This window comes from Vannielia litorea (genome assembly GCF_900142295.1).
Classification (GTDB): Bacteria; Pseudomonadota; Alphaproteobacteria; order Rhodobacterales; family Rhodobacteraceae; genus Vannielia; species Vannielia litorea.
Genome location: NZ_FSRL01000001.1, coordinates 3049596 through 3097500 on the forward strand (window position 1 = coordinate 3049596; position 47905 = coordinate 3097500).

41 protein-coding genes, 1 tRNA gene and 2 rRNA genes (2 of these 44 only partly in view) are annotated in these 47905 nt (G+C 64.4%); 21 read left to right on the plus strand and 23 right to left on the minus strand.

Annotated elements, in window-relative coordinates:
• The 10 genes from BUR94_RS14900 to BUR94_RS14950 all read left to right on the plus strand — a co-directional run.
• Positions 1–320 carry the 3' portion of a NifU family protein gene (locus BUR94_RS14900; protein ID WP_074256976.1) on the plus strand. The gene continues 244 nt to the left of window position 1, outside the view, so 320 of the gene's 564 nt are visible here — the last part of the coding sequence; its start codon lies beyond the left edge, outside the window; its stop codon occupies positions 318–320.
• Between the two features lie 17 nt (positions 321–337).
• Entirely contained in the window at positions 338–925 is a 588-nt protein-coding gene (tsaB, locus tag BUR94_RS14905; RefSeq protein ID WP_074256977.1) for a tRNA (adenosine(37)-N6)-threonylcarbamoyltransferase complex dimerization subunit type 1 TsaB, read from the plus strand.
• Positions 922–1332 (plus strand): ribosomal protein S18-alanine N-acetyltransferase, encoded by a 411-nt coding sequence (gene rimI, locus BUR94_RS14910; RefSeq protein ID WP_074256978.1) that lies wholly within the window; start codon positions 922–924, stop codon positions 1330–1332. Before tsaB ends, rimI begins: the two co-directional genes overlap by 4 nt.
• Before the next feature lie 182 nt (positions 1333–1514).
• Positions 1515–2507 carry a BMP family lipoprotein gene (locus BUR94_RS14915; protein WP_074256979.1) on the plus strand — a complete coding sequence of 331 codons (993 nt, stop codon included), beginning with the start codon at positions 1515–1517 and terminating at the stop codon, positions 2505–2507.
• An 89-nt stretch (positions 2508–2596) separates the two neighbouring features.
• Entirely contained in the window at positions 2597–4138 is a 1542-nt protein-coding gene (locus BUR94_RS14920; protein WP_074256980.1) for an ABC transporter ATP-binding protein, read from the plus strand.
• Position 4139: 1 nt separating this feature from the next.
• Positions 4140–5309, plus strand: coding sequence for an ABC transporter permease (locus BUR94_RS14925; protein ID WP_074256981.1), 1170 nt, complete (start codon positions 4140–4142; stop codon positions 5307–5309).
• A 188-nt stretch (positions 5310–5497) separates the two neighbouring features.
• The gene (locus tag BUR94_RS14935; RefSeq protein WP_074256983.1) at positions 5498–6475 is read left to right on the plus strand and encodes an ABC transporter permease; all 978 of its coding nucleotides are present in this window, start codon (positions 5498–5500) and stop codon (positions 6473–6475) included.
• On the plus strand, positions 6459–7259 hold the full coding sequence (locus BUR94_RS14940; RefSeq protein WP_074256984.1) for a purine-nucleoside phosphorylase: 801 nt from the start codon (positions 6459–6461) through the stop codon (positions 7257–7259). The genes BUR94_RS14935 and BUR94_RS14940 overlap by 17 nt, the downstream gene beginning before the upstream one ends.
• Before the next feature lie 53 nt (positions 7260–7312).
• Positions 7313–8227: a sulfite exporter TauE/SafE family protein gene (locus tag BUR94_RS14945; protein WP_074256985.1), complete on the plus strand. Its 915-nt coding sequence runs from the start codon at positions 7313–7315 to the stop codon at positions 8225–8227.
• Positions 8227–8982, plus strand: a complete 756-nt coding sequence (locus BUR94_RS14950) for a TIGR02186 family protein (RefSeq protein ID WP_074256986.1) — start codon at positions 8227–8229, stop codon at positions 8980–8982. Before BUR94_RS14945 ends, BUR94_RS14950 begins: the two co-directional genes overlap by 1 nt.
• A gap of 175 nt (positions 8983–9157) precedes the next feature.
• On the opposite strand, the gene BUR94_RS14955 is transcribed toward BUR94_RS14950, so the two are convergent.
• The 3 genes from BUR94_RS14955 to BUR94_RS14965 form a co-directional block, all read right to left on the minus strand.
• Positions 9158–11134 (minus strand): peptidoglycan -binding protein, encoded by a 1977-nt coding sequence (locus tag BUR94_RS14955; protein WP_074256987.1) that lies wholly within the window; start codon positions 11132–11134, stop codon positions 9158–9160.
• Complete coding sequence (locus BUR94_RS14960) at positions 11134–12294, minus strand: biopolymer transporter ExbB (protein ID WP_074256988.1); 1161 nt, start codon at positions 12292–12294, stop codon at positions 11134–11136. Before BUR94_RS14960 ends, BUR94_RS14955 begins: the two co-directional genes overlap by 1 nt.
• Before the next feature lie 71 nt (positions 12295–12365).
• A complete protein-coding gene (locus tag BUR94_RS14965; protein WP_074256989.1) occupies positions 12366–12917 on the minus strand; it encodes a gamma-glutamylcyclotransferase in 552 nt (183 codons plus the stop codon).
• Positions 12918–12981: 64 nt separating this feature from the next.
• On the opposite strand from BUR94_RS14965, the gene BUR94_RS14970 reads away from it, so the two are divergent.
• Complete coding sequence (locus BUR94_RS14970) at positions 12982–13992, plus strand: DUF2125 domain-containing protein (protein WP_074256990.1); 1011 nt, start codon at positions 12982–12984, stop codon at positions 13990–13992.
• 10 nt (positions 13993–14002) lie between these two features.
• Here the strand turns inward: BUR94_RS14970 and BUR94_RS14975 are convergent, their stop codons facing one another.
• The 8 genes from BUR94_RS14975 to BUR94_RS15010 all read right to left on the minus strand — a co-directional run bounded on the left by BUR94_RS14975 (position 14003) and on the right by BUR94_RS15010 (position 23485).
• Positions 14003–15727 carry a SulP family inorganic anion transporter gene (locus BUR94_RS14975; protein WP_074256991.1) on the minus strand — a complete coding sequence of 575 codons (1725 nt, stop codon included), beginning with the start codon at positions 15725–15727 and terminating at the stop codon, positions 14003–14005.
• A gap of 53 nt (positions 15728–15780) precedes the next feature.
• On the minus strand, positions 15781–17454 hold the full coding sequence (locus BUR94_RS14980; protein WP_074256992.1) for a bifunctional protein tyrosine phosphatase family protein/NAD(P)/FAD-dependent oxidoreductase: 1674 nt from the start codon (positions 17452–17454) through the stop codon (positions 15781–15783).
• A gap of 36 nt (positions 17455–17490) precedes the next feature.
• Entirely contained in the window at positions 17491–18375 is an 885-nt protein-coding gene (locus tag BUR94_RS14985) for an MBL fold metallo-hydrolase (protein ID WP_074256993.1), read from the minus strand.
• A 27-nt stretch (positions 18376–18402) separates the two neighbouring features.
• Entirely contained in the window at positions 18403–18849 is a 447-nt protein-coding gene (locus BUR94_RS14990; protein WP_074256994.1) for a DUF6691 family protein, read from the minus strand.
• A 3-nt stretch (positions 18850–18852) separates the two neighbouring features.
• Positions 18853–19284, minus strand: a complete 432-nt coding sequence (locus tag BUR94_RS14995) for a YeeE/YedE family protein (RefSeq protein ID WP_074256995.1) — start codon at positions 19282–19284, stop codon at positions 18853–18855.
• A 104-nt stretch (positions 19285–19388) separates the two neighbouring features.
• Positions 19389–21563, minus strand: coding sequence for a hybrid sensor histidine kinase/response regulator (locus tag BUR94_RS15000; RefSeq protein ID WP_245794485.1), 2175 nt, complete (start codon positions 21561–21563; stop codon positions 19389–19391).
• A gap of 3 nt (positions 21564–21566) precedes the next feature.
• A complete protein-coding gene (locus tag BUR94_RS15005) occupies positions 21567–22739 on the minus strand; it encodes an FIST N-terminal domain-containing protein (RefSeq protein WP_074256997.1) in 1173 nt (390 codons plus the stop codon).
• Between the two features lie 50 nt (positions 22740–22789).
• Positions 22790–23485 carry a response regulator gene (locus BUR94_RS15010; RefSeq protein WP_084193058.1) on the minus strand — a complete coding sequence of 232 codons (696 nt, stop codon included), beginning with the start codon at positions 23483–23485 and terminating at the stop codon, positions 22790–22792.
• Positions 23486–23665: 180 nt separating this feature from the next.
• On the opposite strand from BUR94_RS15010, the gene BUR94_RS15015 reads away from it, so the two are divergent.
• The 6 genes from BUR94_RS15015 to BUR94_RS15040 all read left to right on the plus strand — a co-directional run bounded on the left by BUR94_RS15015 (position 23666) and on the right by BUR94_RS15040 (position 30340).
• A complete protein-coding gene (locus BUR94_RS15015) occupies positions 23666–24184 on the plus strand; it encodes an SRPBCC family protein (RefSeq protein ID WP_074256999.1) in 519 nt (172 codons plus the stop codon).
• A gap of 51 nt (positions 24185–24235) precedes the next feature.
• Positions 24236–24721, plus strand: a complete 486-nt coding sequence (locus BUR94_RS15020; protein ID WP_074257000.1) for a (2Fe-2S)-binding protein — start codon at positions 24236–24238, stop codon at positions 24719–24721.
• A 62-nt stretch (positions 24722–24783) separates the two neighbouring features.
• A complete protein-coding gene (locus BUR94_RS15025) occupies positions 24784–27147 on the plus strand; it encodes a xanthine dehydrogenase family protein molybdopterin-binding subunit (protein WP_074257001.1) in 2364 nt (787 codons plus the stop codon).
• Between the two features lie 11 nt (positions 27148–27158).
• Positions 27159–27947: an FAD binding domain-containing protein gene (locus BUR94_RS15030; RefSeq protein ID WP_074257002.1), complete on the plus strand. Its 789-nt coding sequence runs from the start codon at positions 27159–27161 to the stop codon at positions 27945–27947.
• A gap of 167 nt (positions 27948–28114) precedes the next feature.
• A complete protein-coding gene (locus BUR94_RS15035; protein WP_074257003.1) occupies positions 28115–29149 on the plus strand; it encodes a TRAP transporter substrate-binding protein in 1035 nt (344 codons plus the stop codon).
• Positions 29150–29308: 159 nt separating this feature from the next.
• Positions 29309–30340 carry a TRAP transporter substrate-binding protein gene (locus BUR94_RS15040; RefSeq protein ID WP_074257004.1) on the plus strand — a complete coding sequence of 344 codons (1032 nt, stop codon included), beginning with the start codon at positions 29309–29311 and terminating at the stop codon, positions 30338–30340.
• A gap of 67 nt (positions 30341–30407) precedes the next feature.
• On the opposite strand, the gene BUR94_RS15045 is transcribed toward BUR94_RS15040, so the two are convergent.
• From BUR94_RS15045 to BUR94_RS15080, 8 genes are all read right to left on the minus strand, one after another.
• A complete protein-coding gene (locus tag BUR94_RS15045) occupies positions 30408–30650 on the minus strand; it encodes an EF-hand domain-containing protein (protein WP_074257005.1) in 243 nt (80 codons plus the stop codon).
• 118 nt (positions 30651–30768) lie between these two features.
• A complete protein-coding gene (gene tkt / locus BUR94_RS15050; RefSeq protein WP_074257006.1) occupies positions 30769–32760 on the minus strand; it encodes a transketolase in 1992 nt (663 codons plus the stop codon).
• Between the two features lie 220 nt (positions 32761–32980).
• On the minus strand, positions 32981–34204 hold the full coding sequence (gene nqrF, locus BUR94_RS15055) for an NADH:ubiquinone reductase (Na(+)-transporting) subunit F (RefSeq protein WP_074257007.1): 1224 nt from the start codon (positions 34202–34204) through the stop codon (positions 32981–32983).
• A gap of 13 nt (positions 34205–34217) precedes the next feature.
• Positions 34218–34826, minus strand: coding sequence for an NADH:ubiquinone reductase (Na(+)-transporting) subunit E (gene nqrE / locus BUR94_RS15060; RefSeq protein ID WP_074257008.1), 609 nt, complete (start codon positions 34824–34826; stop codon positions 34218–34220).
• Positions 34826–35479, minus strand: coding sequence for an NADH:ubiquinone reductase (Na(+)-transporting) subunit D (locus BUR94_RS15065; RefSeq protein ID WP_074257009.1), 654 nt, complete (start codon positions 35477–35479; stop codon positions 34826–34828). The genes nqrE and BUR94_RS15065 overlap by 1 nt, the downstream gene beginning before the upstream one ends.
• A complete protein-coding gene (locus BUR94_RS15070; RefSeq protein WP_074257750.1) occupies positions 35479–36342 on the minus strand; it encodes a Na(+)-translocating NADH-quinone reductase subunit C in 864 nt (287 codons plus the stop codon). The genes BUR94_RS15065 and BUR94_RS15070 overlap by 1 nt, the downstream gene beginning before the upstream one ends.
• Before the next feature lie 46 nt (positions 36343–36388).
• The gene (locus BUR94_RS15075) at positions 36389–37588 is read right to left on the minus strand and encodes an NADH:ubiquinone reductase (Na(+)-transporting) subunit B (RefSeq protein ID WP_074257010.1); all 1200 of its coding nucleotides are present in this window, start codon (positions 37586–37588) and stop codon (positions 36389–36391) included.
• A 3-nt stretch (positions 37589–37591) separates the two neighbouring features.
• A complete protein-coding gene (locus BUR94_RS15080; protein ID WP_425445239.1) occupies positions 37592–38947 on the minus strand; it encodes a Na(+)-translocating NADH-quinone reductase subunit A in 1356 nt (451 codons plus the stop codon).
• A gap of 159 nt (positions 38948–39106) precedes the next feature.
• Here BUR94_RS15080 and BUR94_RS15085 point away from each other — a divergent pair, with 159 nt between their 5' ends.
• Together BUR94_RS15085 and nqrM are read left to right on the plus strand one after the other, a co-directional pair.
• Positions 39107–40132, plus strand: a complete 1026-nt coding sequence (locus tag BUR94_RS15085) for an FAD:protein FMN transferase (RefSeq protein ID WP_074257011.1) — start codon at positions 39107–39109, stop codon at positions 40130–40132.
• A 17-nt stretch (positions 40133–40149) separates the two neighbouring features.
• Positions 40150–40389, plus strand: coding sequence for a (Na+)-NQR maturation NqrM (gene nqrM / locus BUR94_RS15090; RefSeq protein WP_074257012.1), 240 nt, complete (start codon positions 40150–40152; stop codon positions 40387–40389).
• A 1-nt stretch (position 40390) separates the two neighbouring features.
• On the opposite strand, the gene BUR94_RS15095 is transcribed toward nqrM, so the two are convergent.
• On the minus strand, positions 40391–40579 hold the full coding sequence (locus BUR94_RS15095; RefSeq protein WP_074257013.1) for a hypothetical protein: 189 nt from the start codon (positions 40577–40579) through the stop codon (positions 40391–40393).
• A gap of 82 nt (positions 40580–40661) precedes the next feature.
• Between BUR94_RS15095 and BUR94_RS15100 the strand changes: the two genes are divergently transcribed.
• Complete coding sequence (locus tag BUR94_RS15100) at positions 40662–41183, plus strand: CBS domain-containing protein (protein ID WP_074257014.1); 522 nt, start codon at positions 40662–40664, stop codon at positions 41181–41183.
• Between the two features lie 297 nt (positions 41184–41480).
• Positions 41481–44270 carry a bifunctional aconitate hydratase 2/2-methylisocitrate dehydratase gene (locus BUR94_RS15105; RefSeq protein ID WP_074257015.1) on the plus strand — a complete coding sequence of 930 codons (2790 nt, stop codon included), beginning with the start codon at positions 41481–41483 and terminating at the stop codon, positions 44268–44270.
• 464 nt (positions 44271–44734) lie between these two features.
• On the opposite strand, the gene BUR94_RS15110 is transcribed toward BUR94_RS15105, so the two are convergent.
• The 3 genes from BUR94_RS15110 to BUR94_RS15120 all read right to left on the minus strand — a co-directional run.
• A tRNA-Met gene (locus BUR94_RS15110) sits at positions 44735–44811 on the minus strand.
• 80 nt (positions 44812–44891) lie between these two features.
• Positions 44892–45006: ribosomal RNA gene (gene rrf, locus BUR94_RS15115) — 5S ribosomal RNA — on the minus strand.
• A gap of 81 nt (positions 45007–45087) precedes the next feature.
• Positions 45088–47905, minus strand: a 23S ribosomal RNA gene (locus tag BUR94_RS15120) (it continues 13 nt past the right edge of the window).

A 47905-nucleotide genomic window follows, 5' to 3' on the forward strand; every position in this document is an offset into this window, starting at 1 on the left:
TCATGGAGCACGTGCAATCGGGCGAGCCGGTGCTGGCCTCCGATGCCGCCCCTGCCGCCGCCCATGCGATCCACGAGGGCGAAGACGGCGAGATCGTCGAGCAGATCAAGCAGTTGCTCGACACCCGCGTGCGCCCCGCCGTGGCCCAGGACGGCGGCGACATCACCTTCCACGGTTTCGAGCGCGGCGTCGTCTACCTGCACATGCAGGGCGCCTGCGCCGGCTGCCCTTCCTCCACGCTGACGCTGAAGATGGGCATCGAGCAGCTTCTCCGCCACTACATCCCCGAAGTGACCGAAGTCCGCCCCGTCGCGGCCTGACGCGCTCCGCCAGATCCGTGGCCTCGCCCGAGCCTGCCCTTCTTGCCTTCGACACATCCGGCCCCCACATCGCGGGGGCCGTTCTGCATGGCGCTGTCGTGGTGGCCGAGCGTTTCGAGCCCATGAAGCGCGGGCAGGCCGAAAACCTCATGCCGATCCTCGAGAGCCTGCTCTCGCAGGCGGGCCTCGCCTGGCAGGACCTCACCGCCCTCGGCGTCGGCATCGGGCCCGGCAACTTCACCGGCATCCGCATCTCGGTCTCTGCCGCCCGCGCCCTTGCGCTGGGGCTGGGGATTCCGGCGGTGGGCGTCTCCAGCTTCGAGCTGGCCCGCGAGGCCGAGAGCGGCACCGTCCTGCTCCCCGCCCCGCGCGACATGGCCTATGCCCAGGATTTCGCCGCCGGCGCGCCCTCTGGCCCGCCCCGGCTGGTCGCCCGCACCGGCGATCTGCCCGAGAGCGTTCCGCAGTTGCCGCACCGCCTCGTCACCCGCGCCGCCACGCTCCTGGCCCGCGCGCAGGGACCGGTGCCGCGCCCCGCGCCGCTCTATGTGAAGGCGCCCGATGCCGCGCCCGCACGCGACGCGCCGCCCGAGATCGTCGAATGACCCCCGAGGCGCTGGCGGAGCTGCACGCAACCTGCTTCACCACCCCCCGGCCCTGGCGTGCCGCGGAGTTCGCGGCGCTGCTGGCGCGCGAGAGCGTGTTCCTGGTCGCCGACAAGGCCGGTTTCGCCCTCGGTCAATGCGCCGGGGCCGAGGTGGAGTTGCTCACCCTCGCCGTCGCCCCCTCCGCCCGTCGTGCGGGTCTGGGCCGGGCGCTGATGGACCGCTTCCACGCCGAGGCCAGGGCCCGTGGCGCCAGCACGGCGCTGCTCGAGGTCGCCGCAACCAATGCCCCGGCCCTCGCCCTCTACGCCGCAACCGGCTACAGCGAGATCGGCCGCCGCCGCGCCTATTACCACGCCCCTGACGGCACCCGCGCCGACGCCCTCGTGCTGACCCGCGCCCTCTAGGCCGGGCCAGGCCCCGCCATGCTCCCGCACCCGGGGCGCACCGCCAAGTGACGTTGCGGTGCAGAAAAAGCGGTTGACCGCCTCTTGCACCTGCGGCCTTATTCGTGGGTAATCCATAAACTCCGAAGCCCCTGCGCAGCCGCGCTGCGGGCGCGGAGAATAACCAACGGGAGACCCCAACCATGAAACTCGCGCGCGCTCTTCTCGCCGCCACCGCTTCCGTCGCGCTCAGCGCCGGTGCCGTGCTGGCCGATCCGGCGATCATCTTCGACCTCGGCGGCAAGTTCGACAAATCCTTCAACGAAAGCGCCTTCACCGGGGCCACCAAATGGGCCGAAGAGACCGGCGGCAGCTTCGCCGAGATCGAGATGCAGTCCGAGGCCCAGCGTGAGCAGGCGCTTCGCCGCCTCGCCGAGGATGGCGCCAACCCCATCGTCATGACCGGCTTCGCCTTCTCCACCGTGCTCAGCGAAGTGGCCCCCGACTACCCCGACACCAAGTTCGTCATCATCGACGGCGTGGTCGATGCGCCCAACGTGCGCTCGGTGGTGTTCAAGGAGCAGGAAGGCTCCTACCTGGTCGGCATGCTCGCGGGCATGGCCTCGGAGTCGGGCACCGTGTCCTTCGTCGGCGGCATGGACATCCCGCTGATCCACAAGTTCGCCTGCGGCTACGCCCAGGGCGTGAAGGCCGCCAACCCCGACGCGACCATCATCCAGAACATGACCGGCACCACCCCGGCCGCCTGGAACGACCCGGTCAAGGGCTCGGAGCTGACCAAGGCCCAGATCTCGCAGGGCTCCGACGTGGTCTATGCCGCGGCCGGCGGCACCGGCGTGGGCGTACTGCAAACCGCCGCCGACGAGGGCATCTATTCGATCGGCGTCGACAGCAACCAGAACCACCTGCACCCCGGCTCCGTGCTCACCTCGATGCTCAAGCGCGTCGACGTGGCCGTCTATGACGCCTTCACCGCCGGCGCCGACGGCATCGAGCCCGGCCTCGTGGCCCTCGGCCTCGCCGAAGGCGGCGTCGATTATGCGGTGGACGAAAACAACGCCGAGCTGATCACCGAAGAGATGAAGGCCGCCGTCGAAGAGGCGAAGGCCAAGATCCTCGCCGGCGAGATCGAGGTCCACAACTACGAGACCGACAGCTCCTGCCCGGCGATGTAAGCCGCGTGCACCGCTGAACCAAAAAAGGGGAGGGCCGCGCCGGGAAACCGTCCGCGGCCCTTTCCAAGCCAGAAGACCGGGGGACAATCATGGCCGCAGAACAGGCGCCCGCCATCGAACTCAGAGGCATCTCCAAGGCCTTCGGGCCGGTGCAGGCCAACAAGGACATCTCGCTCTCGGTCAAGCGGGGTGCGATCCACGGGATTATCGGCGAAAACGGCGCCGGCAAGTCCACCCTCATGTCCATCCTCTACGGCTTCTACAAGGCCGACGCCGGCGAGATCCTGATCGGCGGCAAGCCCACCCTCATCCCCGACAGCCAGGCTGCCATCGCCGCCGGCATCGGAATGGTCTTCCAGCACTTCAAGCTGGTGCAGAATTTCACAGTGCTGGAGAACGTGGTTCTCGGCGCCGAAGACGGGGCCCTGCTCGGCCCCTCGCTCGCCAAGGCCCGCAAGGAGCTGACCGCGCTCGCCGCCGAATACGGCCTCAAGATCGACCCCGACGCGGTGATCCAGGATATCGGCGTGGGCATGCAGCAGCGCGTCGAGATCCTCAAGGCGCTCTACCGCCAGGCCGAGATCCTGATCCTCGACGAGCCCACCGGCGTGCTGACCCCCGCCGAGGCCGACCAGCTCTTCCGCATCCTCGAGCGCCTCAAGGCCGAGGGCAAGACGGTGATCCTCATCACCCACAAGCTGCGCGAGATCATGGAGATCACCGATACCGTCTCGGTCATGCGCCGCGGCGAGATGACGGCCACGGTGCAAACCGCCACCACCTCGCCCGAGGAACTGGCCGAGCTGATGGTCGGGCGCAAGGTGCTGCTCCGCGTCGACAAGACGCCCGCAACCCCCGGCGAGACCGTGCTCGAGGTCCGCGACCTCAAGGTCACCGACGACAAGGGCGTGCAAAAGCTGCGCGGGATTTCCTTCGACATTCGCGCCGGCGAGATCCTCGGCATCGCGGGCGTCGCCGGCAACGGCCAGTCCGAGCTGCTCGAGGTTCTGGGCGGCTACTGCAAGGCCACCGGCACCATCCGCATGAACGGCCAGGAGATCGACCTGACCGGATCCAGCTCCGACGGCCAGTCGCGCCGCCGCCGTGGCATCGCCCATGTTCCTGAAGACCGCCACCGCGAGGGCCTGATCCTGAACTTCCAGGCCTGGGAGAACATGGCCTTCGGCTATCACAACGACCCGAAATACCAGAAGAACCGGCTGACGATGGACAACGCCGCCATCCGCGCCGACACCGAAGAGAAGATGGCCCGCTTCGACGTGCGCCCGCCCAACCCGCTGCTGGCGGCCAAGAACTTCTCGGGCGGCAACCAGCAGAAGATCGTCCTCGCCCGCGAGATCGAGCGCAACCCCGACCTGCTCCTGATCGGCCAGCCCACCCGCGGCGTGGACATCGGCGCCATCGAGTTCATCCACCAGCAGATCGTGCGCCTGCGCGACGAGGGCAAGGCCATCCTTCTGGTCTCGGTCGAACTGGACGAAATCATGTCGCTCTCCGACCGGATCGCCGTCATGTTCGACGGGCAGATCATGGGCGAGCGCCTGCCTGCGGAGACCAACGAAAAAGAACTCGGCCTGCTGATGGCCGGCGTGCAGGGGGAGGCCGCCTGACATGGACGTGATGCCGAAATGGGCCGAGGTCTTCCTCGTCCCGCTCATCTCCCTCATCCTCGCCGCCATCCTCTCGGCCGTGGTCATCCTCGCCATCGGGGAGAACCCGATCAAGGCGGTCTCCATCATGGTCGACGGCTCGGTCGGCGGGGTGCGGGGCTGGGGCTATACGCTCTACTACGCCACCAACTTCATCTTCACCGGGCTTTGCGTCTCGGTCGCCTTCCATGCCCGGCTGTTCAACATCGGCGGCGAGGGGCAGGCCATGCTGGGCGGTCTCGGGGTGGCGCTGGTGCTGCTCTACATCCCCTTTCCGCACTGGTCGCTCGCCTTGCTGGCCGCCATGATCGGCGCCGCCGCCTTCGGCGCGCTCTGGGCGATGATCCCGGCGTACCTTCAGGCCGCGCGCGGCAGCCACATCGTCATCACCACGATCATGTTCAACTTCATGGCGGCCGGCCTGTTGAACTACATGCTCTCGAACACCCTCAAGCCGGCCGGCCAGTCCGATCCGGCCTCCGCCAAGTTCGACGCCGCCTATGACCTGCCCACGCTGAACTCGGTGCTGACCGACCTGGGCTTCAATGCGGCCCGCGACGACTCTGTCAACGTCACCTTCCTCGTCGCCATCCTTGCCTGCTTCGCCGTCTGGTTCCTGCTCTGGCGGACCCGGCTGGGCTTTCAGATCCGCGCCTTCGGCCAATCCGAGACCGCGGCAAAGTATGCCGGCATCTCGCCGATCCGGATCACCGTGATCGCCATGATCATCTCCGGCGGCCTGGCCGGCCTGATGGCGGTGAACACCGCAATGGGCGAGCAGGAGCGGCTGGTGCTGAACTCGGTCGAGGGGGCTGGCTTCATCGGAATCGCGGTGGCCCTGATGGGCCGCAACCACCCCTTCGGCGTGTTCCTCGCGGCGCTGCTCTTCGGTTTCCTCTACCAGGGCGGCGCCGAACTGGCGCTCTGGACCTCGATCCCCCGTGAGCTCATCACCGTGATCCAGGCCCTCGTGATCCTCTTCACCGGCGCGCTCGACAACATGGTGCGTGCGCCGCTCGCCAACCTCTTCCTGCACCTGCGCAAGGGCAAGGAGCCCCCGACCACCGCGCCCCCGCCGCCCGGCCCGGCCCGGCCGGACCACTCGCCCGAAGGCACGGTGAAGCAGCCATGAGCGATCTTCTCCCCCTCCCCCCCGGCGTCCCGGCCGCCGCCTCGCCCGGCCCGGCCATCTCCATGCACCGCGGACGCACGACGGCCCCCGCCCGGGCCGCCTGCCCCCGCGCCCGCCGCCCGGTGGACGCCACGCTCGGCGTGCTCTTCTCCCCTTTCGCGTTCACGCTGGCGACTTCGAGGTAACCCATGGACTTTCTGACGATCCTCCAGGTTCTCGACGGCACCATCCGCCTCGCCATCCCGCTGCTTCTGGCCTGCCTCGCCGGGCTGTTCTCCGAACGCGCGGGCATCTTCGACATCGGGCTCGAGGGCAAGATGCTCATGGCCGCCTTCTTCTCTGCGGCGGTCGCCTATACCTCCGGCTCCGCCTGGGTCGGGCTGCTCGCGGGCATCGGCTCCTCCATGGTGCTCTCGGCGGTCCACGGCGTCGCCTCCATCACCTTCCGCGGCAACCAGCTGATCTCCGGCGTCGCGATCAACTTCCTCGCGCTCGGCCTCACCGTGCTCATCGCCCAGGACTGGTTCGGCCAGGGCGGGCGCACCCACTCGCTCTCCGGCGCCGCCCGGTTCGACAACATCGACCTGCCCGGGGCCCTCACCCGCATCCGCGACATCCGTGAGGCCGGCCCGCTCCAGCAGGTCTACTCCGAGCTGATCTCCGGCCACTCGATCCTGGTCTACCTCGGCTTCCTGACCGTTCCGATCACCTGGTGGATCCTCTACCGCACCCGCTTCGGCCTGCGGCTGCGCGCCGTGGGCGAGAACCCCGAAGCGGTCGATACCGCGGGCGTCTCGGTCGTCACGCTCCGCTTCGCCGCCGTGGCGATCTGCGGCCTGCTCTGCGGCATCGCCGGCGCCTACCTCTCCACCGCCATCCAGGCCGGCTTCACCAAGGGCATGACAGCCGACCGCGGCTACATCGCGCTGGCCGCCCTTATCTTCGCCAAGTGGCGGCCGTGGTATGCGCTCTACGCCTGCCTGCTCTTCGGCCTCTTCTTCGCCATCGACAACCGCTTCCAGAACATCACCGTGCTGGGCTTCCAGCTCCCGGTGCAGTTCATGCAGTCGCTGCCCTACATCCTCACGGTGGTGATCCTCGCCGGCTTCGTCGGCAAGGCCATCCCACCCCGCGCCGGAGGCGAACCCTATGTCAAGGAGCGCTGAGCTCGCCGCCAAGATCAAGCTGGATGCGGGCAGCACCCCGCCCAGGCTGGCCCTCATCCTGGGCTCCGGCCTCGGCCACCTCGCGGAGGAGGTCAAGGGGGTGTCCATCGACTACGCCGCGCTCGAGGGCTTTCCCCACGCCGGCGTCTCGGGGCACAACCCCAAGCTGGTCATCGGCACGCTCGAGGGCGTCCGTGTGGCGGTGCTCGGCGGCCGGGCACACTACTACGAGGCCGGCAACCCCGCCGCCATGCGCCTGCCGCTCGAAACCATCAAGGCGCTCGGCTGCGACACGCTTCTGCTCACTAACGCCGCCGGCTCCATGCGCCCCGATATCCCGCCGGGCGACCTGATGCTGCTCTCCGATCACATCAACTTCTCCGGCCTCAATCCGCTCATCGGCGAGCCGTCGGATGCCCGCTTCGTCCCGATGACCGAGGCCTACGACCCGGCGCTCCGCACCGCCCTCAAGGCGGCCGCCAAGGCCCGGAACATTCCGCTCGAAGAGGGCACCTACGCCTGGTACTCCGGCCCCTCCTTCGAAACCCCGGCCGAGATTCGCGCCATCCGCACCCTGGGCGCCGACGCCGTCGGCATGTCCACCGTGCCCGAAGTCATCCTGGCCCGTTTCCTGCACATGCGGGTCGCCGCGATCTCGACCATCACCAACATGGCCGCCGGCATGTCCGACGAGAAGATCAGCCACGAGCATACCAAGGCGATGGCCCCCCTCGGCGCCGCGAAACTCGAAGAGATCCTGCGCGCCTTTCTCAAGACCCTCTGAACGCCGCACTGCGGCACTGGACAGCGCCGCGGCTTTGTCGCACTACGATAGCCATGCAGTTCTACCTCCCCATCGCTGAGGTATCGGTCAACGCCTTCCTGCTCCTCGGCATCGGCGGAGTGGTCGGCATTCTGTCGGGCATGTTCGGGGTCGGCGGCGGGTTTCTGATCACGCCGCTGCTGTTCTTCGTGGGCATCCCGCCCGCCGTGGCCGTGGCCACCTCCGCCAACCAGATCGTCGCCTCCTCCATCTCCGGCGTGCTCGCCCACCTCAGGCGAAAGACGGTGGATATCCGCATGGGGCTGGTGCTGCTGGCAGGCGGCCTCGTCGGCGCGGCCATCGGGGTGCTGATCTTCAACATCCTGCGCCAGGTCGGCCAGGTCGATCTGCTCGTCACTCTCTGCTACGTCATCTTCCTCGGCATCATCGGCGCACTGATGTTCGTCGAGAGCCTGCGCGCCCTGCGCCGCACCCGCGGCGGTGCCCTGCCGCCCCGGCGCAAGCACAACTGGGTGCACAACCTGCCCCTCAAGATGAAATTCCGCACCTCCGGGCTCTACATCTCGGTCATCCCGCCGGTGCTGGTGGGCCTCTCCGTGGGGCTGCTCGCCGCCATCATGGGCGTGGGCGGCGGATTCATCATGGTGCCCGCCATGATCTACCTGCTGGGCATGCCCACCAAGGTCGTCATCGGAACCTCGCTGCTGCAAATCATCTTCGTCACCGCCTTCACCACCCTGCTCCACGCCACCACCAACCAGACGGTCGACATGGTCCTCGCCGTGCTGCTGCTCGTGGGCGGTGTCGTCGGGGCGCAGGTGGGCACCCGGCTGGGCACCATGATGAAGGCCGAGCAGCTCCGCATCGCCCTGGCGGCACTGGTGCTGCTGGTCTGCGGCAAGCTCGCGCTCGACCTCCTGCTCCAGCCCTCCGAGCTGTTCTCCCTCACCCCGCTGAGGCCGGTCTGATGCGCTGGCTCATCGCCCTCTGCCTTCTGGCCCTCCCGGCGCAGGCCGCCGAGGAGGTGGTGGCCGACCTCTCGCAAAGCCGCGTCGGCATCAACGCCACCTTCGACGGCTCCGAGATCCTCATCTTCGGGGCGGTCCGCCGCAACTACCCGGTGTCGCCCGCGGGCGATCTTGGCGTGGTCATCACCATCGCCGGGCCCTCCACCCCCGTGCTCGTCCGCAAGAAGGCCTGGAGAGCCGGCATCTGGGTCAACACGGAGGCGGTCGAGGTCGACCGTGCTCCCAGCTTCTACCAGATCGTCACCACCGGCCCGCTGCGCGAGCTGGTCTCCGCCACCGAAGACCTGCGCCACGGCATCACCATCGACAGGGCAATCCGCTCCGTCGGGGCCCCGGCCACGGTCGGCAACGCGGCCGATTTTTCCGAGGCCCTGATCCGCATCCGCACCGACGAGGGTGCCTATGCGGTGCAGGAGGGCGGCGTCACCATCCAGAAGGACACGCTGTTTCGCGCCAATGTCGCCCTTCCGGCCAACCTGACCGAAGGCAATTACACAACCCGCATCTTCCTCACCCGCGCCGGCGAGGTGGTGTCGAGCCACGCAACCACCATCCACGTCTCCAAGGTCGGTCTCGAGCGGTTCCTCTACGTGCTGGCCCATGAGCAGCCTCTGCTCTACGGCCTATTGTCGCTGGCCATCGCCATCGCGGCGGGCTGGGGTGCCTCCGCCATCTTCCGCTACATCCGGGGGTGAGGCTCCGGCCGACCCGCAGGTCCCACCCGGCAGCGGCGCGGTCCATTAACTTCTGCCGGTATGCGCCACACGCATATGTATGGGTTGTGCATGGGTTGTGCATGGGTTGTGTATCGGTGCTTTTTTACGCTTAACGACACGCCGCGTTGCGGCGCAACACCCACCGGGCGATGCCTTAGCGTTCCGTCAGCTTCAGCTCGATCCGCCGATTCCGCGCCCGCGCTTCCGGCGTGTCTTCGGGGTCGAGAGGCTGGTATTCGCCAAAGCCGTTGGCACTCAGCCGCTCCGGCGGCACGCCGAGGCTCTCGCTCATGAACCGCACCACCGAAAGCGCCCGCGCCTGGCTCAGTTCCCAGTTGTCGGCGAACTCCCCGAAGCCCGAAAGCGGCTGGTTGTCGGTGTGCCCGTCCACCTGGATCACCCAGTCGATCTCGGGCGGGATCTCCGCGGCAAGGGCGCTCAGGATATTCGTAACCTTCTGAATTTCCACACGTCCTTCGTTCGACAACGCGGCCTGTGCTGGCGGAAAGAGCACCTCGGAAGAGAACACGAAACGGTCGCCCTCGATGCGCACGCCCTCGGTGTTTCCGATCACCTCCTTCATCCGCCCGAAGAACTCCGAGCGGTATTGTTCGAGGTCCTTCTGGGCCTCCTCCAGCCGCTTGCGTTCCGCCGCTTCTAGCTCGGCGCGCCGCCGTTCCTCAGCCGCCGCGCGGGCCAGTGCGGCATTCAGCTGCGCGCCCAGCGACTCGATCTGAACGCGCGTTTCCTGGTCCTTCTGCGACGCAGCATCAATGACCCCCTGCAACGCCCCGAGCTGCGCCCGCAAGGCCGCCACCTGCTCGTTCAGCAACGCCAGCTTCCGCTGCCCCTCAGCAGAAGCTACCTCCTTGTTTTCCAACTCTTTATTGGCCTGCGCGAGCAGTGCCTCCTTGCGTTCCGCCTCGGTCAGCGCCGCCTCGGCCCGCCCCTCCGCCGCCAGCTTTGCCGCAAGAGCAGCCGCCAACCGCTCCCGCACCTCCGCGGCATCTCCCACATCCGCCTCGAGCGCATCTCTGACCGCTTTCAGCTCGGCGATTTCTTCCGTTTTTTCAGAGAGTTCGGCCCGTAACGCTGCAACCTCGGCCTCGGCTGCATCGGCCCGCGCAGCCAGCGCATCCCGCGCCGCCTCGGCCTGTCCTCGCGCCGCCCCCAAGGCCTCCAGCTCAGCCCGCGCCGCCGCCAGTTCTCCCGCCAGTCGCGCCGCCTCATCGGCGGCCGAAGCCCCTGATTCTGCTTGAATTTCGAGCCGAGAAACCGCCGCCAGCGCGGCTGCCAGCCGGGCATTCAGGTCCGCTTCGGCGCTTTGCGCCGCAGCAAGCAGGGTCAGGGTCTCCTCCGCCTTCTTCCGCTGGGCCTCAAGCGCCAGGGTCATTGCGGTCAGCTCGGTCTCCGCCCCCTTCAACCTCTCCCTAAGTGCCTGAGCGGCCGCACTTTCTGCCAGCCGCGCCTTCTCTTCTTCGGTGAGCCGTTCCTCCAGCCCCGCCACTTCGCGCGCCGCTTCCACCTTCTCCGCCTGCAGCTCGGCCACCAGGGCCTCAAGCGCCTCACGCCGCGCCGCAGCAAGCCGCGCTGTCTCTACCTGCGAGTCGATCTCCGTCCGCGCCGCGGCAAGTGCCTGTTCAAGCGAGGTTTTCTCCGCCTCCACCGCCGCAAGCTCCTCCGCCAGCGCCGCACCCCGCCCCTGCGCCACATCGCGCTCCGAGATCAAAGCCGCCACCTGAGCCTCGAACCCCGAGATCTTCTGCTGCGCATCCTGCAACGCCTCCTGGCCAGAGGCGATCTGCCCTCGAAGCGAGGCAATCAAGGCCGCCTGCCGCGCGGCGTCCTCCTGCGCCGCGGTCAGCGCCGCGTCCCGGTTCGCTACATCGCCTTGCAACGCCTCCACCCGCGCCCGCTCCAGCCCAAGCGCGTCGGCCAGCGAGGCCAGCTCGGCTCCGAGCTCGTTGAGTTCGCTCTCTTGTCCCGTGATGGTCTCGCGCAGCATGAACTGCACGATCATGAAGATCGACAGCACGAACATCAGCACCAACAGCAGGGCCGTCATCGCGTCCACGAAGCCCGGCCAGATCGAGGCCGAGAACCTCTGTCCGCTGCGCCGGGCAAGAGCCATCAGCCGGGCCTCCGCGTGGCGTCGCGGATGACGCGGGTCAGGGCCGTGATATCCGCGCGCAGGCCAGCCACGCTCTCCTGCCGGCCCGCTGCAATATCTTCATGTATCGCAAGCAGTTGCGTGTCGATCGAGCGCAGGCGCATCCGGCTTTCGGCGTCCACGCTGCCGTCGCCGGTGGTCATTCCGTCGAGCTTGTTCAGCAACGCCTCGTTGGCCTCGGCAATCCGCAACAGCAGCGGGTCGGGCGCGCGTTCCTCGGCAAGGGTCCCGGCGAGCCTTTCGACCGATTGCGCCACATCACCCATCCGTTCCTCCAGCAGGGCGCGCGACACATCGGACTGGGTGAACATCTCCCGCATCGCTTCCATCTGTTCGGACATGTGATCAAGGATGCCCGCCACCGAAGAGGGCTCCGAGGTTTCGCCATCCGCCCCGGCAAAGGCAACACGGGTGATGGAGGAGAGCCATTCTTCCAGCTCGCGGTAGAACCGGTTCTGCCCATGCGACGCGAAGAGTTCCAGCAAGCCGACGATCAGCGATCCGGCGAGGCCCAACAGCGATGAACCAAAGGCCGTGCCCATGCCGCCAAGCTGTGCCTCCAGCCCGCCCATCAGGCGCGCAAACACCTCGACCCCGCCCTCGCCGTCCTGCGGGGCCAGAGAGCGGATGGTTTCAACCACCGCCGGAACGGTCGTTGCGAGCCCGTAGAACGTGCCAAGAAGGCCGAGGAAAATCAGCAGGTTGACGAGGTAGCGCGTGATGTCCCGCAGTTCCTCGATCCGCGTGGCAACCGATTCGAGGATCGAACGTGACGAGGAGGCAGAGATCTGCATCCGCCCGCGCCGCGACCGCAAGAGCGCAGCGAGAGGCGCCAGCAGGCGCGGCACCTTGGGCCCCACCTCGCGCTCCAGAGCAAAGTCCTCCAGCCAAGCGACCGAGCGCACGAGTTGGTAGACCTGCCAGAAGCAGGTGAGCACGCCGACCACGAAGACCAGCCCGATCGTCCCGTTGAGCCAGAGGTTCGCCAGGATGACCGGCATCACCGTGGGCAGCAGCAGGTAACTCCCGACGCCCACCAGACCGAGCACGATAAGCATCTGCACCACCTGGCGCACCGGTTGGGAGAAATGTGGCTCTGTCTCGGCCTCTGAAAAGCTCATGCGGGGTTGGCGCCCTGTGTTTGTTGGCGGCAGGATAGGGGGGCCATCCTGCCTTGCCAATCACAAAGGCCTCACGCCTCGTTGCGCAACCGCGCGGCCAGCCACGCGAGGTCAGGGTCGGCGATTCCGAGTTCGACGAGGTGGTCGGCCGTATTGAAGAGATACTCGGTGTTCGGCCCCCGCCCACCGTGCGCATTGGCGATGATCTCGGCCTGCTCTTCGAGGCTCAGAGTGCCGCGATACTGCACGTGATCGCGATCCACCACGTAGGCCAGGGCGCTGAAGGGTTTTTCGGTGGCATCCCGCAGGGTCACCACCGCCTCGTAATAGGCCGAAGAGATCAGCTCGCGCTCGCGCAACGCGGCCAGCACCTCCGGCTCCTGCCCCGGCACCACCCTCAGGGCAACGCCTTGGCAGGCAGCGCCGGCTGCGGCATCGAGTGCCAGCACGAGGCCCGGCTTCTCTTCCGTTCCACGATGGTGAATCGAGGCCATGCAGAACGCACGATGATAGCCGTCGAGCCGCGCCAGCCGCTGTTCGGCCACCTCGAACCCGGGATTCCACAGCAGGCTGCCATAGCCGAACACCCAAAGCGGGCTGGGCAATTCGCTGTCAGGTATCATCTGCCTCGCCTTTCCATCTTCGGCCCGGTAAACCAGATCGCGTTCAAGACCGAAAGGGGCATGGATGCTGCGCCGGATGATCGTGCTGGTCCTCGTGGCCGTGCTGGCTTGGGGCGGATACTGGGCGGTTGGAGCCTGGGCGCTGGAGAAGGCCGTGCGCGGCTGGCTCGAGGAGCGGCGCGCCGAGGGGTGGCAGGCCGAGGCCGAAGCCGTGGTGGTCCGGGGCTTTCCCAACCGGTTCGACCTTGAGCTCGGAGGCCTGCAATTGGCCGATCCGGCCACCGGCTGGGCCTGGACAGCGCCGTTTTTCCAGAGCCTTGCGCTGAGCTACAAACCCTACCACGTCATTGCCGTCTGGCCGGACAGCCAGAGCCTGCAAACCCCCTTCGAGCGGCTCGAGATCACCTCCGAACGGCTGCGCGGCAGCCTCATGCTCACCCCCACCACCCTTGCGCTCAAACGGTCGAGCTTCGAGCTGGACGGGATCGAGGTCACCTCTGACGCCGGCTGGGCGAGCCGCCTTACGGAGGGGCGGCTGGCCACGCGGACCCTGCCCGAGGATTTTCCCGACCCGACCTTGCATCAGATCAGCTTCTCCGCCCGCGCCTGGCAGGTGCCCTCGCGCCTGCTGTCCGAGTTGAACGCAGCAGATATGCTGCCCGACACGCTCGACAGCGTCACCGCCGATGTGACCATCCGCTTTTCCGCGCCCTGGGACCGCTACGCGATCGAGCGCAGTCGCCCCCAGCCACGCCGGGTCGAAATCAGACTGGCCGAAGCCAAGTGGGGCCAGATGGAGCTGAAGCTGGCAGGCAGCTTTGACGTCGATGACGCCGGGGTGCCCGAAGGCGCGGTAATGGTAAAGGCGACCAACTGGCGCGAGATTCTCGCGGTTGGCGTCGCGTCCGGCGTGGTCCCCGCGGATTGGGAGGGCACGATCACAACTGCGCTCGAACTGGCAAGCCAACTGGCCGGCAGCCCCAGGACGCTGGACATTCCGCTCAACTTCAAGAACGGGCAAACCCGGATCGGCCCGGCACCTATCGGCCCAGCCCCGGTGTTTCTGCTCCGCTGAGGATTCGCCGTCAGACCGCTTGCGCCCGTGTAGCCAGCGCCCGGTAGGCATCGTATTGCGCCAGGTAGAGGTTGCCGGAAAGCTCCTCGAAGAAATGCGTGCGCCCGAGCCGGTCGGTCACCGGGCCCTTCACCTCCGACATGTGCAGCCGCACGTCGAGGTCCTTCAGGCGCCGGTTCAACGCTTCCAGAGATTCAAGCGCAGAGAGGTCGATCTCGTTGACCGCCGAACACATGAGCACCACGTCCCGCAGCTCTGGCCGCTTGAGCACCCGGTCCAAAACGTAGTCCTCGAGGAAACGCGCATTGGCAAAATAGAGGCTCTCGTCGATGCGGATGGTCAGCAGGGTCGGTGAGGTCTCGACCATGTGGCGCAGGACGTTCCTGAAGTGATGCGTGCCCGGCACGAGCCCCACCTCGGCGATGTGGGGCTTGGACGTGCGGTTGAGGAAGAGCCCGATGGAGATCAGAACGCCGGCCGTCACACCGGTTTCCACGCCGAAGCCGAGGGTCAGCAGGATAGTGGCGAGAACGGCGGCAAAATCGGCCCGGTTGTAGATCCAGGAGGTTTTCAGCACCGAGAAGTCGACAAGCGACAGCACGGCCACGATGATGGTGGCAGCGAGCGTTGCATTGGGCAGGTAGTAGATCAGGGGGGTGAGGGCCAAGGCAGCGATGGCAAGGCCAATGGCGGTATAGGCGCCGGCCGCGGGGGTTTCTGCACCGGCATCGAAGTTCACGACCGAACGGGCAAAACCACCGGTCACAGGGTAACCGCCGGTGAAGGCAGCGCCGAGGTTGGCGGCACCCAGGCCCACCAACTCCTGATCGGGGTCGATTCTCTGGCGCTTCTTCGCCGCAAGGGTCTGGGCGACCGAGATGGATTCGACAAAACCGATGACAGAGATCAGCAAGGCCGGAACGAAGAGTGCCGACACGAGGCTCGGAGAGAGATCGGGCAGCGTGAGGGGCGGCAGCGATTGCGGCACGGTGCCGACGATGGCCACGCCGCGACTGTCGAGCGCGAAGGCCCAGGTGGCCAGCGTGGTTGCCACCACTGCCGCCACCGGCCCGGCCTTGGTCGCGATGTCCGCCATCCGGGGTTTCAGCCCGGCTCGCAGCAGCGCAGGCTTGAGGCCCTTGCGCACCCAGAACAGGAAGGCCGTTGCCGCGACCCCGATCACCAGTGTGATGGGGTTCACCTGATCGAGTTGCGAACCGAGGGCGCCGATCATCTCGACGAGGTTGTGTCCGCCACCCGGCACCCCCAGCACATGCTTCAGCTGCGACGTGGCGATCAGGATGCCCGACGCCGTGATGAACCCGGCAATGACCGGATGCGAAAGAAAATTGGCGAGAAACCCGAGGCGAAAGACGCCCATCAGCAGAAGGATCCCTCCCGACAGGAACGCCAGCGTCAGTGCGGCCACGGCATAGCCGGCAGTTCCCTGCTCGGCGACCTGCCCGATGGTGGCTGCCGTCATGAGAGAGACCACCGCCACCGGCCCCACGGCCAGCGCCCGCGACGTCCCGAAGATGGCGTAGAGCATAATCGGCGCGATCGAGGCGTAGATCCCGGCCTCCGGTGGCAGCCCCGCAAGCATTGCGTAGGCGAGCGACTGGGGGATGAGCATGATCGTGACGATCACCGCCGCGATCAGGTCATTCGAGAGCGTGTCCCGCGAGTAGTCCCGACCCCAGTCGAAGACCGGCATGTATTTCTTCAGGAGCCACATGGGCTTCATCTTTCTTCGGGGGCCCGAGCCGCGCGGCGCGGGCCCTGTTTGGGTCAGCTTGCCGTGACCTTCTCGGGGTGCACCATCCACTCGCGGCCGCGCAGCATCGCCTTCCAGTAGACCGGCGGCAGCACCTTCTCCTTCAGCAGCCATGCGGCGCGGGTTGGCTTGGTGCCGTCGATCATCCATGTCGGGAATGACGGCAGCAGCGCGCCGCCGTAACCGAACTCGGCCAGCACGATCTTTCCGCGCTCCACCGTAAGCGGGCAGGAGCCGTAGCCGTTGTAGACGACCGAGGGCGAGCGTCCGTCGATGTCGTCGGCGAGGTTCTGAGCCACGATGGCCGCCTGAACGCGAGCGGCCGCAGCGGTCTTTGCGTTGGGCGCGTTCATCACGTCGCCCAGCGACCAGATGTTCTCGTAGTCCTTGTGGCGAAGCGTCGACTGGTCAACATCCACCCATCCCGCCGCATCGGCCAGAGGCGAGACGCGGATGAAGTCCGGCGCGACCTGCGGCGGGCAGACGTGGATCATGTCGAACTCTTCCGTGACCTCCACCGGCTCTTCATCCGGCCGGGTCACGGAGAAGGTCGCGGTCCTGGCCTCACCGTCGATACTCTTGAGATTGTGGAAAAAGTTCAGGTTGGCCTTGTAGCGCTCGACGTAGCTCATCAGCGCGGGCACGTAATCCTTGACGCCGAAGAGCACGCCGCCGGCATTCATGAAGTCGATCCTGATGTCACTCAGCATGCCCGCACGCTCCCAGGCGTTGGCCGAGAGATACAGGGCCTTCTGGGGTGCACCTGCGCATTTGATCGGCATCGGCGGTTGCGTGAAGATCGCGCGGCCCTTCTTCAGGCCTTGCACGAGCTTCCATGTATAAGGCGCCAGATCGTAGCGGTAGTTCGAGGTCACCCCGTTGCGGCCAAGGGTGTCTTCCAGCCCTTTGATCTTGTCCCAGGCCAGCTTGAGGCCGGGGCAGACCACGAGGCGTGTGTATTTGATCACCCGACAACCGTCGAGCACCACGGCATTGTCCTTGGGCTCGAAGGCGGCCACCGCAGACTTGATCCAGTGCACGCCGCGCGGGATCAGGCTGCCCATGGTCTTGGCTGTTTCCGAGGCGTCGAAGATACCGCCCCCCACCATCGTCCAGCCCGGCTGGTAGTAGTGGATGTCGGCGGGGTCGATCACCGCGATCTCGAGGTCCGGCTTTCGGGCCTTCAGCGAGGAGGCAGTTGCAATGCCCGCTGCGCCCGCGCCGACGATCACCACGTCATAGCTTGCATCGGTCACATCCGTCGGCGTCTTGCCTCCGTTGGCGATGCGGCGCGCCACACCGTTCATGTCGTATCCTGCCGCCTTTGTCGCGGCGAGAATTTCCGGGAGCGGCCGGGTCTTGGCCTGTGAAAGAGACCAGAGCGTGGCCGAGCGTGTGCCGGTGCGGCAGAAGGCCAGCGTAGGGGCTGGCAACTCGGCGAGTGCCTCACCGAACTGCGCCGCCGTTTCGTCGCTGACCATGCCGGGCGTCACCGGCAGGTGCCGGAACTTCAGGCCGGCCTTTTTGGCGGCTGCTGCAAGCTCCTCGTGCCCCGGCTGGTCGGCACCCTCGGCATCGGGTCGGTTGCAGATGATGGAGCGATAGCCTGCAGCCGCGATCTCGGGGACCTCGGCGGGCAGGATCTGCGGCGACACCGCGAACGTGCCGGTGATCTTCCTGATGTCCATCAACTTTCTCCCGATTGTTCGTGGTGCGGCCCTGGTTCAGAGCCCGTTCAGCGGAACCTTCAGCATCGGTTTTCCGTCCTTGTCGGTCGGGATCTCGCCGGCGCGCATGTTCACCTGGAGCGACGGAATGATGAGCTTGGGCATGTCGAGCGTTGCGTCGCGCTCGGTGCGGAACTTGATGAAATCCGCGCGCGTCTTGCCGGCGCCGACATGGATGTTGTTGGCCTTCTCCTCGGCAACGGTGGTTTCCCACTGGATGTCGCGCCCGTTGGGGCCGTAGTCGTGGCACATGAAGAGGCGCATCTCGTCGGGCAGGGCCAGAACCTTCATGATGCTGTCGTAGAGCACGCCCGCGTCGCCGCCCGGAAAGTCCGCGCGCGCAGAACCGCCATCCGGCATGAAGAGTGTGTCGCCCACAAAGGCCGCATTGCCGATCACATGGGTCATGCAGGCCGGGGTATGGCCGGGCGTGTAGAGCGCCACAGCCTTCATGCCGCCGATCTCGTAGGTGTCTCCTTCGGAGAACAGGGCATCGAACTGCGAGCCGTCGCGCTGAAACTCGGTGCCCTCGTTGAAGACCTTTCCGAACGTCTCCTGTACGGTGGTGATATGCTCCCCGATCCCGATCTTGCCGCCCAGCTTCTGCTGGATGTAGGGCGCGGCCGAGAGGTGATCGGCGTGGACGTGGGTCTCGATCAGCCAGTCAACCGTCAGCCCGTGCTCCTGCACGTAGGCGATGATCTCGTCGGCATTCTCATAGGCGATCCGGCCTGCCGCGTAGTCGATGTCCATCACGCTGTCGATGATGGCGCAATGCGTGCTTTCGGGATCCTTCACCACGTAGGAGATCGTGTTGGTGGCCTCGTCGAAGAAGGCCTGAACCTCGGGGGTAACGGTCATGTCGATCGGGTAGTCGCTCATGGGAGCCTCCAGTCTGTGCAGCGGGGGTCAGGCCCGCGCCGCCTCGGGTTTCTTTCGTGCAGTTGCCTTCTGCATCGTCTTGGCCAGCAGGATGCCTGCGATAAGGGCCGCAACAAAAACGATCACGTCGATCCTGCCCGTACCCAGAGCCGGGAGGGCGCCGCCGGGGCAGAAGCCCGCGATGCCCCACCCCACACCAAAGACCAGCGAGCCGCCGATCAGCCGCGCATCGATCTGCCGGGTGCCAGGCAGGTTGAAGCTCGCGCCCCAAACCGGTGCCGGCCGGCGCAACACGACGCGGTAGCCGATGAATGTCGCCAACAGCGCGCCGCCCATCACGAAGGCCAGGCTTGGATCCCATGTGCCAGCCACGTCGAAGAAGTTGATTACCTTGGCCGGGTTCGCCATCCCCGAGATCGAGATGCCGAGGCCGAAGACGAGGCCGATGAGATAGATCAGGATGTGCTTTTTCATGGCTCAGCCTCCGATCACGTGACGAATGACAAAAACGGTGACCGCCGTGCCCGCCATGAACGTGAGCGTGGCCACGATGGAGCGAGGCGAGAGCCGCGCCATGCCGCAAACCCCGTGACCCGAGGTGCATCCTGCGCCGTAGGTTACGCCCAGGCCCACGATCAGCCCGCCCAGCGCAAGGAGCGGCGTGGAGACAGGCACCTCGATCGTGGGCCAGTTGCCGGTGATGGCCATGTAGAGCGCAGGGCCCGAGACCATGCCGGCCAACAGGGCCGCGCGCCACGAGAACTCCGGGGAGCTGTCGGGCTGGATGAACCCGGCCAGGATGCCGGTGGCGCCGAAGATCCGGCCAAGGGTAGTCATCAGCATCACGGCAGCCAGGCCGATCAGCAGACCTCCACCAAGGGATGCAAGCGGTGTGAACTCTGTTTCCATAAGGCCGGTCTCTCCAAAGGGGCAGCCGCGCTTATGACTTGGGCAGCCGTTTCTGTTCGCTTCGGCTCTATATATTCAAATTATTGCATTTGACAAGAGCGCAGTCACAGCGCGGTCAGGAATGCCCCCAGACGGTCCTGGTCGATGGGCTTTCCCAACAGCTCCACCCCCAATGTGCAACATGTCTCTCGCAGGCTGCGGGAGCGATCGGCCGACAGGATGCGCGCAGGGATCGAGCCGAACCGCCCGGTGAGCAGCCCGAACAGCTCGGTACCGCTCATGCCACGCCCCAGTTGCTCGTCGAGCAGCAACGCATCGGGCCTCAGTTGAACCTCGGCGAGCAGATCGAGCGCCTCGGTTGCGTTGTGGGCGTGCAGCACATGCGCGCCCCAGCCCTCGATCATCTGACTGAGCGCCCGGGCCAGGGCGGTGTCGTTTTCGACCAGCAGAACCAGCGGGGACCGCGCCCGCAGATCGGGCTCGGCAGCGGGCTGACGCGCTTGCTGTGCGGCTGGGCGGGCGGCAATCGGCACGTTCAGCGAAAAGCAGCTGCCGATACCCGGCTGCGACCACAGCGAAAGCGGGTGCCCCAGACCGGTGCAGGCACGCTCGACGATGGCGAGGCCCAGCCCCAGCCCGTCGCCCCGAACTTCGAGCCGCTTGAACTCCTGGAAGATGAGCGCCTGGTCTTCCGGCGCGATGCCGCGCCCGCTGTCCCACACCTCGATGCGGGCAGACCCGCCATTGCGCCGAACCCCCAGCACCACCTTGCCGCGGTCGGTGTAGCAGATGGCATTCGAGAGAAGGTTCTGCACGATCCGGCGCAGGAAGGCCGGGTCGCTGCGCACCGTCAGCCCGGTATCCACGATCCGCAGGCCAAGCCCTTTTGCCCGGGCCATCGGCTCGAGCTGGTGTCTGAGCGGATCGAAGATCGCCTTGAGCGGCACGGACTGCACATCAAAACTGGCGCGTCCGAGGTCAAGCTTGGAGATGTCGAGCAGGGCGGTGATGATGTCTTCGACGTTTCCGAGCGCCTGCGCTGTCTTGTCGGCCAGTTCGGCTGGCCGACCCGGCCCGGCAACCTCGGACAGCGACGACAGAAAGAGCTTGGCAGCCGACAGCGGCTGCATCAGGTCGTGGCTTGCGGCCGCCACGAACCGCGACTTGGAGGTGTTGGCCCTCTCGGCCTCCTGCAAGGCCTCCTCCAGTTCCAGCGTCCGCTCCTCCACCCGCCGCTCCAAGAGCTCGTTGATCTCGTGAAGCGCCTGCGCGGCGTGTCGTTCTGGTGTGACATCACTGACCGACACCACGAATCCGCGATCCGGCATCTCCTGCGCGAAACCGTGCAGGATGCGCCCCTCATCGAGTGTCATCTCGAAGCTGAGCGGCAGGCGCCCGCCGCGCTGGTCGGCCCAGTCCCGCAGGGCCTGCACCTTGAGACCTTCGGCAAACACCGCACGCGAGCCGATCTGCTCCGCAATCTCCGAAAATGCCGTGCCCAAGGTGTCCTGCGGCAGCGTCATGTCGAAGAGCTCGCCCAGGCGGTCGTTCCACCCCGCGAGGCGGGCCTGCGCATCGAAGATGGCCACGCCTTGCGTCAGATGGTCGAGCGTGGCTTGCAGCATCTGTGCATGACCATGCTGCAGCCGCTCGCGCTCTCGCCGCTCGGCCCGGAAGATCGCGGTCACGTCGGTCTGGAGGATCACCGTGCCGCCCGACGCCGTTCGATGCTCCGAGACCTGCAGCCAGCGGTCCCGGCTGAGCGCCACGTTGAAGACCGAATGTGCGTCGCCATGCCGTCGCATCCGCCGCGCCACCCAATCGGCGGCCGCCTCGCCCGCGGGGAGCGAGAGATCTCGGCTGTCGGCCACCAGCTTGACGTATTCCGCAAAGGGCAGCCCTTCGACCAAGCGCGGCTTGATGTCGGTGAGCGCCTTGCAGAAGCGGCTGTTCGCCAGGACCAGCCGCTCGGAGGCGTCGAAGAGAGCGAAACCCTCCGCCACGGTCTCGATGGCATCGGCGAGGTTGGAGCGCGCCGCCTCCGCGGAGCGGTTGGCCCGGGCAAGCCGGGCGTTCGAATCCTGCAACAGGTCGAGGGCCCGCTCGAGCTGAACGGTTCGCTCGCGCACCTGCGCCTCCATCAGCGCGGCCCGCTCGAACTGGGCATAGGCCAGCCCGCTCTCGGCGTTCTTCTGCTCTACCCGGCGCATGAGCGACTGCACGATCCGCAACAGCTTTTCGTTCTGGCGCTCGAGGCTGTCCTCGGGATTGACCAGCATCACCTAGCCGCCCTCTTTCGGCGGATAGAAGGCAACGCCGGTTATGGTCTGGTTCACGTGCAGCGGGCCGATCTGCTCGCCATAGGTCGAGAATCCGACCACCCTGTGCCGGGCCAGGGTGTCGGAGAGCGCACGGACGGATTGCGCCTGTTCGGCTTCGATCCGGCGCAGGAGGCAATCGCACCCGAGGATCGCCAGCGGTTGCACCGGGTCTGCCAGCGCACTCAGCTCGGCATCGAGATGGGTGACCATATCCTGTTTCTCGGCCACCGTGAGCACCATCCCCTCGTCGATTGCCGAGAAAAACTGCAACTCGCCGTTGTCGGTAACCCGCTGTATCGCGCGCACGTGATGATCCGCACCAATCCGCACGACGACCGGATGTGCGGCGAAGGTGAATGTGTCCAGCTGCTCGGGATCCTTGCCGACGATCCGGGCATATTCTCGCGCCGCCGGCTCTGCATTGATCGACTTCACGATCCGCGCATTCGGATCTGCCTCTGTCACCACCATCCGGTCGTCTGTCGGCAGCAGGTGGTCGATCGAGAACACCTTGGTTGGCAGCGTCGTCCGCACAAGCGCCAGAACCGCTGCGTCCTGCGCCACCACGCCGTTCAAGGCAACACGGGTGCGGGCAAAATCCACGCCATCCCCCGCCGAGCCGCCAAACAACGGCACCCCGCCAAGGGCGGGTGAAAGGGCGGCGGTGAGGATGTCTTCCTTCAGCGAAAGCCCGTCGATCAGCAGAAAGGCAAAGCTGTGGGGTCGGTCTGGTGCCCGCTCTGCGAGCGAAAGCCGCTCGCGGACCAGCGTGTCACCGAAGGCCTGCGCATCGCGATCACCCAATTTGTCGATCATCAGCGCGGTTGCCGAAAAGGCGGTCTCGGGGAAGGCCACGGCAACCACGCGCCCCTCCACATAGCCCGCGCGGCCGATCTCTCCGGCCGTCGTGCACGCCATGACCTGCGCCGAACCGAAGCGTTGGGCGGCGGCTTCTGCAATTTCCGAGAAGCGGCAGTCCGGGCTGACAAAAAGGCAGACCAGCGCAAAGGGGCCCGGGCCCAGTTCTTCAGCGATCACCGCGAGCGCATCCGGGTCCGTGGCAAAGACTTCGGCCACTTGCGGGCCAAGCTCGATCAGGGCCGGGGACTCCGGGGCTAATGTAGCGGGTTTCACGCGTTCTCCTCCCACGTGCCCCCAGGTCCGTCGCCTCGGGGCGGATCAAGTTAGGAGGAGACCGGCGCGCTTGGCAATACGGTCGAGAACCGCGCCTGCCCTGCAACCAGCACCGCCTGCGTCCGGCTCTGCACGCCCAGCTTGCGCATGATCGCGGTCACATGCGCCTTCACGGTGGTTTCGGCAATCGCGAGGTCGAAGGCGATCTGCTTGTTGAGCTTGCCCTGGCAGATCAACTGAAGAATGCGCGACTGCTGGGCGGTGAGTGTCGATAGCCGTTCCACGGCGTCTTCCACCTCACCGTCATCGCCCGCCGCCACAAACCCTTCCGGCACGAAGGCTTCGCCTCGTGAAACGGCTGCCAGAGCCTCACGGAAAGTGCTGCGTGGACTGTGCTTTGGCACAAACCCGGCAGCACCGGCCTTCAGCGCGGCCGAGATCACCTGGTTCTCCGCCATCGAGGACACCACGATTACCGGCACACCCCGCGCACTGGCCTTGAGGCGGATAAGCCCGTCGAGCCCCGACACATCGGGCAGGTTCAGATCCAGCACCACGAGGTCGGGCAAATCGCCCTCCAGCATGGCTATGGCCCTCTCCAACCGGTCGCATGTGCGCACCTCCCTGAAGGCGGCCACCGTGGTCAGGGTCAGCTCCAGCGCATCGCAGAACAGCGGGTGATCATCGACCACCAGTGCCCAGCCCGTCAGCGCCCCCTTGTGAATACCGAGATCCATACGTTCCATGCGCCCAGCCTAGCCGGAGCATCTGCCTCGGTCACTTGCCAATTGGTCGGGGCCGGGTGAGTATCGCGGCAAGGCGCTGGACGCACGCGCAACAAGCCTTAGGTGCGGACCAAGCCTTTGGTCGAATAGGCGCAAGCCCGTGCGCTTCCTAGGGTCTTCAGCAATCGAGGGAGGTGATTCATGGAACTCAGCGACAGCCGCGTGATCAAGGCCGATCCGCAGACCGTCTGGAAGGGACTGCTCGACCCCGACGTTCTCAAGGCCTGCGTGCCTGGCTGCACCGAGATGTCCGGTTCACCCGAAGAAGGCTTCGAGGCGACCGTCGTCCAGAAAGTCGGGCCGGTGAAGGCCACCTTCAAGGGCGCCGTCACCCTCTCCGACATGAACGAGCCCAACAGCCTCACCATCAGTGGAGAGGGCAAAGGCGGAGCGGCCGGTTTTGCCAAGGGCGGCGCCGACGTGGCGCTGACGGCGGTGCCCGAGGGCACGAAGCTGTCCTACAACGTCGAGGCCAAGGTGGGGGGCAAGCTCGCGCAACTCGGCTCGCGCATCATTGACGGTTTCGCCAAGAAGATGGCCGATCAGTTCTTCGAGAACTTCCAACTCGCCATAGAAGGCCCGCCCGCCGGCGAGGAAGACCCGGCCGAAGGCGCAACAACGGACAAGAAAGGGTGGATCAAGCGCCTGACCGGCGGCTGACCCTCCCACCCCAGCACAAGAAGCCAGGATAACCACGAAGGGAGGATTTCAATGGCAACGGTAACCATGACGGTCAACGGGAAAGCCCGGACCGGCGAAGCGGAGGGGCGCACCCTCCTCGTTTCGTTTCTGCGAGAAGAACTGAAGCTCACCGGCACCCATGTCGGCTGCGACACCAGCCAATGCGGCGCCTGCGTGGTGCATGTAAACGGCGAGGCCGTGAAAGCCTGCACCATGTTCGCCCAGGAGGCCGATGGCGCCGAAGTGCGCACCATCGAGGGGATGGCCAACACCGACGGCTCGCTCGGCACCATTCAGCAGGCCTTCCAGGACTACCACGGCCTTCAGTGCGGCTTCTGCACCCCGGGCATGGTGATGTCCGCCGCTGCGCTGCTGAAGGACAACCCAAAGCCCTCCGAGCAGGAAATCCGCAACTACCTGCAGGGCAACATCTGCCGCTGCACCGGCTACCACAACATCGTCAAGGCGATCATGGCAGCCAGCGGACAGGACGTGACTGCGGTGGCTGCCGAGTAGGCCGGCCCCGACGATCAAGCTGTACGGTGGGCTGGGCCCACCATCCCAAGGGAGGAAATGAGATGCCCAAAGACGGTGGCATTGGCGCCAGCACCAAGCGGCGCGAAGACGTGCGGTTCTTGACCGGCAAAGGCAAGTATACCGACGATATCAACATCCACGGCCAGGCCCATGTGTACTTCCTGCGCTCCGACGTGGCGCACGGCAAGCTGAACGGCGTGGATACGAGCGCAGCCGAGGGGATGCCGGGCGTGATCCGCATCTTCACCGGCAAGGACTTCGAAGGCGTGGGTGGCCTGCCCTGCGGATGGCAGGTGACCGACCGCGAAGGCAACCCGATGCAGGAGCCGCCGCACCCGGTCCTGGCCCAAGGCAAGGTGCGCCACGTGGGCGACCCGATCGCCGCGGTGGTGGCCGAAACGCTGGAGCAGGCGCGTGATGCCGCCGAGGCCATCGAAGTCGACATCGAGGATCTCCCCGCCGTCATCGACATGAAGGCAGCGGTCACGGCCGACGCGCCCAAGGTGCATGACGACCTTACCTCGAACCTCTGTTACGACTGGGGTTTCGTCGAAGACAACCGGCAGGCCGTGGACGATGCGATCAAGAGCGCGCACCACGTGACCACGCTGGAGCTGGTCAACAACCGCCTCGTCGCCAACCCGATGGAGCCCCGCGTGGCCGTGGGCGACTACGACGACAGCACCGGCAACCACACGCTCTACACCACCTCGCAAAACCCGCACGTGATCCGCCTGCTGATGGGCGCCTTCGTGCTGGGCATTCCCGAGCACAAGCTCCGGGTGGTGGCGCCCGACGTCGGGGGCGGCTTCGGCTCCAAGATCTTCCACTACGCCGAAGAGGCCTTCTGCACCTTTGCGGCCAAGGCGGTGAACCGCCCGGTCAAATGGACCTCCTCGCGCTCCGAGGCCTTCATCACCGACGCGCATGGCCGCGACCACGTGACGAAGATCGAACTGGCGCTGGACGCCGAGGGCAATTTCACGGCACTTCGCACCGAGACCTACGCGAACATGGGGGCCTATCTCTCCACCTTCGCGCCCTCGGTGCCCACTTGGCTCCACGGCACGCTGATGGCCGGCAACTACAAGACGCCGCTGATCTACGTGAACGTGAAGGCGGTGTTCACCAATACCGTGCCGGTCGATGCCTATCGCGGCGCCGGACGGCCCGAGGCGACCTATCAGCTCGAGCGCGTGATCGACAAGGCCGCCCGCGAGATCGGGATGGATCCGGTCGAGCTGCGCCGCAAGAACTTCGTCACCCAGTTCCCCTATGCCACCCCCGTGGCGGTGGAATACGACACCGGCGACTACAACGCGACGATGGACCGCCTCGTTGAGATGGCCGACTTCGCCGGCTTCGAGGCGCGCGCCGCCGAGAGCAAGGCACGCGGCAAACTGCGCGGGCTGGGCGTGAACAGCTACATCGAGGCCTGCGGCATCGCGCCCTCCAACCTCGTCGGTCAGCTGGGCGCGCGGGCGGGCCTCTACGAGAGCGCCACGGTGCGGGTCAACGCGACCGGCTCGATCTCGGTGATGACCGGCTCGCACTCCCACGGCCAGGGCCACGAAACAGCCTTCCCGCAGGTGGTGGCCGACATGCTGGGGATCGACGCTAGCCAGATCGAGATCGTCCACGGCGACACCGCCAACACCCCGATGGGCATGGGCACCTACGGCTCCCGTTCCCTCGCGGTGGGCGGCTCGGCGATGGTGCGCGCGACCGAGAAGATCATCAAGAAGTGCAAGAAGATCGCGGCACATCTGATGGAAGCCTCGGAAGGTGACATCGAGCTGAAAGACGGCAAGTTCAGCGTGGCAGGCACCGACAAGTCGGTCGCCTGGGGCGACGTGACCCTCGCCGCCTATGTGCCCCACAACTATCCGCTCGAAGAGATCGAGCCGGGGCTCGAGGAAACCGCCTTCTACGATCCCTCCAACTTTACCTACCCCGCCGGCGCCTATGCCTGCGAGGTCGAGGTGGATCCGGAGACCGGCAAGGTCGAAGTACTCGCCTTCTCCGCAGCGGATGACTTCGGCAACGTCGTCAACCCGATGATCGTCGAGGGCCAGGTGCACGGCGGTCTGGCCCAGGGTATCGGCCAGGCACTGCTCGAGAACTGCGTCTACGACAGCGACGGCCAGCTGTTGAGCGGGTCCTACATGGACTACGCGATGCCGCGCGCCGCAGATCTGCCGAGCTTCAAGGTGGATCACTCCTGCCAGACGCCCTGCACACACAACCCGCTCGGGGTAAAGGGCTGCGGCGAGGCCGGGGCCATCGGCTCGCCGCCTGCGCTGGTGAACGCAGTGATCGACGCGCTCCAGCGCGGAGGCAAGGACGTGAAACACATCGACATGCCGCTCTCGCCCGCCCGGGTGTGGGCCGCGATGAACGGCTGAGGAGAGAGACGATGTACAGCTTCGATTTCGAGAAACCCTCCACCATCGACGAGGCCGTCGCGGCCCTGTCGAGCGAAGGCGCACAGGCACTCGGCGGCGGGCAGACGCTCATCCCGACCCTCAAGCAGCGTCTCAACGCGCCCGACAAGCTGGTTTCGCTGACGGGCATCGCCGAGATGAAAGGCGTCAGCCAGGACGGCAGCACCCTGAAGATCGGCGGCGGCACAACCCACGGGACCATCGCGAAGGAGGCCAGATCCTCCTTCCCCGGCCTCGCGGGCCAAGCCTCGCTCATCGGCGACCCTGCGGTGCGCAACCGAGGCACCATCGGCGGCAGCCTGGCCAACAACGACCCGGCGGCCTGCTACCCCTCGGCGGCGCTGGCCACCGGCGCGACGATCCGCACCAACAACCGCTCGATCGCTGCAGATGACTTCTTCCAGGGCCTGTTCACTACGGCTCTGGAGGAGGGTGAGATCATCGTGGGTGTCGACTTTCCGATCCCGCAGGCCTCGAACTACCAGAAGTTCGAGCAGCCGGCCTCGCGCTTTCCGCTCGTGGGCGTGTTCGTCGCCAAGTATGGCGACCGCGTGGGCGTGGGCGTGACCGGGGCGGGCGAGGATGGCGCCTTCCGCTGGGCCGAGGCGGAGGAGGCACTCTCGGGCACCTTCTCGGCCGACGCGCTCTCCGGCATCACGCACCCCGCGGATGGCCTGATCAACGACCTGCATGGCACCGCGGCATATCGGGCCCATCTGATCGGCGTGCTCACCAAGCGCGCAGTTGCCGCTGCAAACTGACCTGACGGCACCAGTAACCATGAAACGCCCCGCCCCGCCGGCGGGGCGTTTCTTATTGAGACCTCAAGCAAATTTCTATTAACGCGGCACATAATCACATGGCCCGTCATCGGCCTGTGTGCCACGATCCCCGCCGAACCACGTTTTCATGTTTCTGGGAGGATCAAATGAAAACCCGTCGACACTTTCTCAATATCGCGGGGGCTGCTGCCCTCGTGGCCACCGGCTTCACCGCTCAGGCGCAGGCGCAGGAAAACCTGAACCTGCACCAGATGCTGCCCCCGCAGGCCGCCGTGCCTTCGCAGATCCTCGAGCCGTGGATGGCCAAGGTTGCCGAAGAATCGAATGGCACGCTGACGATCAAGCACTTCCCCTCCATGCAGCTTGGCGGCACGCCGCCCGAGCTGATGGACCAGGCCAAGGACGGCGTCGCCGATATCGTCTGGACCGTGATCGGCTACACCCCCGGCCGCTTCCCCCGGACCGAGGTGTTCGAACTTCCCTTCATGGCCACCACCGCCGAGGCGACTTCGATGGCCTTCTGGGACATGTTCGAAGAGCACATGAAGGACACCGAGTTTGCCGACCTGCATATCATCGGCACCTGGGTTCATGGCCCGGGCCTGTTCCACACCAAGGACCCGGTCGAAAGCCCCGAAGACCTGCAGGGCATGAAGATCCGTGGCGGCTCACGTCTCGTGACCAACCTCGTCGAAAAGCTGGGCGCCACGGCCGTCGGCATGCCGGTTCCGGCAGTGTCGGAGGCGCTTTCCAAGGGCGTGATCGACGGCACCACCATCCCCTGGGAGGTGACCACCGCCGTCAAGTCCTCCGAGCTGGTGACCAATCACACCGAGTTCACCGGCAACGCGCTCTACGTGCTGGGCTTCGTGCTCGCGATGAACAAGGACAAGTACGAGAGCCTGCCCGCCGACGCCAAGGCCGCACTCGATGCCAACTCCGGCGCGTCCTTCTCGGCCTGGGCCGGCAAGATGATGGATGAACTCGATGCGCCGGGCCTCCAGATCGCCGAGGACCTTGGCAACAACATCATCACCATCGACGCCGAAGGCACCGAGGAGTGGAAGGAACTGGCCCAGCCCATCTACGACGAGTGGGTCGCAGACATGAACTCCAAGGGCATCGACGGCCAGGCCCTGATCGACGAGGCCCGCGCCAAGATCGCCGAATACTCCAAGTAATCGCGCCTAAATCCCATGTGAACGCCCCGCCATCGTGCGGGGCGTTTGCTTTGCAACGATCGCTCGGATCATCGGCGATTCTTCTGGATCGGCAGTGCGATATACGGCAAAGTCGGCACTATAATGCAAAATTATCGCACCAACGGGAGGAAACAAGGGATGGATCGCAGAACAATACTTGGCGCATTGAGCGGGATCGCGCTCGCTACATTCGGCGCGACCGGCGCACTGGCGCAGGAGGTCACGCTCCGTCTGCACCAGTTCCTGCCGCCGCAGGCCAACGTGCCCAAGCTGGTGCTCGACAAATGGGCAGCCGACGTGATGGAGCAGTCCGGCGGACGCATCAAGGTGGAGCACTACCCCTCCATGCAGCTTGGCGGCACTCCGCCCGAGCTGATGGACCAGGCCAAGGATGGCGTGGCCGATATCGTCTGGACGGTGGTCGGCTACACCCCTGGCCGCTTCCCTCGCACCGAGGTCTTCGAGTTGCCCTTCATGGTGACGACGGCCAAGGCCGCGAGTCGCGCCTACTGGGAGATGTTCGAAGAGCACATGAAGGACACCGAGTTCGCCGATCTGCACATTCTCGGCACCTGGGTGCACGGGCCAGGCCTGTTTCACACCAAGGACCCCGTTGAAGAGCCGGGCGACCTCGAGGGCATGAAGATCCGTGGCGGGTCTCGCACCGTCAACATCCTGCTGGAGCGCCTCGGTGCCACACCGGTTGGTCTGCCGGTACCCGCCGTCTCGGAGGCGCTCTCCAAGGGCGTGATCGACGGCACGACGATCCCCTGGGAGGTGACCGCCTCGCTCAAGGTGGCCGAACTGGTGCAGAACCACACCGAGTTCAAGGACGTGTCCCTCTACACGCTCACCTTTGTCCTGGCGATGAACAAGGCCAAGTACGAGAGCCTGCCCGATGACCTTAAGCAGGTGATCGACGACAATTCCGGCCTCGAGTTCTCGATGTTCGCCGGCGACACCATGGAGGCATCCGACGCCCCCTCGCGTCAGATCGCCGAGGACCTCGGCAACACCATCATAACCCTCGACGAGGAGGCCACAGCCGAGTGGCGCGCGCTGGCAGAACCGATCTACGAAGAATGGATTGCGGAAATGAACGCCAAGGGCATCGACGGCCAAGCCCTGATCGACGAGGCCCGCGCAAAGATCGCCGAATACACCGAGTGATCTGAGAGCGCAAAAAAGCAAGGGCCGCGGCGCAAGCGTCGCGGCCCTTTTTCGTTACCTCAGCAGGTCAGTCGCCGATCGACTCCAGCGTACCTGCATCCATCGCGGCAACCAGCTCCTCATCGCTGAGAAGACCGTCACCGTCGGTATCCAGAGCGCCGAACTGCTCTTCGGTGAAACCTTCGTAAACGGTGGCCATCTCGTCGAACGAGGCCATGCTGTCGCCGTCGGTGTCGATCATCTCGACTTCGGCAAGGGCGGGAAGGGCCGCAAAGGCGGCGAGAAGAGCGCCAAATGCCACTCGTCTCATGTGCATCTCCATATCTGCAAGCAGCAGCCCCAATGGCCGCTGCGGCGCGGACTTTGCCAGAAATTCCGGCACGCGCCAGAGGGAGAATCGAGCACATCCTCGTGATCGGCGGAGGGCTTCAGAGGCTCAGTCTGACTGCCTCTGCCACGGCCTCCGGCGTTATGCCGAAGTGGCTGAAAACATCGGCATAATCGCCCGAGGCTCCAAAGCCGTCCATGCCGACGAAAGCTCCCTCGGCTCCAATGTAACGGTCCCAGCCGAAGCGCACGGCAGCCTCCACGGCCACGCGGGGAGCCTCGCCCAATACCTCATCCCGATAGGCGCGCGGCTGCGCTTCGAAGAGCTCCCAGCAAGGCATGGATACAACCGCCGTCGCGATGCCATCTTCGGCCAGGATTTCTCGTGCCTTCAGTGCCACAGCCACTTCCGAGCCGGTGGCAAGGATGGTTGCCTGCCGCGCGCCTTCCGCCTCGGCCAGCACGTAGGCGCCTTTCGCCGAACGGTTCTCCGTCCCGGTATCCTGGCGCACCACGGCCAGCGGCTGCCGTGAACAGATGATCGACGTCGGTCCGGTGCGGTGCGTCAGGCCAAGCTCCCAGGCCTCGGCCATCTCCACGGAATCCGCGGGCCGAATCGTCCACATGTGAGGGTAGGCCCGCAGCGAGGCGAGGTATTCCACCGGCTGGTGTGTCGGGCCGTTCTTGCCGATGCCGATCGAATCGTGGCTGAACACGAACAGTCCCGGAATACGCATCAGGGCTGCCATGCGCAGGGTGTGGCGCATGTAGTCGGAGAAAACGAGGAAGGTCGTGCCCATCGCGACGATGCCGCCGTGCACGGTCATCCCGTTCATCATCGCCCCCATTGCATGCTCACGCACGCCGTAGTGAATGTAGCGACCGGACCGATCGGAGGCGGTGAAAGGCCTGAGTTGGCGCTTGTGCTGTGTAGCGGCCTCCAGGTCCGGCGCGCCGGAAATCAGCTCGGGGATCACCTCAGCGAGCGCGGCCACCATCTCACCGGAGGCCTTGATGCCAGGCATGTCGCCCGCCTGGGCCAGCTGGGTCTTCTTCGCCGTCAGACCATCGGTCCACCCTTGCGGCAGGTCGCCGGCCATAAGCCTGTCCCACTCGGCGCGCTGTTGGGCCGGCAGGGCATCGAGCCGTTCCTGCCAAGCCTCACGCGCGTGCGCGCCACGTGCCCCGGCCTCGCGCCAGGCCGCCTCGATCTCGGCCGGAAGCTCGAATGGCGCATGGGACCATCCGAGATTGGCCCGCGCCGCATCGGTATCCTCGGTGGTGATCTTGCCACCATGCGCCGCACGATCGTTCTGAATCCGCGGGACGCCGAAACCGATCAACGTGCGGCACGCAATCATGCTCGGGCGGTCATCGGTCTTGGCCCGCGCGATGGCCTCGGCCACAGCTTCGGGATCATGGCCATCGACCCGTTGAACGTGCCATCCGTTGTTCTCGAACCGAACGCACTGGTCCTCGGAAACCGCCTGATCCGTGGGGCCGTCATCGGTCATCTGGTTGTCGTCCCAAAGGAAGACGAGTTTGCCGAGCTTGAGGTGACCCGCAAGCGCGATGACTTCCGCCGCAATCCCCTCCATGAGGCAGCCATCGCCCGTGTAGGCGTAGGTGTAGTGGTCGACGATCCCGTCACCGAACCTCGCGTTCAGGATGCGCTCGGCAACCGCCATCCCCACGGCGTTTGCGATGCCCTGTCCCAGCGGCCCGGTCGTCGTTTCGATGCCGGCTTCCGGGTCATACTCCGGGTGACCGGCCGTGTGGGAGCCAAGCACGCGGAAGTTCTTCACCTGCTCGATGTCGATCTTTTCGTAGCCACAAAGGCAGAGCAGCGAATAGAGAAGCATCGACCCGTGGCCCGCGGAATGCACGAAACGGTCGCGGTCCGGCCAGGTCGGGTTGGCGGCATCGAACTTCAGGTGCCGGGCGAAGAGCGCAGTGGCGATATCGGCCCCGCCCAACGGCGTGCCCGGGTGCCCGTCAGCGGCCCGTACGATCGCATCCATCGACAGGAACCGGATGGCATGGGCCATGCGGCGCATGTCTATCGTGGTCTCGTTCCTGATCTGAACATTCATGGCCCTGCTCCTCCCCTTTGGGCGGGCCCGCAACCCGCGTCCGTTCGTAGCGCCTTGATCCGGCCTCGGCAAATTCGAAAACTTTATGATCTTGTTAGTAAAACTTCACTTGCAAGTGTGTCGGGTGGCAAGGCCCCGCGCAGGGGGAAGCCAATGCAAAGCGGGGATGCAAGCCGCTGCTCACATCCCCACCCGTTCTCTTCCTTGCATCCGAACCCGGTCAGCCGCCGAAATCGTCCAGCATGATGTCTTCGCGGTCGACCCCCAGCTCCAGGAGCATGTTGATGACCGACTGGTTCATGATGGGCGGGCCGCACATGTAGTACTCGCAATCCTCGGGGTTCGGATGGTCCTTGAGGTACTGCTCGTAGAGCACGTTGTGGATGAAGCCGGTGTATCCCGTCCATTCATCCTCGGGCAGCGCATCCGACAGCGCCACGTGCCACTCGAAATTGTCGAACTCCTCGGCCAGCTGGTCGAAGTCCTCGACAAAGAACATCTCGCGCTTCGACCGGGCACCATACCAGAAGGTGATCTTGCGGTTGCGGTTTTCGAGCCGCTTCAGCTGGTCGAAGATATGACTCCGCATCGGCGCCATGCCGGCACCGCCGCCGATGAAGACCATCTCCTTGGGCGTGTCGCGGGCGAAGAACTCGCCGAACGGGCCCGAGATAGTGACCTTGTCGCCCGGCTTGAGGTTGAAGATGTAGCTCGACATCTTGCCCGGCGGGATGCCCTCGGTGCGCGGCGGCGGCGTGGCAATCCGGACGTTGAGCATGATGAGGCCCTTCTCGTCCGGGTAGTTGGCCATCGAGTAGGCCCGTTCGATCGGCTCGTCGAGCGAAGACTCGTACTGCCAGATGTTGAACTTGTCCCAGTCCTCCCGGTACTCCTCGGCCACGTCGAAATCGGCGTAGCGCACGTGATGGGCCGGCGCCTCGATCTGGATGTAGCCACCGGCCCTGAAGTTCACGTCCTCGCCCTCGGGAAGCTCGAGAACCAGGTTCTTGATGAAGGTGGCGACGTTGTCGTTGGAGCGCACGGTGCACTCCCACTTCTTGACCCCGAAGACCTCCTCCGGGACCTCCACCTCCATGTCCTGCTTCACCGCGACCTGGCAGGAGAGCCGGTCGCCGCAAGCGGCCTCGCGCTTGGTGATGTGGCTCTCCTCGGTTGGCAGGATCGAGCCGCCACCGGAATGGATCCGCACCCGGCACTGGGCGCAGGTGCCACCGCCACCGCAGGCCGAGGGCACGAAGAGCTTTTGAGCCGCAAGCGTCTGCAGCAGCTTGCCGCCTGCCGGGACAGAAATCGTCTTCTCGCCATTGATGGTGATGTTGACGTTGCCAGAGGATACCAGCCGCGACCGGGCCACCATGATGATGGTCACCAGTGCAAGGACGATCAGAGAGAAGAGGGCGACGCCGAGGGTGAATGTCTGCATTGTCCCTTCCGCCTCAGAGGTTCACGCCGGAGAAGGACATGAAGGCCATGGCCATCAGTCCGGCGCTGATGAAGGTGATCCCGAGCCCCTGCAGGCCATCGGGGATATCGGAGTACTTCAGCTTCTCGCGGACCCCGGCCATGGCAGTGATCGCCAGGGCCCAACCGAAGCCCGAGGAGATGCCGTAAACCGTCGACTCGGCAAGGTTGTAGTCGCGTTCCACCATGAACAGCGAACCACCGAGAATGGCGCAGTTCACCGTGATGAGCGGCAGGAACACGCCCAGCGCGTTGTAGAGCGGCGGAAAGTACTTATCGAGGATCATCTCGAGGATCTGCACCATGGCAGCGATCACCCCGATGTAGGAGATCAGCCCGAGGAAGGTCAGATCCACATCGGGAAAGCCCGCCCATGCCAGTGCGCCGGGCGCCAGCAGGTAGGTCAGGATCAGGTTGTTGGCCGGTACCGTGATCGTCTGCACCAGCGTCACCGAGATACCCAGACCGATGGCGGTGGAGATCTTCTTGGAGACCGCGAGGAAGGTGCACATGCCGAGAAAGAAGGCGAGCGCCATGTTCTCCACGAACACGGCCTTTACGGCAAGGGAGATCAGCTGTTCCATCAGTGAGCCTCCACCACCTGGATACGATACTCGCGCTCCTCCACCTGCTCAGGCTTCCAGGTCCGGAAGCCCCAGATCAGCAGGCCGATCACGAAGAAGGCCGAGGGCGGCAGCAGCAGCAAGCCATTGGGCACATACCAACCACCGTTGTTGGTGGTTTGCAGGATGGTGACGCCAAAGAGGCTCCCCGATCCGAACAACTCCCGGATAAAGCCGACCAGCATCAGGATCAGCCCGTAGCCCAGCCCGTTGCCCACGCCATCGACAAATGAGGCAAACGGCGGGTTCTTCATGGCGAAGGCCTCGGCTCGGCCCATCACGATGCAGTTGGTGATGATCAGGCCGACGAAGACCGAGAGGGTCTTTGAGATCTCGTAGGCATAGGCCTTGAGGACCTGGTCCACCACGATCACCAGCGACGCGATGATGATCATCTGCACGATGATCCGGATCGACGATGGGATCTGGCTGCGCAGCACCGAGATAAACATTGAGGAGAACCCTGTGACCAGGGTCACCGCAATGGTCATCACCAGCGCCACCTGGAGCGAGGAGGTCACGGCGAGGGCCGAGCAGATGCCCAGCACCTGAAGGGTGATCGGGTTGTTGTCGACCATCGGGTCGACGAGCATGGTCCGGTAGGTTTGCGCCATCAGATGTCTCCTGCCCTCACGCGTTCCAGAAACGGCTCGAAGCCCCGCTCGCTCATCCAGAAGCGCACGAGATTGTCGACCCCGCGCGAGGTGAGTGTCGCGCCAGAAAGCGCATCAACGAAATATTCCTGCCCCTGCGGCGGCGTCTTTGCCACGGTAATGGCCAACTCGCCCGCACCATCTTCGGTCCGAAGCTCCTTGCCGCGCCAGAGCGCCTTCCAGCGGGGGTTGTCGACCTCCGCACCAAGGCCCGGGGTCTCCGCGTGTTCGTAGAACTGGAGCCCGTAAATGGTGTTTCCGTCCTCCTCGATGGCCATGAAGCCGTAGAGGGTGGACCAAAGCCCGTAGCCGTAGACGGGCAGCACCACCTTGTCGAGGCTGCCGTCGGCATTGCGCAGCAGGTACACTGTCACGTAGTTCGCCTGCCGCCCGATGCTGGCCGGATCGTCATCCAGAGGAGCCGATAGGGTCAGATCCTCGGCAGCGGCGCGGTCGTCGAAGGTCAGCGGATCAAGCAGCTGGCCTTCCACATTCTCGCCATCCGCAAATTCGCCGGTCTCCAGCTTGAGCACGTGCGGCTCGAACTGCTCGAAGGCCTCGGCCACATCGGTGCCATCTTCGTAGAGCCCGGCGACCTGCAGGATGTTCACCTGCTTGTCGAGCGCGGCGTTCTTCTCCTGCAACGGGCGCAGCGAGACGGCGGCGGCCGACACGACCATCGAGGCGACGAGGCAAAGGCCCAGCGCAACGATCACCGTCTTGACGGTATTGTCGGCCGGGGTGTCGAGGAAGCGGCGAAGGAAGCCGCCACCCTGCACCAGCTCACCCTCGGGCGCGGGCAGGTCGCGGTCTGGCGGGTTCATCTCGGGGGTGAACTCGGCTTCCCCCTGCCCGGGTTGCTTGTCCTTGTCAGGCATGGCGACGGGCCCTCCTGCGGATGTTGGCCTGCACGACGAAGTAGTCGATCAGCGGGGCGAAGACGTTGCCGAACAGGATCGCGAGCATCATGCCCTCGGGGAAGGCCGGGTTCACCACACGGATCATCACGACCATGAAGCCGATCAGCGCGCCATAGATGTAGCGGCCCAGGTTGGTGTGCGAGCCCGAAACCGGCTCGGTCACCATGAACACGAGGCCAAAGGCATAGCCGCCAATGACGAGGTGCCAGTACCAGGGCGTCGCGAAGGCCGGGTTGCTGTCGGACCCGATCCAGTTGAGCAGCGACGAGAAGGCGATCATTCCCAGCAGGCAGCCCACAACCATCCGGTAGTTGGCGATCTTGGTGACCAGCAGGAATGCCAGGCCGATCAGGCAGGCGATGGTCGAGGTTTCGCCGATGCAGCCCTGGATCGTGCCGATGAAGGCATCCATCCAGGTGATTCCGTATTCGGGCAGCGCGGCAGGCCCTTCCGAGGCGGTGATGGAGAGCGCGGTTGCGCCGGAGAAGCCATCGACCGGAGTCCAGATGGTGTCGCCCGACATGTAGGCGGGATAGGCAAAGTAAAGAAACGCCCGACCCACCAGCGCGGGGTTCAGAAAGTTCTTGCCCGTGCCGCCAAAGACTTCCTTGCCGATGACCACGCCAAAGGAAATGCCCAGCGCCACCTGCCAGAGCGGCGTCGAAGCCGGCAGGATCAGCGTGTAGAGCATGGAGGTCACGAGAAAGCCCTCGTTCACCTCATGCCGCCGGATCGTCGCAAAAAGCACCTCCCAGGCACCACCGGCCGCCAGCGTGACGATGTAGATCGGAAGAAAGTACATCAGCCCGTGCAGCATGTTCGCAATCGGGTTGGCCGGATTGAAGCCGATGCCGAGCCCCTCGATGATCGCCGCACGCCAGCCCGATGCGCCGTGCTCGGCAATCGCCAGGTTGGTCTGGAGCCCGGTGTTGTAGAGCCCGAAGAGGATGCAGGGCACCGTGGCGAGCACCACGTAGGTCATGATCCGCTTCATGTCGATGTAGCTGCGCGCATGCGGCGCGGCGGTGGTCACCGTCTTGGGCGTATAGAGAAAGCTCTCCACCATCTCGTAGAGGGGAAACCACTTCTCGTACTTGCCGCCCTTCTCGAAATGCGGCTCGATCCGGTCGAAGAAGCTGCGCAAACCCATGGCTCAGCCTTCCTTTTCAATTTTTGTCAGGCAGTCGCGCAGCGCCATGCCGTATTCATACTTGGCCGGGCAGGCAAAGCCGCAAAGCCCCAGGTCTTCCTCGTCCAGCTCCAGCGCGCCCAGCGCCTGGGCCTGGTCGGTGTCCATCACCAGCAGCGAGCGCAAGAGCTGGGTGGGCAGAAAATCCTGCGGCATCAGATCCTCGAAGGTCCCGATCGGCACCATCGCACGGCGCCCGCCATTGAGGTTTGTGGTCAGGTTGTAGAGCTTGCGCGTGAAGGCCGAGCCCAGCACCGGCTGAAAGGCGTATTTTGAAGCCATAGGCCGGATCCATCCCAGGGGGATCTGCTTGTGGTCCTCTTCCATCAGCGTGACCTGCCGGGCGTAGCGACCCAGATAGCCATCGACGCCTTCTCCGGCCCGGCCACTCAGCACCGACCCCGAAATCACCCGGATCGGCAAGCCGTCGGGGTTGTCACCCGCACAGAGCTCGCTCAGCGAGGCGCCCAAGACTGTCTTCACCAGCCGTGGACTTGCGGCCAGCGGGCCGACGATTGCAATTGTCCGGGTGGTATCGAGCCTTCCGGTCAGCAGCAGCCGACCGATGGCGATGACGTCGGCATATCCGATGGTCCAGACAAATCGGTCCACGCGCGGTGGCTCGAGAAAATGCATGTGCGTGCCGGGCAACCCCGCCGGGTGCGGCCCGGAGAACCCGACGGCCGTCACCCCGTCCACGTCTGCCCCGGGAACCCTGGCGCCCGTGGCATGGCACAGATAGGTCTTTCCCTCGGTCAGCATCGCAACCGCTTCGAGCCCCCGGACAAACGCCTCGGCCTCTTCGGTGATGAACGGCACGGGGTCGGGAGAAAGCGGCTCGGTGTCCATGGCCGTGACGTAGATCGCCGCAGGCCGGTCGCTGCTCAGGGGCACGTGCGAGTAGGGCCGTGTCCGGAACGAGGTCCACAGACCGGCAGCGCAGAGCCGCTCCACGATCCCTTCCACCGTCGAAACATCCCCGACCTGAGAAAAGTCCAGCGGCTCGGCGGCGCCCTCATCCACCTCGATCTCGACACTGACGAGCTTGCGCCGGGCACCCCGGTTGATCGCCGTCACGCGGCCAGATACCGGAGAGGTCACCTGTGCTTCGGGGTTGTCCTTGTGGGCAAGGACCGGAGCACCGCGGGCGACCACGTCTCCCTCGGCCACAGCCAGCCGCGGCTTGAGACCAATGTAGTCCGCCCCGAGAACCCCGACACTGCGAACCGATGCGGCCTCGGCCGCGCCATCGGTCGCCGCACCATCCATCGGAAGATCGAGGCCGCGCCTCAAATTGTAGTTCTGCACTTGGATCGCCATCCGTTTTTCATACCTTGTGCAACGACGCGGCGGAGAACGAAACACCAACCGGGCGAATATTTCTAAAGTTTTTTGCCCGCGCCTCGGTTGCAGCCGCAAACTCCACGCCATATGCAAGCAGAGCGTTCTGCGCGCAACCTTTCTGAGGAGGCAATTCTCGTGTCCGGCATCACCAAGTTCAACCGCAGGTCCTTCTTGATTCTGTCTGCCGCGGCCCTGACGGCCTGCAAGGCCGGCGCCGAGGTTCTGAAACTCAGCGGATCGACGATGGGCACGACATACCATGTCGTGGCCGTGCCGGGCGGCGCACATGTGGATGAAAAGGCACTCGATGGGGCAATCAAGGCCGCATTGGCCGAGGTCAATGTCCAGATGTCCAACTGGGATGCCGGCTCGGAAGTCTCGCGCATAAACGCCGCAGGGGCCGACCAGCCGTTGGCCCTCTCCCCCGCACTCGCCGGTGTGCTCGAGGCCGCCAATGACGTGCACCGCGCGAGCGAAGGGCGCTTCGATGTCACCGTCGGCCCACTGATCGAGCTCTGGGGTTTCGGCTCTGGGCAAGTCGTGCCGCATGTGCCCTCCGATGCGGAGATCGCCGAGGCTCTGGCACGCACCGGCCAGCGCCGGATGCTGACCCTGACCGGCCGCTCGCTGACCAAATCCGTCAGCGGCGCCGAGATCTACCTGCCTGCCATCGGCAAGGGCCATGGGGTCGACCGTGTGGCCGCTGCAATCCGGAGTGCCGGCCTGACAGACTTCATGATCGAGATCGGTGGCGATCTTTACGCCTCTGGTCGCAACGCGGACGGCCTTCCCTGGCAGATCGGGATCGAATCGCCCGTCGCAGGCGACCGTGCACTCCACGCTGTCGCGGATGCCTCCAACCTCGGCATGGCAACGTCGGGTGACTATCGGAACTTCTTCGAAAGCGGCGGCACCCGCTACTCCCACATCATCGACCCGGCCACCGGCCGGCCGATCCTGCACAAGACGGTCTCGGCGACGGTGCTTGCCGAGAACGCCATGCTGGCCGATGCCTGGTCTACCGCGATGCTCGTTCTGGGCCGCGACCAGGGCATGCAGATCGCCGAAGACCAGGGGCTTGCCGTGGTGTTCATCGACCGTGAGCCCGGCGAGGGTTTCACGACGACCGCGAGCAGCCAGTACACGTCCTTGCAGGCCTGACCGAAAGGCACACACCTGTGGAAACCGCCCTGCTCACCTTCATAGTTCTCGGCCTCGTCATGCTGGGCATGGCGGTTGGCGTGATTTTTTCGGGGCGACGTATCAAGGGTAGCTGCGGCGGCCTGAACGCCATCGGTGACGCCGACCACTGCCTCGTCTGCCACAAGGAAATCGACCCGGACAGCCCGCTGAAGGAGCGCCTTGGTCACTGCCCCCGCGCCCGCAAGATGCTTGAGCGGGCCGAGGCGCAAACCTGACCTAGCCGGGCACGGCCAGGGGGACAAAGGCCAGAGTGAGCAGCCCTGCTGCCGCGATCAGCCCGAAGAGCCACAGCTGCCAGCGCGGCCCTTCTGCTTTCCACACGGCGCGATAGCGATAGCCTGCAACACAGACGATCACGAAGAGGGTGGTGGCCACCGCGGGCGAGAGATTTTGACCTTCAAACAATTTTTGCGCGCATCCCTGCCCGGTTCCGGTCTAGTCTGTCTCGCACGGTCACCATCGACAGGACAAGCAAGGAACCGATCACATGCCCGAGTCATACCGCCCTCACCTGCGCAAGGACGATGAAGACAAGCGCACCGCGAGCCAGTCCGTCGCCACCAACACCAGCGTGTCGAATGCACGGGTGCAGGACGTGCTCACGAGCAAGGACGCCGCCGTCCACACCATCCGCCCGCAACAGACCCTCCATGAAGCTGTCGAACAACTGCGCGATCATAGGATCGGCGCGCTTGTGGTGACCGACGCGAATGGCGATCTGGTCGGCATCCTCTCCGAGCGCGATATCGTGCGCAAACTGGCCGACACGCCCGGCCACACTTTGCCGAAAAAGGTTGAAGAGGTCATGACCCGTTCGGTCGAGACCTGCACAGCCGATGACCCCTTGGTCACGGTGCTGACCCGCATGACGAAAGGCCGCTTCCGCCACATGCCGGTGGTCGATGGCGCCCAACTGATCGGCCTCATCTCCATCGGCGACGCGGTGCATTACCGCCTGAACCAGCTGGAACTGGAGGCGCTTCAGATCAAGCAGCTGATCGTCGGTTAGGCCGCGTCCACGTCTTGGCCACACGTCCAGCCGGTCGCCGCGTCAGCACGCAATCGCCCAGCCCGTCGGCGGCCGCCGGCATGCTTGCCCATCCGCGAGGCACGCCAAGCCAAATCTTCCGGGTCTTGCGCCGTCCAGACCGGGCCATCCTGACATCTCATCGCAATGAGCTAACGCTTGCAGTAAAGGCGACTTGGCTGTACGAGGCGCTTTGTATACTATTGCACACCGAACGTTTCGGGCTCCGAAACCGCCGGTCCTCTACGCGTCAAACGCAACAAGCAGCGGGAATTTTCGATGAGCCTCTACGCCAGCTACCTTGAAGAAATCGCAGCCCGGAAGGAACAGGGACTACATCCCAAGCCCATAGACGATGGCGCCCTTACCGCAGAGATCATCGCGCAAATCAAGGATGCGGGCCACGAGCATCGCGCCGACTCGCTGCACTTCTTCATCTACAACACCCTCCCCGGCACCACATCGGCCGCCGGTGTGAAGGCAGCGTTCCTGAAGGAAATCATTCTCGGTACGTCCATCGTGCCCGAGATCACTCCAGATTTTGCCTTCGAGCTGCTGTCGCACATGAAGGGCGGCCCCTCGGTGCGCGTCCTCCTCGACCTCGCGCTCGGTGATGATGCCAGGATCGCAGATCAGGCGGCCGCTGTGCTCAAGACCCAGGTCTTCCTCTACGAGGCTGACACCGATCGCCTCCAGGCCGCCCACGAGGCCGGTAACGCCGTGGCCACCGGCATCCTTCAGAGCTACGCCAAGGCCGAGTTCTTCACCTCGCTGCCCGACGTCGAAGAAGAGCTCCAGGTCGTCACCTTCATCGCCGCCGAGGGTGACATCTCGACCGACCTTCTCTCCCCCGGCAACCAGGCCCACTCCCGCGCCGACCGCGAGTTGCACGGCAAGTGCATGTGCGACGAGGCGGCGCAAAAGCACATCCAGGACCTGAAGCTTCAGCACCCCGACAAGCAGGTGATGCTGATCGCGGAAAAGGGCACCATGGGTGTCGGCTCCTCCCGGATGTCCGGCGTCAACAACGTGGCGCTCTGGACCGGCAAGCAGGCCTCGCCCTACGTGCCCTTCGTCAACTACGCGCCGGTTGTTGCCGGCACCAATGGCATTTCGCCGATCTTCCTTACAACGGTCGGCGTGACCGGCGGCATCGGGGTCGACCTGAAGAACTGGATCAAGAAGCTTGGCGACGATGGCAAGCCGATCCTCGGCAATGACGGCAACCCGATCCTCGAGCAAAGATACTCGGTCGAGACCGGCAAGGTGTTGACCATCAACACCCGGAAGAAAAAGCTTTACGACGAGAACGGCGAAGAGCTGGTCGACATGTCGTCCTCCTTCACGCCCCAGAAGCTCGAATTCATGAAGGCAGGCAGCTCCTACGCCATCGTCTTCGGCAAGAAGCTGCAAACCACCGCGGCCGAAATCCTCGGCATCGAGCCGACCCCCGTCTTCGCACCCTCCAAGGAAGTCAGCCACGAGGGCCAGGGGCTGACCGCGGTCGAGAAGATCTTCAACGCCAATGCCGTGGGCGCAACCCCGGGCAAGGTGTTGCACGCCGGCTCCGACGTGCGGGTAAAGGTCAATATCGTGGGCAGCCAGGATACCACCGGCCCGATGACCGCACAGGAGCTCGAGGCGATGGCCGCCACCGTGCTCTCCCCTGCCGTGGACGGCGCCTATCAGTCGGGCTGCCACACGGCCTCGGTCTGGGATGCAAAGGCCCGCGCCAACACGCCAAAGCTCATGGAGTTCATGAACCGCTTCGGCCTCGTCACCGGCCGAGACCCGAAGGGCATCTACCATCCGATGACGGACGTGATCCACAAGGTGCTGAACGACATCACCGTGGACGATTGGGCCATCATCATCGGCGGAGACAGCCACACCCGCATGTCCAAGGGCGTCGCCTTCGGAGCGGACTCGGGCACCGTTGCACTGGCTTTGGCCACTGGCGAGGCCTCGATGCCGATCCCGGAATCGGTCAAGGTCACATTCAAGGGTGAAATGGCCGATCACATCGACTTCCGTGATGTCGTTCACGCCACTCAGGCGCAGATGCTCCAGCAACACGGCGACAACGTGTTCCAGGGCCGTATCATCGAGGTCCACATCGGCACTCTGCTCGCCGATCAGGCCTTCACCTTCACCGACTGGACGGCCGAGATGAAGGCCAAGGCCTCCATCTGCATCTCCACAGACGACACGCTGATCGAATCCCTGGAGCTGGCCAAGCACCGCATCCAGATCATGATCGACAAGGGGATGGAGCATGAGAATGGCATGCTTAGGAAACTGATCGGCATCGCCGAAACGCGGATCGCCCAGATCAAGTCCGGCGAGAAACCGGCACTGAAGCCTGACGCCAACGCAAAATACTACGCCGAGGTGGTCGTGGATCTCGACGCCATCGACGAGCCAATGATCGCAGACCCCGATGTGAACAACGCCGACGTGTCCAAGCGCTACACCCACGACACCATCCGGCCGATTTCCTACTACATGGCCGAGAAGAAGGTGGATCTCGGCTTTGTCGGCTCCTGCATGGTGCACAAGGGCGATATCAAGATCGTGGCCCAGATGCTCCGGAACCTGGAGGCGAAGGATGGCAAGGTCGAGTTCAAGGCGCCCTTGGTGGTCGCCGCGCCGACCTACAACATCATCGACGAACTGAAGGAAGAGGGGGATTGGGAGATCCTGCAAAAGTACTCAGGCTTCGAGTTCGACGACTTCAACCTGAAGACAAGCGCCCGAACGGAATACGAGAACATCCTCTATCTCGAGCGGCCCGGCTGCAACCTCTGCATGGGGAACCAGGAGAAGGCCAGCAAGGGCGATACGGTTCTGGCCACGTCCACACGCCTGTTCCAGGGCCGCGTAGTCGCAGACAGCGAGACCAAGAAGGGCGAGTCGCTCCTCGCCTCCACTCCGGTCGTCGTCCTTTCCGCCATCCTCGGCCGGACACCGACCTTGCCGGAATACAAGGAAGCGGTGACGGGGATCGACCTCACCAAGTTTGCCCCCCCGAAGCAGACACCGATCGACTCGCTGTCGGTTCATTTCTGATCCGACCCAGTCTCTTGAACGGAAAGGGCCCGCCATTTGGCGGGCCTTTTTTTTGTTCTCGCAGCGAGCGGCAACGTGCAGGCCCTGTGCCTTCAGACTGTGTCTTCGGCGTGCAATGCATTGCACCCCGGGCCCCCCCGCGAGGAGCATCTGACAAGGTCAGCCGATGACCCCGGCCACCGTCATTCTGCCAACCGTCGCACTTGCCGCGCAGAGCTCCAGGTCTGTGGAATCCTATCGGGGCCCAAGACGCCGCGAGACCCGCGCACGCAGATAGATGGGCGCGCTTCAATCCTGCCGGACAGCATCAGGATCGCCGAAGAGGCCGTGATGTGCCCTCATCCTTGGCACCACCCTCATCCCGCCGCATCCGACCCTTGGTGAACCACAAGCACATGGAATCCGAAACGCAAAAGGCCTCCCGTACAGGGAAGCGTTCATGCGGTTGTATCATCTTCGGGTGTTGGTTGCGGGGGTAGGATTTGAACCTACGACCTTCAGGTTATGAGCCTGACGAGCTACCGGGCTGCTCCACCCCGCGACACTTTGGGTGCGCTTCCGCTTGAAGAAGTTTCGCGCTGGTCATCGTTTCGAGAGATTTTTGTGATGATTTCTTACTAGGTTTGGCGGCGACCTACTCTCCCACGTCTTAAGACGCAGTACCATCGGCGCTACGGCACTTAACGGCCAGGTTCGGGATGGAGCTGGGTGTTTTGCTCGCGCTATGACCACCAAACCGAGAAAGAAATCATCAGCCAAGTCAAGTAACGTGTGTAGTACGGCTTTCGATCAGTACCAGGCCTTGCTGTTACTGGATCAAATCAAGCCTATCGGGCAATTAGTACCGGTCAACTGAACGCATTGCTGCGCTTACATCTCCGGCCTATCGACGTGGTGGTCTACCACGGCCCTCGGGGATACCTTGTTTTGAGGGGGGCTTCCCGCTTAGATGCCTTCAGCGGTTATCCTGTCCGATCATAGCTACCCTGCACTGCCGTTGGCACGACAACAGGTCCACCAGTGGATCGTTCACCCCGGTCCTCTCGTACTAGGGGCAACTCCTCTCAAGTATCCTACACCCACGGCAGATAGGGACCGAACTGTCTCACGACGTTCTAAACCCAGCTCACGTACCTCTTTAAACGGCGAACAGCCGTACCCTTGGGACATGCTCCAGCCCCAGGATGAGATGAGCCGACATCGAGGTGCCAAACGGTGCCGTCGATATGGACTCTTGGGCACCATCAGCCTGTTATCCCCAGCGTACCTTTTATCCGTTGAGCGATGGCCCTTCCACTCGGGACCACCGGATCACTATGGCCGTCTTTCGACTCTGCTCGACCTGTCAGTCTCGCAGTCAGGCTGGCTTATGCCATTGCACTCAACGAGCGATTTCCGACCGCTCTGAGCCAACCTTCGCGCGCCTCCGTTACTCTTTGGGAGGCGACCGCCCCAGTCAAACTACCCGCCACACAGGGTCCCGGATCCGGATAACGGACCGCGGTTAGACATCAAGCAGAACAAGGGCGGTATCTCAAGGTTGGCTCCACAGGGACTGGCGTCCCTGCTTCAAAGCCTACCGCCTATCCTGCACATGTTGTGCCTGATGCCAGTGTGAAGCTGTAGTAAAGGTGCATGGGGTCTTTCCGTCTAACCGCGGGAAGCCTGCATCTTGACAGGCAATTCAATTTCGCTGAGTCGATGTTGGAGACAGCGGGGAAGTCGTTACGCCATTCGTGCAGGTCGGAACTTACCCGACAAGGAATTTCGCTACCTTAGGACCGTTATAGTTACGGCCGCCGTTTACCTGGGCTTCAATTCGGAGCTCTCACCCCTCCTTTTAACCTTCAGGCACCGGGCAGGCGTCAGACCCTATACGTCGTCTTGCGACTTCGCAGAGCCCTGTGTTTTTAGTAAACAGTCGCCACCCCCTGGTTTGTGCCCCCGGATCCAAGTTGCCTTGAACCCGGGCCTCCTTCTCGCGAACTTACGGAGGTATTTTGCCGAGTTCCTTCAACATCGTTCTCTCAAGCGCCTTGGTATTCTCTACCAGTCCACCTGTGTCGGTTTAGGGTACGGTCTGATGGAAGGCTATTTCCTGGAACCTCTAAGCAGCCCATTCAATCCGATAAGGATGAACTACCCTCGAGATCCGTCACATCTTCCTGGCCCACGAATATTAACGTGGTTCCCATCGGCTACGCATTTCTGCCTCGCCTTAGGGGCCGGCTTACCCTGCTCAGATTAGCTTTAAGCAGGAACCCTTGGACTTTCGGCGACAGGGTCTCTCACCCTGTTTGTCGCTACTCATGTCATCATTCTCGCTAGTGATCTCTCCACCGGATCCCTCACAGGCCGGCTTCACAGAAAACTCCGAGCCTTCAATACACCCCGAAGGATGTAGAAAAGGCGTGGAGTTATGTCACACTACGCTCCGCTACCATGCGCTATGCGCATCCTAAGCTTCGGCTCATGGCTTGAGCCCCGTTACATCTTCGCCGCAGGACAACTTATCTAGACCAGTGAGCTGTTACGCTATCTTTAAAGGATGGCTGCTTCTAAGCCAACCTCCTGGTTGTTTTGGTCGTCCCACCTGCTTTCCCACTTAGCCATGAATTGGGGGCCTTAGCTGTAGGTCAGGGTTGTTTCCCTCTCCACGACGGACGTTAGCACCCGCCGTGTGTCTGCCATCTAGTACTTCCGGGTATTCGGAGTTTGGTTAGGATCAGTAAGCCTGTGGGGCCCCATTACCCATCCAGTGCTCTACCCCCCGGGGTATTCGGATGACGCACTACCTAAATAGTTTTCGCGGAGAACCAGCTATCTCCGAGTTTGATTGGCCTTTCACCCCTAGGCACAACTCATCCCGACCTTTTTCAACAGGTGTGGGTTCGGACCTCCAGCAAGTGTTACCTTGCCTTCATCCTGGTCATGCCTAGATCACTCGGTTTCGGGTCTGATCCAACATACTCATTCGCCCTATTAAGACTCGCTTTCGCTGCGCCTACACCTATCGGCTTAAGCTTGCATGTTAGACCAAGTCGATGACCCATTATACAAAAGGTACGCCGTCAGAGCTCGAGGCTCCTCCGACTGCTTGTAGGCGTCCGGTTTCAGAAACTGTTTCACTCCCCTCGTCGGGGTGCTTTTCACCTTTCCCTCACGGTACTGGTTCGCTATCGGTCAGTAAGGAGTACTTAGCCTTCGAGGGTGGTCCCCCGATCTTCAGACAGGATTTCACGTGTCCCGCCCTACTTAATACATCCAATCATGCTTCCTATACGGGGCTGTCACCCGCTATGGCCGAGCTTTCCATCTCGTTCTAGTCACAATCTTGGCTTGGCTGGTCCCCGTTCGCTCGCCACTACTAGGGGAGTATCATATTGATTTCCTTTCCTCTGGGTACTTAGATGTTTCAGTTCCCCAGGTTTGCTCTTAAAACCCTATGTATTCAGGAATTAAGTACCTGTTTCAGCCCATTATAAGTTGCCGAAGCAAATTATAACGAACTGTCAGGTGGGTTGCCCCATTCGGAGATCCGCGGGTCAAAGGCTATTCTCGCCTCACCGCGGCTTATCGCAGAGTATCACGTCCTTCATCGCCTCTTACTGCCAAGGCATCCACCAAACGCCCTT

What these genes read in the sequence shown, in the direction of transcription:
- BUR94_RS14925 (WP_074256981.1), top strand. Translation starts at nt 4,140, where the DNA reads ATGGACGTGATGCCGAAATGGGCCGAGGTCTTCCTCGTCCCGCTCATC.
- BUR94_RS14995 (WP_074256995.1), bottom strand. Translation starts at nt 19,284, where the DNA reads ATGGAAACAGAGTTCACACCGCTTGCATCCCTTGGTGGAGGTCTGCTG.
- BUR94_RS14915 (WP_074256979.1), top strand. Translation starts at nt 1,515, where the DNA reads ATGAAACTCGCGCGCGCTCTTCTCGCCGCCACCGCTTCCGTCGCGCTC.
- BUR94_RS14940 (WP_074256984.1), top strand. Translation starts at nt 6,459, where the DNA reads ATGTCAAGGAGCGCTGAGCTCGCCGCCAAGATCAAGCTGGATGCGGGC.
- BUR94_RS15000 (WP_245794485.1), bottom strand. Translation starts at nt 21,563, where the DNA reads ATGCTGGTCAATCCCGAGGACAGCCTCGAGCGCCAGAACGAAAAGCTG.
- BUR94_RS14955 (WP_074256987.1), bottom strand. Translation starts at nt 11,134, where the DNA reads ATGGCTCTTGCCCGGCGCAGCGGACAGAGGTTCTCGGCCTCGATCTGG.
- BUR94_RS15100 (WP_074257014.1), top strand. Translation starts at nt 40,662, where the DNA reads ATGCCCGAGTCATACCGCCCTCACCTGCGCAAGGACGATGAAGACAAG.
- BUR94_RS15020 (WP_074257000.1), top strand. Translation starts at nt 24,236, where the DNA reads ATGGCAACGGTAACCATGACGGTCAACGGGAAAGCCCGGACCGGCGAA.
- BUR94_RS14980 (WP_074256992.1), bottom strand. Translation starts at nt 17,454, where the DNA reads ATGGACATCAGGAAGATCACCGGCACGTTCGCGGTGTCGCCGCAGATC.
- BUR94_RS15075 (WP_074257010.1), bottom strand. Translation starts at nt 37,588, where the DNA reads ATGGGTTTGCGCAGCTTCTTCGACCGGATCGAGCCGCATTTCGAGAAG.
- BUR94_RS15010 (WP_084193058.1), bottom strand. Translation starts at nt 23,485, where the DNA reads ATGGAACGTATGGATCTCGGTATTCACAAGGGGGCGCTGACGGGCTGG.
- BUR94_RS14945 (WP_074256985.1), top strand. Translation starts at nt 7,313, where the DNA reads ATGCAGTTCTACCTCCCCATCGCTGAGGTATCGGTCAACGCCTTCCTG.
- BUR94_RS15065 (WP_074257009.1), bottom strand. Translation starts at nt 35,479, where the DNA reads ATGGCGCAAACCTACCGGACCATGCTCGTCGACCCGATGGTCGACAAC.
- tkt (WP_074257006.1), bottom strand. Translation starts at nt 32,760, where the DNA reads ATGAATGTTCAGATCAGGAACGAGACCACGATAGACATGCGCCGCATG.
- nqrE (WP_074257008.1), bottom strand. Translation starts at nt 34,826, where the DNA reads ATGGAACAGCTGATCTCCCTTGCCGTAAAGGCCGTGTTCGTGGAGAAC.
- BUR94_RS14920 (WP_074256980.1), top strand. Translation starts at nt 2,597, where the DNA reads ATGGCCGCAGAACAGGCGCCCGCCATCGAACTCAGAGGCATCTCCAAG.
- BUR94_RS15015 (WP_074256999.1), top strand. Translation starts at nt 23,666, where the DNA reads ATGGAACTCAGCGACAGCCGCGTGATCAAGGCCGATCCGCAGACCGTC.
- BUR94_RS14950 (WP_074256986.1), top strand. Translation starts at nt 8,227, where the DNA reads ATGCGCTGGCTCATCGCCCTCTGCCTTCTGGCCCTCCCGGCGCAGGCC.
- BUR94_RS15035 (WP_074257003.1), top strand. Translation starts at nt 28,115, where the DNA reads ATGAAAACCCGTCGACACTTTCTCAATATCGCGGGGGCTGCTGCCCTC.
- BUR94_RS14965 (WP_074256989.1), bottom strand. Translation starts at nt 12,917, where the DNA reads ATGATACCTGACAGCGAATTGCCCAGCCCGCTTTGGGTGTTCGGCTAT.
- BUR94_RS14985 (WP_074256993.1), bottom strand. Translation starts at nt 18,375, where the DNA reads ATGAGCGACTACCCGATCGACATGACCGTTACCCCCGAGGTTCAGGCC.
- nqrF (WP_074257007.1), bottom strand. Translation starts at nt 34,204, where the DNA reads ATGCAGACATTCACCCTCGGCGTCGCCCTCTTCTCTCTGATCGTCCTT.
- BUR94_RS15030 (WP_074257002.1), top strand. Translation starts at nt 27,159, where the DNA reads ATGTACAGCTTCGATTTCGAGAAACCCTCCACCATCGACGAGGCCGTC.
- rimI (WP_074256978.1), top strand. Translation starts at nt 922, where the DNA reads ATGACCCCCGAGGCGCTGGCGGAGCTGCACGCAACCTGCTTCACCACC.
- BUR94_RS14990 (WP_074256994.1), bottom strand. Translation starts at nt 18,849, where the DNA reads ATGAAAAAGCACATCCTGATCTATCTCATCGGCCTCGTCTTCGGCCTC.
- BUR94_RS15105 (WP_074257015.1), top strand. Translation starts at nt 41,481, where the DNA reads ATGAGCCTCTACGCCAGCTACCTTGAAGAAATCGCAGCCCGGAAGGAA.
- BUR94_RS14975 (WP_074256991.1), bottom strand. Translation starts at nt 15,727, where the DNA reads ATGTGGCTCCTGAAGAAATACATGCCGGTCTTCGACTGGGGTCGGGAC.
- BUR94_RS14960 (WP_074256988.1), bottom strand. Translation starts at nt 12,294, where the DNA reads ATGAGCTTTTCAGAGGCCGAGACAGAGCCACATTTCTCCCAACCGGTG.
- BUR94_RS14970 (WP_074256990.1), top strand. Translation starts at nt 12,982, where the DNA reads ATGCTGCGCCGGATGATCGTGCTGGTCCTCGTGGCCGTGCTGGCTTGG.
- BUR94_RS15040 (WP_074257004.1), top strand. Translation starts at nt 29,309, where the DNA reads ATGGATCGCAGAACAATACTTGGCGCATTGAGCGGGATCGCGCTCGCT.
- BUR94_RS15080 (WP_425445239.1), bottom strand. Translation starts at nt 38,947, where the DNA reads ATGGCGATCCAAGTGCAGAACTACAATTTGAGGCGCGGCCTCGATCTT.
- BUR94_RS15070 (WP_074257750.1), bottom strand. Translation starts at nt 36,342, where the DNA reads ATGAACCCGCCAGACCGCGACCTGCCCGCGCCCGAGGGTGAGCTGGTG.
- BUR94_RS14935 (WP_074256983.1), top strand. Translation starts at nt 5,498, where the DNA reads ATGGACTTTCTGACGATCCTCCAGGTTCTCGACGGCACCATCCGCCTC.
- BUR94_RS15045 (WP_074257005.1), bottom strand. Translation starts at nt 30,650, where the DNA reads ATGAGACGAGTGGCATTTGGCGCTCTTCTCGCCGCCTTTGCGGCCCTT.
- BUR94_RS15025 (WP_074257001.1), top strand. Translation starts at nt 24,784, where the DNA reads ATGCCCAAAGACGGTGGCATTGGCGCCAGCACCAAGCGGCGCGAAGAC.